We start from the raw sequence: 54,946 nt of genomic DNA on the forward strand, positions 1-54,946 counted from the left end.
TTCTGTCCGCTCGACTTGCATGTATTAGGCACGCCGCCAGCGTTCGTCCTGAGCCAGGATCAAACTCTCCGAAAAAGTACAAAACCGAAGTTTTGTTTTTCGTCAGCGTTTGACTGACTACCTATGATGTATCATAGGATTTTTTTATAAAAACTCGAATTAACAGGTACGTTTTGTCTTGTTTAGTTTTCAAAGATCATCTTCGCCGTTCTTAGCGGCTTTAATAATATAACATTTCGCTTCATCTTATGTCAACAACTTTTTTTAAGTTTATTTCCCGAAGCGTTTGTGTTTGTCACTGTGTGTCAGCGACGATTAATAATATATCACGAAAACATTCTGTTGGTCAACGCCTTTTCAGAACTTTTTTTAAAATAGTTTTATTGTGCATGTTAAACCCTTGTCCTGCATACAATCAAGTAACAATCTTGGACAAGGCAGGAGTGTTTGAATTGAGTCGATTATATGTGTTGCCTATTAAACGGCTGAAGCAAGTAGTCATTATTCTTGTAGCAGCCCTTGCAGCTGCAACCTTTTTTTATGTACAAAAGGCACCGCCGCTGTCGGTATTTAAAACAGAACAAGGACCCCGAGCAATTTATAAAGGAGAGACCTCATCAAAACACGCATCCCTTACGTTTAATATTGGCTGGGGAGACGAGAAGGCTGTTCCTATTTTAAATGTCCTTCGAGAGTACGATATAAAGAACGCCACTTTCTTCCTGTCTGCTTCTTGGGCTGAGCGTCACCCGGATATTGTGAAAAGGATTAAAGAGGACGGTCATCAAATTGGCAGCCTTGGCTATGCATATAAAAATTATAGCCAGCTTGAAGAAAACGAAATTAAGCGTGATCTTGTCCGTGCACAAAATACATTTCAAAAGCTTGGACTGGAAGACATTCAATTATTAAGACCGCCAACTGGGCAATTTAATGAAACGGTATTGAAAATTGCAACACAGTATGGCTATACCGTTGTCCATTACAGCATCAATTCTCAAGATTGGCTGAACCCGGGCGTCGACCAGATTGTTCATAATGTAAATGATCGAATGAAAAGCGGAGACATCATTCTCCTTCACGCCTCAGATTCAGCCACCCAAACCGCTCAAGCCTTACCAGCTATTTTAAAACACTTAAAAGATAAGAATTTAAGAAACATCACGGTTGGCGAACTTATCTCTAATACAAAAACAAAGTCAACTGAGGTTAAGTAGCTTTTGCTTTTGAAAACCGCGGCATAGCTAACAACTGAAACGCATTACAACCTAATAGCGGGAATAGCATTAAATACAGCCAGTCCTCTTCATTGACTCTAAGCGCCGGAAACCATTCTAACGACGTGATGACGACCATGAGAAACATTGCAGAAATAAATGTTTTCTTAGAGGACTGCTGCTGTTTAAAATAAGACACGATCAATGCAAACACACCGATAAAAACAGGCAGCCATAAGTATGAAAGAAATGATTCATTCTCCCCGAAAAACAAAAACCGCAAATAAGCTAAATCAAACAGCACGAAAATCACAAGGAATAACTGAATGGTATTCCATAAAGAATGCGACCTGAAAATCTCCAGTGCAAACCGGTGCACCGTCAAAAAGACAACAAACCCCATCTGACTGATTACACTAAAGATCATCCCCACACCAATAAACCAAAATAACACAGACGCAATCTCTAAAATCTCAAACGATACAAACAGCTTCTGATATTTCCCCCACTCCAGCGCAAAACCTACCACGCTTGTAATGACCGCTCCAACAGCCAGCACAGAGAAGAAAAAACGAACTAAATCCCGACTTTTCATTGAATTGACCCAACCCCTATTTTTGTTATGTATAAATTCACGTGAAACATTCATATTAAAAGTAAGACATGTAACGAAAGGAGCCACAGTATGTCAAAAGGCATCTTGCGTATAATGAGCTGTTTTCTTCTTTTATCTCTAACAGCTTGTGCTCCCAAAACCCAATCCTCATCTAATATGGACTATGACGAAACGAAAAAAATGGTCGTCGATATTTTGAAAACAGATGACGGTAAAAAGGCCATTCAACAGTTATTAAATGACGAGGCAATGAATGAAGCTTTGGTAATGGATGAACAAACTGTGAAAAAAACAATAGAGAAAACACTAACTTCTGATAAAGGCAAAGAGTTCTGGAAGAAGGTCTTTGAGGATTCTAAATTTGCCGAGACTTTCGCAAAATCCATGCAGCAACAGCATGAAAAGATGTTAAAACAATTGATGAAGGACCCTGACTATCAACAAATGATGATGGATATTCTCAAGGATCCTGAAATGGAAAAGAAATACGGTGAACTGGTCAAAAGCAAAGAGTTCAGAAAGCACTTAGAGAAAGTCATCACCGAAACATTGAGCAGCCCTCTTTATAAGAAGAAATTCGAAGATGAGCTAAAAAAAGCAGTCTCTGAAAGCAGCAATGATTCCGGTTCACAAGGAAACGGCAGTTAAACATCACCCGAGTGGCACAAGGTCCACTCGGGCTTTCATTATGCTTTCACTGTTAATTGTTCAATGACTTTATTGGCAATGTGTTGATACACTTCCCCTGTCGGATGACTCGCATCATAGACGGAAGGTGCAAAATCGTCCTCATTCCAATCAGGCTGTCTTAAAGGGATTTGACCAAGGACTGATACTCGCAGCTCCTCCGCCAGCTTGTCCCCGCCGCCCTTTCCAAAGACATATTCCTTCTCACCTGTTTTTTTGCTTTCATAGTAACTCATATTCTCAACGACCCCTAGCACCTCGTGATCTGTTTGCAGTGCCATTGCGCCTGCTCTAGCAGCAACGAAAGCCGCTGTTGGATGCGGTGTTGTCACAATGATTTCTTTACAGCTCGGAAGCATCGTATGAATATCAAGTGCCACATCACCTGTTCCAGGCGGAAGGTCTAATAGTAAGTAATCTAATTCTCCCCACTCTACTTCGTGGAAGAAATTATTTAGCATTTTACCAAGCATCGGTCCTCTCCAAATGACCGGTGCGTTTTCTTCAACAAAAAAGCCCATTGAAATCACTTTGACGCCAAAGCGTTCCACAGGAATAATCTTTTCCCCTTTAACTGTCGGTCTGACGGTGATTCCCATCATATCCGGTACGCTAAAGCCGTAAATATCAGCATCGATCAGTCCCACTTTTTTCCCTAGACGAGCCAGTGCCACAGCCAGGTTAACGGAAACAGTTGATTTCCCAACTCCGCCTTTTCCACTCGCAATCGCTAAGAACACAGGCGGATTTTTAGAGTTGAGCAAATTTTCTTCCTCATCCTGTGACGGCATAAATTTTTCAAGCGTTTCTTGAGGCAGTTCTTCAAAACGAAGTCCTACAGTGTTCGCGCCCGCTGCTTTTAAAGCTTGTACGATGTCTTGCTGCAGCTTCATCTGCTCAGCAGTGCCTGTCTTGGCAATCGCCACTTTTAAGCTCACATGTTCTTTTTCAGGCTTTAGGCTGATTTCCTTGATGGCATCCAGCTCACCAAGCGGTATATGAAGGAAAGGTTCGTCCATCTTCCCAACTAGTTTTCTCACATCATCTTGTCCGATCATAGCAGAACCTCACCCTTTATTGAATTCGTTTACAATCCAAGTATATCATACATATCCTTACAATGTCTGTCCTCTTTGCCTGCGATAAACAGGAAAAAGCCCCTTATTCAGGCGGCTCTTTTTGCTCTGTTAAATATCTGAGAATGCCTTTATAAATTGAAGCAGCAATTTGATCCTGATATTTAGGAGTCGCCAGCTGACCAGCCTCTTTTGGATTCGATAAAAATCCTATTTCGACAAGCGCTCCTGGCTTCGTGACATTTTGCATTAAATAAATCCCATTGATTCGCTTCGCCTTGCGATCTGTGTTTTCAAGGTTGTTGCGCAATTCATCTTGAATGAACTTCGCTGCTTTTTCATTCTCTTCATACTTTCCGTAAAAAAACGTCTGGGCCCCGCTCCATTTGTTCGATGGGATCGCATTTAAATGTATGCTTAAATAGAGATCCGCTTCAGACTCATTGATGACTTTCACACGGTTTCTCAAATCCTCCGCTTTCTTTCGGGCATAACCCTTTGTATTCTTTGATGATAAATCAGAGTCATCCTCCCGGGTCATGAGAACAAGCGCTCCCTGCTCCTGCAAATAGTCTCTTATCTTCATGGACACATCCAGTGCAATCTCTTTTTCGAGCAGCTCGCCGCCAACAGCACCGCCATCTGGACCGCCGTGACCCGGATCTAAATAGATGATCTTGCCGCTCAAAGGCAAGTTCCACGATTTCCACGAATCATCATTTAGAAACTGAAATCTGAATAAGAATAAGAGGACAATAAACCCGATTAAAAACCCTGTCCATTTCAGCTTTCTTTTCATCCCTGTCCCTCCCATACACCATTATTTTATAGATATGGGACAAGGGCTGGAAATATGCTTAGTGCAGGCGAAGCTTATGCCTTTTTTCTGATTCCCGAAAGCCTTCCTTCCACCATATGCTTAAAAATTCCTTCGCAAATGGATACAGACACGACATCTTACGCTCCATTCGGAACATATTCCCCCACGATTGCAAACACCCTGCTAGCTCCTCAACCAGCTCATCTTCTTCATGAACTGACCGCTTTTTTATATCATCGAAGGATTCACCGTACTTACTCGACTCACCGTATCTCCCACCTGCTAAAAAAGCCTCAATGGCGAAATCAATACAGCCATCACTCATAATCCCAGCTGGATCATCTGCAAATGGGAACAGCTTCCTCGTGAATTTCTCGGAAGCGACCGTCACCTGTTGAAGAGACAATGTACGCAACAGCTTCTTTTCAAGCGTGACATCTCGTTTTGTTTTCAATTGATAAAATGAAAGAACTTCTGCCATGGACTGAACTCCTTTTTTTCTTTGTATTGTTCGTTGGTTTGGACAAAACATGCAGTTCAGTAAATGGAAATCAATGCGCTAACGGATTGGAAAATTGTGATAAAATGAACATTTATATATAGAAAGAATAGAAAAGGGGCAAAATTCATGAAGAAGTGGATGTATATCCTGTTGCTACTAACAGTCGTCTTATCTGGATGCGGCAGTCAAGCGACCGAGCAGAAGAGTGACATAAAAGGAATAGAAGACATATCATTAAAACAGCTCTCCAAACACAAAAATTCTTATATTGGAGACAATGGAGCAGTCGGCGCTATTTTATCAGATCTTCCAGGTAACGTGATTCGCGAGTATGAAATCGTAGATGAAAAAGCGCTAAAAGTGACATACGGCGTGAAAGAAAATACCAATGATACAGAAGAACAATTTGATGCATTTTGGTTTGATAAGAAGGATACCATTGAAAAAAACTACTTATATAATGCATTGGCACTTTTTATTCTTATCGATAACGTGGAGCAAGTGACACTCAAGATGTACTCTAAAGACGAGCCATCCGTCACGTTTAAAAGAAAACAGCTAGAGAAAAAGCTGCCTCATTCTTTTAAAGTATACAAAGACGATACAGCGCTTTGGCAAAAAGAACTGGTTGATGGAGTTGTGAAGTCAAAAGATAAACGTCAAGATGTATACAAAGCGTTTCCGGTGAAACAATCATAAAAAGCAGAGGGATGCCACCTTCTGCTTTTTATTTGAAATCAAGATGCAGTTTCATCCCATCATGCGTAGCTTCAAATCCCAACTTTTCGTAAAAACGGCGTGCTTCTGGCCTCTGTTTGTCTGTTGTCAGCTGAATCATATGACACCCGCGGTCACTTGCGCGTTGAATAGCCCGTTTGATCAACAATGTGCCAATTCCTCTTCCTCTATGAGTCGAGGCTGTACGAACTCCTTCTATTGAAGCTCTCCATCCTCCTTGATACGTTAGAAATGGAGTCATTGTTAATTGGAGAACCCCGACTACCTCTTCCCGATCACAAGCCACGATTAGTTCAATATTGGGATCCGCTTCGATCGAATGAAAGGCATTGAGATAGCTTTCTAATAATGGACGAGTGTAGCGTTCTCTCTTTTGGCCTAATTTGTCATCTGAAAGCATCAAAACGATGTTGTCGAGGTCTCCTTGGACGGCTTCTCTAAATGTCAATTGATTCAGATTCAATGAACACACCTCCTATCACGGAATGGAAGCCTTTATTCATTTGCCAAAATACCAATTGATCGCGTTCTCATATAAAATTTTATCCACCGCTTCCTCATCAAACATCCGTTGAATCAACTCAACATCACCGTATTCAAATGGACGTTTCGCCCTTGTAGATGGAAGGTCTGTACCAAACATCAATGCATCAGGATTCGTTTGATAAATGGACGTCAATGCATGTTCCACGTTTAAATCGACTCGCCCAAAACCAGTTGCTTTTACCCGAACCCCTTTATCAACCAGCTTGAGCAAATGCGGCAAACCTTCTTCAGATAAGCCTAAATGATCAATCGAAATAGCCGGTAGCTGTTCAAGCGTAGGTGAGATGTCAGGGAGATGCTTAGCGTCTATGTAGAGCTCACTATGCCAGCCCACCAGCTCATACACCCTTCTCGCAAAATAGTCGAGCTTTGAAATATCCTCCGAACCGCCCCGCTTCACATTAAAACGTAAAGCTTTGACCCCATGTTGATCCAAATGAACAATCTCATCGTCAGTTGCTGTAAAAGGTAATTGTGTCACACCGCAAAAAGTCGGTCCCATTTCATCTAGTGCTTTCAACATATAGTCTTGATCAAAACCCTGAAATGACCCTGACACAATCGCTCCACCTACAATCCCCAAATCAGCCGTCTCTCTCCTATAATCATTCACCACATAACTCGGCGGTGTATATCCTTGGTTTTCTTGAATAGGAAAATCAAAATCAATGATATGAAAATGTGCATCAAAGATCCTCATGCCCGCGCCCCTCTTCTGCTTATTTGACCTGATTATATCAATAGAGAAAGCCAAGGGATATTTGGAATGACGAATTACTTCATATCATGAAAACTTATCAAGTTTTCCATTCCTCTCGTAAGATGGCATAGTAAAACTCATCCCACCACTCATTTCCTTGTGGTATACATTTTTTAAAATATCCCTCTCTTCTCATCCCCATTTTCTCCATCACTCTCCACGATGGCACATTTTCAGGCTGACAAGTGGCAATGATTCGATGTAAATTCATTGTGTGAAAGCCATGATGTAGGACAGCAAATGCAGCTTCTGATGCATAGCCTTTGTTTTGATATGCAGAATTGAAGACCCAGCCAATTTCATATGTGTGCTCACCAAAGTAAGGATGAAACACGATATGCCCGATGCATGTATGATCTTCTTTTAATAGAACAGCAAAATTCTTGCCCGTCTCAAGACGATTATTTTTGACAAATTCCTGCGCCTCTTCTTTAGAAAAAACACCTTCTGGCATATACTTCATCACCGCTAGATCAGATGTATATGCATAGACATCCTGCCAATCATCCTCAATAAACGGTCGAATGAGACATCTTTCTGTTATTAGAATCATAAATGCCATCCCCCTTTAACATCATTTTTTAAACAGAAACCTGACTATGATCCTATTTTATATGTTTCCAGACAGAAAAAAACACAAATAAAAAAGCACCAGCAAGATGCTGATGCTTTTCATATAGGGTTTTCCTGTACAAACCCTTGTAAAACGTCCATACAATATAAAATTGATTAACGTTTTGAGAACTGAGGTGCGCGACGTGCGCCTTTAAGACCGTATTTCTTACGCTCTTTCATACGAGAGTCACGAGTAAGAAGTCCAGCACGTTTAAGTGGTGTACGGTACTCAGGATCTACTTCTAGAAGAGCACGAGAGATACCGTGACGAATTGCTCCAGCTTGACCAGAGAATCCACCACCGTGAACATTTACAAGAACATCGTAGCTGTTAGCTGTTTCTGTGATGTTCAAAGGCTGTTTCACGTCTTCGATTAAAGCAGCGAATGGAATGTATTCAGTAATTTCACGATTATTAACGACGATACGGCCTTCACCTGGAACTAAGCGAACGCGCGCTACAGAACTTTTACGACGACCTGTACCGTAATATTGAACCTGTGCCAAATTGTTAACCTCCCTTATAATTAACCGCGAAGTTCGTAAACTTCAGGTTGTTGTGCTTGATGTGGATGCTCAGAACCACGGTACACATTTAATTTTTTGAACATTTGACGACCTAGTGGACCCTTTGGAAGCATACCTTTGATAGCAAGCTCCAACATTTTTTCAGGGTAGTTTGTACGCATCTCAAGAGCAGTTCTTTGTTTCAAACCACCTGGGTGCATCGTATGACGGTAGTAAATTTTGTCCGTCAATTTCTTACCAGTTAATTCGATTTTCTCAGCATTGATGATGATCACGTGATCACCTGTGTCAACGTGTGGTGTATAAGTTGGTTTGTGCTTACCGCGCAAAAGTGATGCTACTTCAGTAGAAAGACGACCTAGAGTCTTGCCTGCCGCATCAACCACTAGCCATTTGCGCTCAATTGTGCTTGCGTTCGCCATTGGTGTTGTACGCATGAGTTTCCCTCCTAAATAAATCAATGAATTTTCCTGAATCAAATGCTACGTTCTATTTCAAAACACAGATAAGTCTTCCGGGGCTTATTTGTGGGGTTGAAATACATACCATATGATATCTTATAACTTTCTGCTTCCTGTGTCAAGAACATGTTACACCTGGTTTAGTTGTCATAGAAAACTTCCCATAAATACAGTCCGTGACTGGGCGCAGTCTTGCCTGCCGCTTCGCGATTTCGGGCGGCAAGCATGGCTTTTATCTCCTCAGGGTGAAATTTACCAGAACCAATTTCAAGTAACGTGCCTGCTATAATTCGCACCATGTTGTATAAAAAGCCATTCCCTCTCACACGCATTTCAAGCCCGTCTGAGACGTTTTTCCACTCAAGGGCGTAAATCTCCCTCACCTTGTCTTGAACCTCTGTATTGGCCGCACAAAAGCTTGTGAAATCGTGTCTGCCAATGAGGTGCCCAGCAGCTTCTCTCATTTTGTCGACATCCAACGGGTAAGGATAGTGACAGGCATACTGTCTCGTAAACACATTTTGGTGCGTTTCCGTTGAGACCCTATAACGGTACTCCTTCGACACAACACCAAATCTGGCATGAAACGACTCATCCACTTCTTCAGCCTTTAGAACACGAATGTCATCTGGCAGCAAGCTGTTGAGAGCAAACGGCCATCTCTCCATCGGGATGGCAAGCGGGGTGTCAAAATGGATGACCTGCCCCTTTGCGTGAACGCCACTGTCTGTCCGGCCAGAAGCCACAATCGGAATTAGTTCATCTTGTTTATGCATTCTAGCAAGAACAGATTCAATCTCCGTTTGTACAGTACGCTGTCCTGGCTGCACTTGATAACCTTTAAAATGTGTCCCATCGTATGATACGGTACATTTTACTTTCATCTAGGCATCACCTAATTTCTAAGCAGCACAAGGAGTGCTGTTAACAGGATGAATAGAAGCAGCGTGAACGTGTCTTTCATTCCCCAGACAAGCTGACGGTATTTCGTACGACCTTCTCCCCCGCGGTAGCCTCTCGCTTCCATAGCGGTCGCCAATTCCTCCGCACGCTTAAACGCACTGACGAAAAGTGGGACAAGCAATGGGACAATCGCTTTTAAACGATCTTTCACGGGTCCGCTTGTAAAATCAACACCTCTTGCCATTTGTGCTTTCATGATTTTGTCTGTTTCTTCGAGTAAAGTCGGAATAAATCGAAGAGAGATAGACATCATAAGAGCAAGCTCATGAACAGGCAGCTTGATTTTACGGAAAGGATGCAGCAGCTTCTCCATACCGTCTGTCACTTCAATAGGTGTTGTGGTCAACGTCAGAAGTGTTGTCATCATGATGAGATAGACAAAACGGAGTGAAATGAAAATCCCCTGTTTTAGACCTTCTTCATAAATATTCAGAAAACCAAAGTGAAAGAGCAAAGCGCCATCCTTTGTCATGAAGATATGCAGAATAAAGGTAAACAGAACAATCCAAAGGATGGGTTTCATTCCTTTGAGAATAAAGTACAGCGGCACCTGAGACACCATCACCACAAGGATCGTAAAGACCCCTAAAAGCCCGTAAGTGATGTAGTTATTCGCAAAAAAGACAATAAAGACAAAAAAGAAAATTGATAACAGCTTTGTCCTTGGATCAAGACGATGGACAAAGGATGTACCTGGCACATATTTGCCGATAATCATACTATCCATCATGATGTCGTGTCCTCCTGATATAAAGCTGTTAAGGCTTCTGCCATTTCATCCATGGTCAGAAGCGGTCTTGGAAACGTCAGCCCCAGCTTTTCTTCGACAGCCTGCTGGAATTTGATCGTTTCCGGGAGGTCCAGTCCGAAAGAAGACATGTCGGTACGATTGGCAAATAGCTCCCTCGGCGTACCTGTCGCCTTCACTGTTCCTTTGTGCATCACAATCATTTGATCCGCATAATGAGCGGCATCTTCCATACTGTGTGTCACAAGGATCGTCGTCAGGTTGGCTTTTTGATGAAGCTCATAGAACATGTCCATGATTTCTTTACGTCCGCGTGGATCTAATCCCGCAGTCGGCTCATCAAGCACAAGCACTTCTGGCTCCATCGCTAGAACACCTGCAATCGCCACACGTCTCATTTGACCACCACTTAATTCAAAGGGGGATCGAGATAACAAGGATTCAGGAAGGCCTACAAGCTTCAGCATCTCTTTAGCCTTGGCTTCCGCCTTTTCCTTTGGAACACCGAAATTCATCGGACCAAAACAGATATCCTTTAGAATCGTCTCCTCAAAGAGCTGATGTTCAGGAAACTGAAACACGATGCCGACCTTTTTTCGAAGGGGTTTCATATCCTTCTGTTTTTTATTGGCTTGTAAGACCGTATCTCCAAGCGCAATGCTCCCTTTTGTTGGCTTGAGCAGTCCATTTAAGTGCTGCAGCAACGTCGACTTGCCGGAACCCGTATGACCAATGACAGCAACATAGCTGCCTTCTTTGATGGAAGCATTGACATCATACAAAGCGAGACGCTCAAACGGCGTTTTCATTTGATAACGATGCTCTAATTCTTTGATCGTAATGTCCATAGCTCTTTCACCAATCCTTCTTGTGTCAAATGGGCATTTGCAAGCGGCACACCTTGCTGCTTCAATTGCTTACTCAACCGGTAGGAAAATGGCAGATCAAGTCCAATCTGAACCAGCTGTTCATCTAGTTCAAATACTTCCTCTGGTGTTCCCTCGGCAAATTTCTTCCCGCCATTCATCACAATAACGCGGTCTGCCTTCGCAGCCTCGTCTAAATCATGTGTGATGGAAATGACCGTGACCGTTCCTTGTTCCTTCAGCAGTCTGACGGTTTCTAGCACTTCTTCACGGCCAATCGGATCAAGCATTGATGTTGCTTCATCCAAGATCATGATGTCAGGGCTTGCGGCAAGTACACCTGCGATTGCTACTCTCTGCTTTTGCCCGCCTGATAGATGGTGCGGCTCTTGATCAAGAAACTCCTGCATATTGACCTGTTTGACAGCCCAATCTACACGCTCTATCATCAATTCCCGCTCAACCCCGTTATTTTCTAAACCAAAAGCCACATCATCACGAACCGTTGAGCCAACGAATTGGTTGTCTGGGTTTTGAAAGACCATGCCGACCTTTTTGCGAATATCCCAAACACTTTCTTCTTTCAGCTCAATCTCACCAACCTTGACCGTTCCTGCATCCGGTAAAATGAGCCCATTCAGTACTCGGGCAAGTGTGGATTTACCTGAACCGTTGTGGCCAACAATGGCAAGCCATTCATTTTGATTCACATGCAATGACACTTGGTCTAAAGCGGGCTTGTCCGCATCTTTGTGATAACGAAATACAATGTCTTTTACGTCAATTAATGTCTTCTCCATCTCTACCGGACCTCCTCTCAGCTCAACCTCTACTTTGCCTGTTTCTAAAAAGCCGTAGTATCTAAAAAAGGGCATAGATCCAGTTATGAACTGTCCCGCCCTTTCTTAGATACACGATATGTGATTAAACTAATTCAATGACAGCCATTGGTGCGCCATCGCCGCGACGAGGTCCAAGCTTCATGATACGAGTGTATCCACCTTGGCGATCTTCGTAGCGAGTTGCAACGTCAGCGAATAATTTTTGAAGTGCATCTTGGTTTGTTTCAGCGTTAGCTACTTCGTTACGAATGTAAGCTGCAGCTTGACGGCGAGCATGAAGATCTCCGCGTTTGCCAAGAGTGATCATTTTTTCAACTACAGAGCGAAGTTCTTTCGCACGTGTTTCAGTTGTTTCGATGCGTTCGTTGATGATCAAATCAGTCGTTAGGTCACGAAGCATTGCTTTACGTTGTGCACTAGTGCGTCCTAGCTTTCTGTATGCCATGTGATGTCCCCTCCTTAATTAGAGATGCTGTATGAATAAAAAACACACGAAAATCCTAGTTCACAATGAAACTAGTCAATCGTCTTTACGAAGACCCAGTCCAAGTTCTTCTAGTTTCGCTTTCACTTCTTCAAGAGATTTACGTCCAAGGTTACGAACTTTCATCATATCCTCTTCTGTCTTGTTAGCAAGCTCTTGAACAGTGTTAATACCCGCACGCTTCAAACAGTTGTAAGAACGAACAGAAAGATCAAGCTCTTCAATTGTCATTTCAAGCACTTTTTCTTTTTGGTCTTCTTCTTTTTCAACCATGATTTCTGCATGCTGAGCTTCGTCAGTTAACCCAACGAAAATATTTAGGTGTTCAGTTAAAATCTTAGAACCTAGAGCGATCGCTTCTTTCGGTCCTGTGCTTCCATCAGTCCATACATCTAGTGTTAATTTATCATAGTTTGTGATTTGCCCAACACGGGTGTTCTCCACTTGATAAGTTACACGAGATACAGGTGTATAGATTGAGTCGATCGGAATCACGCCGATAGGCTGATCGTCTCTTTTGTTTGCATCAGCAGGATTATACCCGCGACCTCTTTGTGCAGTCAAACGAACACGGAAGCTCGCATTTTTGCCAAGAGTTGCGATGTGAAGATCTGGATTTAAGATTTCAATATCGCTGTCGTGTGTAATATCAGCAGCTGTTACAGTTCCTTCATCTTGTACATCAATTTCAAGCGTCTTCTCTTCTTCAGAGTAGATTTTGAGTGCAAGCTTTTTAATGTTTAAGATAATCGTTGTAACATCTTCAACCACGCCTTCGATCGTTGAGAATTCGTGTAAGACACCATCTATCTGGATCGATGTTACAGCTGCACCAGGAAGTGAGGATAAAAGGATACGACGAAGGGAGTTCCCTAAAGTGGTACCATATCCACGCTCAAGTGGCTCTACGACAAACTTGCCATACTTGGCATCGTCGCTGATTTCAACCGTTTCGATTTTTGGTTTTTCAATTTCGATCATCTAATAAAACCCTCCTTCAAAACGTCGAAACCTCGAATAGAATCATATGAGATTCCATCCGAAATTCCTCATTGTTTAGTCCCGTATGTGCTCAGGCAACGAGTCGTGTATTCGTCTCATAAATAACTGTATCATAACCCATTATTGACAGGGACACAAAATCTATACAAACAAATTACACGCGGCGACGTTTTGGTGGACGGCATCCGTTATGAGGAACTGGAGTTACGTCTCTGATTGCAGTAACTTCAAGACCTGCAGCTTGAAGCGCACGAATTGCAGCTTCACGACCAGAACCAGGACCTTTAACAGTTACTTCAAGTGTTTTAAGACCATGTTCGATAGAACCTTTAGCAGCAGTTTCAGCAGCCATTTGTGCAGCGAAAGGAGTAGATTTACGAGAACCTCTGAATCCTAATGCACCAGCACTTGACCAAGAAATTGCGTTTCCATGAACATCAGTAATCGTTACAATCGTGTTGTTGAAAGTGGAACGGATATGAGCGATTCCAGCTTCAATATTCTTTTTCACGCGACGTTTACGCGTATTTTGTTTACGAGCAGCAGCCATTCTTTAACTACCTCCTTTACTTATTTTTTCTTGTTAGCTACAGTACGACGCGGACCTTTACGAGTGCGCGCGTTGTTTTTTGTGTTTTGTCCACGAACAGGAAGTCCTCTACGATGACGGATTCCGCGGTAGCTTCCGATTTCAATTAGACGCTTAATGTTAAGTGAAACTTCACGACGAAGGTCACCTTCTACTTTAAGTTTGTCAATGATATCACGGATTTTACCTAGTTCGTCTTCAGTTAGATCGCGAACGCGAGTGTCTTCAGAAACACCTGCTTCTTTAAGGACTTGTTGAGCCGTCGTACGACCAATTCCAAAAACATATGTTAAAGAAATGACAACACGCTTATCACGTGGAATATCTACACCAGCAATACGAGCCATGATTTGGGCACCTCCTTGTTATTAGCCTTGTTTTTGTTTATGTTTTGGGTTTTCACAGATCACCATTACTTTTCCTTTTCTGCGAATCACTTTACATTTTTCACAGATAGGTTTAACAGATGGTCTCACTTTCATGTGTTTCCAACCTCCTTCTTCCGGAGTTGCTTTATTTGTAACGGTACGTAATTCTACCACGAGTTAAGTCATATGGAGATAATTCTACCGTAACTTTGTCTCCAGGTAAAATGCGAATGAAGTGCATACGGATTTTTCCTGATACATGAGCCAAAACTGTATGACCATTCTCTAGTTCAACTTTGAACATTGCATTTGGCAAAGTTTCTGCTACAGTACCTTCCACTTCAATTACATCGTCTTTCGCCATTCAAGTGTTCTCCCTTCTTCAAATCAGTAACTTGCTCTCTGATAAATGTCCAAATGAGATGTTCTCAATTGTCCATCTATCACCCGACCTGTTTTGAATATACTGTTCTGAACTTCCGGAGATACGCAATCATAAAAGGTTAAATGATTGATATTTTTTCTTAGGAGAATGAATTTACGCTTTTCTCCGTCTGCGATTAGTACATGGCAGCCATCGAACACGCCGATGACAACTGTATACTGATCTTGTTCTTTCCTTGGACTATACAGACAACCTGCCCGATTTGGGCCTGAAAGGCTTCAGTGAAGACCTAAATCTTAGTCAGTATATCAAAACCTGTATCTGTAATCGCAATCGTATGCTCAAAGTGAGCACACTTTTTCCCATCAACCGTTACAACCGTCCAGTTATCAGCCAGTGTTTTCACATATCGGCTGCCTGCGTTCACCATCGGTTCGATGGCCAACACCATTCCAGGTTTGAGCCGTGGGCCTTTGTTCGGCGGACCATAATGAGGAATTTGAGGGTCCTCATGAAGATCCTGTCCGACCCCATGTCCAACATATTCTCTAACAACTGAGAAATTCTCATCTTCAACATACGTTTGTATGGCATGGGAAATGTTTGACAGACGTTCACCTGGCTTTGCTTCCTGTAAGCCCTTATATAGAGATTCCTCTGTGACTTCCAGTAGTTTGCGGTCCTCATCACTGATTACCCCAACTGGATATGTCCAAGCAGAGTCACCATGATAGCCATTTAACTTTGCGCCGATATCGATACTAATGATGTCTCCATCACGTAAAACCCGTTTACCAGGAATACCGTGAACGAGTTCTTCATTCACCGAAACGCAAATGCTCCCGCGAAAACCATTATACCCTTTAAAAGATGGGATTGCACCCTGCTTTGTAATAAAACGTTCGGCAATTTGATCCAATTCTTTTGTCGAAATACCTGGTTTTATGTGTTTCTTCAGCTCTTCATGAGTCAGTGCGACAATGCGTCCAGCTTCTCTCATAATCTCAAGCTCGCGAGGAGTTTTACAGATAATCATTTATTTAATCCCCCAAGCAGGTCCTTGATATCAGCGTAAACATCGTTAATGTGCTTCGCACCATCAATGTTTGCAAGATATCCTTTTTCTGAATAGAAATTCAGTAAAGGTTCAGTCTGCTTTAAGTTCACTTCAAGTCTTGTCGAAACGGTTTCTGCATTATCATCTGCACGTTGATAAAGCTCGCCTCCACACTTGTCACAAACATTTTCTTTCGCAGGTGGATTGAATACTAAATGATATGTTGCTCCGCAATCTTTGCAAATTCTTCGGCCAGTCAGACGCTCCATCAAAGCATCTTTATCGACTTTAATATTAATGACATAATCAATCGTTCTGCCAAGGTCCTTTAGAATGTCTTCTAAAGCTTCAGCCTGAGCGACTGTTCGCGGAAATCCGTCCAGAAGAAAACCTTGTTCACAATCATTCTTGCCAAGTCTTTCTCTAACAATACCGATTGTGACCTCATCAGGAACAAGCTCTCCTTTATCGATAAAGGATTTTGCTTCGAGCCCAAGTTGTGTCTCCTCTTTCATAGCAGCACGGAACATATCTCCTGTTGAGATATGAGGGATCCCATAATCATCAACAATTCGTTCTGCCTGAGTGCCTTTACCAGCACCCGGAAGCCCCATTAAGACTAAGTTCATTTCGGATTTCCCCTTCCTTACTTAGAGAGGTTGGGCAGGAGCCCAGCCCTCTGTTTTATTTCATAAATCCACGGTAGTTTCGTTTCACTAATTGGCTTTCAAGCTGTTTCATTGTTTCAAGTGCAACACCTACAACAATGAGAAGACTTGTGCCGCCAATTTGTGCAGCGGAAGGTAATCCAGCGAATTGAATGAAAAAGATAGGAAGTATTGAAATCACGGCTAAGAAAATGGCGCCCACAAACGTGAGTCGGTACAAAATGCTCGTAATTCTATCTTGAGTCATTTTCCCTGGACGAACTCCCGGGATATAGCCACCCTGCTTTTGCAGATTTTCAGCCATTTGTTCAGGGTTTACTTGGACAAAGGCATAAAAATATGTGAAAGCAACAATCAGTGCTACATAAATCGTCATACCGATTGGCTTAGTATAGTCAAAGTTGTTAGTTATCCAGGTTGTCACATTATTTGTTCCGAAGAACGATGCGATCGTCTGCGGAGTAATAATGAACGAAACGGCAAAGATGACTGGAATCACCCCTGCTGGATTCACTTTCAATGGAAGGTGCGTTGCTTGACTAGCAGACATTTGTGCACGGCCAGTTCCTTTTGAATATTGAATCGCAATCTTTCTCACTGCCATTTGAATGTAAATAACACCGATAACAATGACAAGAATAGCAATCACAATAAGGGCAATTTTCAGGATTTGCATGAACAGCTGTCCATCTCCACCTACAAATTGCTGAGCGTACACTTGCTTTAATGTTTGAGGAATACCTGCGATGATACCGGCAAAGATAATAATCGAAATACCGTTACCAACACCGTGAGCAGTAATCTGCTCTCCCAGCCACATTAAAAATGCTGTTCCCGCAGTGAGTACGACCGCAATTAAGAGATACGTTGAAACACCTGGGTTTTCAATCAGCATGCCTCCTGCCATATTGTTAAATCCATATGACATTCCTAACGCCTGGATAAATCCTAGAACAATTGTAAAATACCTTGTGAATTGTGCTAATTTTCGGCGGCCAACCTCTCCTTGCTTTGACCACTCAGTAAACTTCGGTACAACATCCATCTGCAAGAGCTGGATGATGATCGAAGCAGTGATATACGGCATAATCCCCATTGCAAGAATGGAGAATTGGAAAAGTGCCCCGCCCCCAAACGTGTTGAGGATTCCGAAAACACTCATTTGATCCTGTGCCTGGAGAACTTCGGCGTTCACATTAGGCACAGGGATGAAAGCACCTATACGAAAGACGACTAACATTAAAAGTGTAAATATAATCTTATTCCGTATATCTTTCACACGCATAAAATTGGAGATTGTCTTAAACAAGTTAGATCACCTCGGCTGTACCGCCAGCAGCTTCAATCGCTTCTTTAGCAGAAGCAGAGAATTTATTGGCTTTTACAGTTAATTTTTTTTCTAATTTACCGTTGCCAAGAATTTTTACTCCTGCTTTTAACTTGCTTATTGCACCAGTCTCTAGAAGAAGTTCAGGAGTGACTTCCGTTCCTTCGTCAAAACTGTTTAATCTGTCTAAGTTGATTACCGCGTAATCTTTACGGTTGATGTTTGTAAAACCACGTTTTGGAAGGCGTTGGAATAAAGGCATTTGACCACCTTCGAATCCAGGGCGTACACCGCCGCCAGAACGAGCGTTTTGACCTTTATGACCTTTACCAGAAGTTTTACCGTTACCTGATCCAATACCACGACCAACACGGTTGCGTACTTTACGTGAACCTTCTGAAGGCTTCAATTCATGAAGTTTCATTTGGGCACCTCCTTATCGATTAAAAATGTTTTATTGTTCTTTAACAGAAACTAAATGAGACACCTTGTTAATCATGCCGCGGATCGCTGCATTGTCTTCATGTACGACTGTTTGGTTTGTTTTCTTTAGACCAAGAGTACGAACAGTGACACGCTGATCTTCCGGGCGACCGATTACACTGCGTTTGAGGGTAATTTCTAATTTATTTGCCATTATTGTTCCCTCCTTATCCTAACAGGTCTTCTACAGATTTTCCACGAAGCTTCGCTACATCTTCAGCACGTTTAAGTTCACTTAAACCTTGAAGTGTTGCGCGGATCATGTTGATCGGTGTATTAGAACCTAGAGATTTAGAAAGGATATCAGCTAGACCAGCAAGCTCAAGTACCGCACGCACTGGGCCTCCAGCGATAACTCCTGTACCTTCTGAAGCAGGTTTCAATAGAACGTTTCCTGCACCGAATCGACCGATGATTTCATGTGGAATTGTAGTTCCAACCATTGGTACTTCAATTAAATTCTTTTTCGCGTCTTCAACAGCTTTGCGGATCGCTTCTGGTACTTCTTGTGCTTTACCAGTACCGAATCCTACATGACCGTTTTTGTCACCGACAACAACTAAAGCTGCAAAACGGAAACGACGTCCACCTTTAACAACTTTCGCTACCCGGTTAACCGTAACTAAGCGTTCTTCTAACTCTAATTTGCTTGGGTCAATACGACTCATTCGGATGTGTCCCTCCTTCTTTTATTAAAATTTAAGTCCAGCCTCACGAGCAGCTTCAGCTAGAGCTTTTACACGTCCATGATATAAGTATCCTCCGCGGTCAAATACCACGTTAGAGATGCCTTTTTCAACAGCACGTTTTGCAACAAGTTCGCCAACTTTAGTAGCAGCTGCAGCGTCAGAACTATTCTCGATCTTTAACTCTTTATCAAGAGTAGAAGCACTTACAAGTGTTACACCGTTAACATCATCAATTACTTGAGCGTAGATGTTCTTGTTAGAACGGAAAACGTTAAGGCGAGGTCTTTCAGCAGTACCTGAAAGTTTCGCACGAACACGAGCGTGTCTTTTAAGACGAGTAGCGTTTTTGCTAGTTTTCGTAATCATCCGAGTCACTCCTTTCTTCACATTAAGCGATCTTACTTACCAGTTTTTCCTTCTTTACGGCGAACGAATTCACCTTCGTAACGAATTCCTTTACCTTTGTAAGGCTCTGGAGCACGGACAGCGCGGATGTTAGAAGCTAGAGCTCCTACACGCTCTTTATCGATACCTTTAACGATTACTTTCGTTTGAGATGGAACTTCTACTTCAACTCCAGCCTCAGGAACGATTTCAACTGGGTGAGAGTATCCAACGTTAAGAACAAGTTTGTTTCCAGATTTAGCTGCACGGTAACCGACACCGATTAGTTCTAAACCTCTTTCGAAACCTTTAGATACACCTTCAACCATGTTTGCAATTAAGCTACGTGTTGTACCATGTAATGCACGGTGTTCTTTATTTTCAGACGGACGGCTTACAGTTAAGACGTTGTCCTCAATTTTAATTTCCATATCAGGGTGAAATGCACGAGTTAGTTCACCTTTTGGTCCCTTTACTGTCACTGTGTTATCGTTGTTTGTCACAGTTACTCCTGAAGGGATCTCGATTAGCTTTTTACCTATACGAGACATACCAAGCACCTCCATTCATCTTAAACTTTTTTTACCATACGTAAGCAAGTACTTCTCCACCAGCTTGTTTAGCACGGGCTTCTTTGTCCGATAAAACACCTTGTGATGTAGAAATAATTGCGATTCCAAGTCCGTTAAGTACACGTGGTACTTCATTTGATTTCGCATATACGCGTAAACCAGGTTTACTGATTCTTTTAAGACCAGTGATAACACGTTCGTTGTTTTGGCCGTATTTAAGGAACAAACGGATAATTCCTTGTTTGCTGTCTTCGACGTACTCAACGTCACGGATAAAACCTTCACGCTTTAAGATTTCAGCAATTTCTCTTTTGATTTTTGAAGCCGGTACTTCTAGCTTCTCATGACGTACCATGTTCGCATTGCGAATACGAGTCAGCAAATCTGCAATCGGATCTGTCATAACCATTATTTAATAACCTCCTTCCCATTTATGGGGATTACCAGCTGGCTTTTTTAACGCCAGGAATTTGTCCTTTATATGCAAGTTCGCGGAAACAAATACGGCAAAGTTTAAACTTGCGAATTACTGAATGTGGACGTCCACAACGTTCGCAGCGCGTATACTCTTGAACTTTAAACTTTTGTTTGCGTTGTTGTTTCGCAATCATAGACTTTTTAGCCACGATTTCGCCTCCCTTTCATTGATTATTTCTGGAACGGCATACCTACTTGAGTTAATAACTCACGTGCTTCTTCGTCCGTGTTGGCAGTCGTAACGATAACGATATCCATACCGCGGACTTTTGTTACTTTATCGTAATCAATTTCTGGGAAGATTAACTGTTCTTTAATACCAAGCGTGTAGTTTCCACGACCGTCGAAAGATTTCTTAGAAATCCCGCGGAAGTCACGTACACGTGGTAAAGATACAGAAATAAGTTTATCAAGGAAATCGTACATGCGCTCTCCGCGAAGTGTTACTTTCGCACCGATTGGCATTCCTTCACGTAGACGGAATCCAGCAATAGACTTCTTCGCACGAGTAACGACAGGTTTTTGACCAGCGATAAACGTTAATTCTTCAACAGCAGTATCGATTGCTTTAGCGTTTTGAACGGCGTCACCAACACCCATGTTGATCACGATTTTTTCGATTTTTGGCACTTGCATTACTGATTTGTATTCAAACTTAGAAACTAATGCAGGTGTAATTTCTTTTACATACTTTTCTTTAAGGCGGTTCATGAGAAAGACCTCCCTTCCTTATTTACTATTTATCTAGAACTTGCCCAGATTTTTTCGCTACACGGACTTTCTTTCCGTCCTCAACTTTATATCCAATACGTGTCACTTCACCCGTTTTAGGATCAAGCGGCATTACGTTTGATACGTGGATCGGCGCTTCTTGTTCAGAAATTCCGCCTTGAGGGTTAGCTTGGGTTGGTTTAGAGTGTTTTTTCACAAGGTTAATACCTTCTACTAAAACACGGTCCTTTTTAGGGAAAGCAGCAAGGATGACACCTTGTTTACCTTTATCTTTACCAGAGATAACCACTACTTTATCGCCCTTTTTAACATGCATTTAATCGCACCTCCTTGAGTCGCGGATTGTATTCATTAAAGTACTTCTGGTGCTAAAGAAACAATTTTCATATAGTTGTTTTCACGAAGTTCACGTGCTACTGGTCCGAAGATACGAGTTCCACGTGGGCTCTTGTCGTCACGGATGATGACACATGCATTTTCATCAAAACTGATGTAAGATCCATCGTTTCTGCGAGCTCCGCTCTTAGTACGAACGATAACTGCTTTCACAACTTCACCTTTTTTGACAACGCCTCCTGGTGTTGCTTGTTTAACCGTACAAACAATGACATCACCGATGTTAGCCGTTTTACGTCCAGAGCCACCAAGAACTTTAATCGTTAGTACTTCGCGTGCGCCAGAGTTGTCAGCTACTTTTAAACGAGTCTCCTGTTGAATCATTAATGTTACCTCCCTTCGGAAAAAGAAATCCGAACTTTATTAGATAATAACAGCTTCTTCGACAACTTCAACTAGACGAAAGCGTTTAGTCGCAGATAATGGACGAGTTTCCATGACCTTTACGATGTCTCCGATTTTTGCTTGGTTGTTTTCATCATGTGCTTTGAACTTTTTAGAGTATCTTACACGTTTGCCATAAAGTGAATGCTTTTTGTATGTTTCAACTACAACAGTGATGGTTTTATCCATTTTGTCAGAAACAACACGACCTTGATACACTTTACGTTGGTTACGTTCGCTCATGTTTGCGGGGCCTCCCCTCTAATTATTATTTATTAGCAGCGATTTCTCTTTGACGAATCACAGTTTTCATGCGTGCGATTGATTTACGCACTTCACGAATGCGAGCAGTGTTTTCAAGCTGCCCAGTCGCTAATTGGAAACGAAGATTGAAAAGTTCTTCTTTAAGAGACTTTACTTTTTGTTCAATTTCAGCAGTGGTAAGGTCACGAATTTCATTAGCTTTCATTTGATTCACCACCAATTTCTTCACGTTTTACGAACTTCGTTTTAATTGGCAATTTGTGAGATGCAAGACGAAGAGCTTCACGAGCAACTTCTTCAGACACACCAGAAATTTCAAATAAAACTTTGCCCGGTTTTACTACAGCTACCCAGCCTTCTGGAGCACCTTTACCGGAACCCATGCGGACCTCTAGAGGTTTAGCTGTGTATGGCTTAGAAGGGAAAATTTTGATCCAAACTTTACCGCCACGTTTCATGTAACGAGTCATAGCAATACGAGCAGCTTCGATTTGACGGTTAGTGATCCAAGAAGCTTCAAGAGCTTGGATACCGAACTCACCGAAATGTACTTCAGTGCCGCCTTTTGCACGACCACGCATTTTTCCACGATGTTCTCTGCGATACTTCACGCGTTTTGGCAATAACATATTATTTTCCTCCTTCCGCAGTATTCTTCTTAGTTGGAAGGACTTCTCCACGATAGATCCATACTTTTACGCCAAGCTTACCATAAGTAGTATCAGCTTCAGCAGTAGCATAGTCGATGTCAGCACGAAGTGTGTGCAATGGAACAGTACCTTCACTGTAATATTCAGAACGAGCAATATCTGCACCGCCAAGACGACCAGAAACCATTGTTTTGATTCCTTGTGCTCCAGCACGCATTGTGCGTTGGATTGTTTGTTTTTGTGCACGACGGAATGAAATACGATTTTCAAGTTGACGAGCGATGTTTTCAGCAACTAGCTGAGCATCAAGATCTGCTCTCTTGATTTCAAGAATGTTGATGTGTACACGTTTGCCAGTTAGGCTGTTAAGAGCTTTACGAAGTGCTTCAACTTCAGATCCGCCTTTACCAATTACCATACCTGGTTTAGCCGTGTGGATTGTGATATTTACGCGGTTTGCAGCACGTTCGATTTCTACTTTAGAAACAGACGCGTCAGACAAACGCTTGCTGATGAATTCACGGATTTTCAAGTCTTCATGTAAGAAGTCAGCGTAATCTTTTCCTGCGAACCATTTAGATTCCCAATCACGAATGACGCCAATACGAAGACCTACTGGATTTACCTTTTGACCCACGGATTATCCCTCCTTCTTTTCTGATACAACGATTGTAATGTGGCTAGTACGTTTGTTAATTGCGCTCGCACGACCCATAGCACGTGGACGGAATCTCTTAAGTGTTGGACCTTCGTCAACGAATGCTTGAGTAATCACTAGGCTGTTAGCGTCCAACTCGTAGTTGTGCTCAGCATTTGCGATAGCAGATTTTAATACTTTTTCAATAATTGGTGAAGCAGCCTTAGGTGTAAGGTTTAAGATAGAAACTGCTTCTCCTACTTGCTTACCTCGGATCAGGTCCATTACTAGACGTGCTTTACGAGGAGCAATACGGACTGTTCTTGCGACAGCTTTAGCTTGCATTTAAAAGCCTCCTCTCATTAGCGTCTTGTTTTTTTATCGTCACTAGCATGACCTTTGTAAGTACGGCTTGGTGCGAATTCGCCCAATTTGTGACCTACCATATCTTCAGAAATGAAAACAGGTACATGTTTGCGTCCGTCATAGACAGCGATTGTGTGACCGATGAATTGTGGGAAAATTGTAGAACGACGAGACCAAGTTTTTACGACTTGCTTTTTGTCAGTTTCATTCAATCTCTCGACTTTAGCCATCAAATGATCATCAACAAATGGTCCTTTTTTTAAGCTGCGAGCCATTGTGGAACCTCCCTTCGTGATTGAACTACGGTCCTAAATGAACCGTAGACAACCCCGTTACTTGTTTTTACGACGACGTACAATGAATTTATCAGACTTGTTGGTTTTCTTACGAGTCTTGAATCCAAGAGTCGGTTTACCCCATGGAGACATTGGTGATTTACGTCCGATTGGAGCGCGTCCTTCACCACCGCCGTGTGGGTGATCGTTAGGGTTCATTACAGAACCACGAACTGTTGGGCGTACGCCTTTCCAGCGAGAACGTCCAGCTTTACCGATGTTGATTAGTTCGTGTTGTTCGTTTCCAACTTGACCGATAGTCGCACGGCAAGCAGAAAGGATCATGCGTACTTCACCAGAGTTCAAACGTACAAGAACGTATTTACCTTCTTTACCTAGAACTTGAGCAGAAGTACCAGCAGAACGAACTAATTGTCCACCTTTACCTGGTTTTAATTCAATGTTATGCACAACTGTACCAACTGGGATGTTGATAAGTGGAAGAGCATTACCTGGTTTGATGTCAGCTTCTGGTCCAGAAGTAACTTCAGTACCAACTTGGATTCCTTTCGGAGCAAGAATGTAACGTTTCTCACCATCTGCATAGTTTACAAGAGCGATGTTCGCTGAACGGTTTGGATCATACTCGATTGTAGCAACGCGTCCAGGTATACCGTCTTTATCACGCTTAAAGTCGATGATACGGTATTGACGTTTGTGACCGCCACCTTGATGACGAACAGTCAATCTACCTTGGTTGTTACGTCCGCCTTTTCTGTGAAGCGGTGCAAGCAACGATTTTTCTGGTTTGTCAGTCGTGATTTCAGCAAAATCTGAAGTAGTCATGCCACGACGACCATTACTGGTTGGTTTATACTTTTTAATCGCCATTTTGAATTTCCCTCCTTCTTTTTAAGATTTACGCTTCAAAAATTTCGATTTCTTTGCTGTCAGCAGTTAATTTCACGATCGCTTTTCTGCGACGGCTAGTCATACCAGTGTAGCGTCCAACGCGTTTTGATTTACCTTTGTAGTTTTGAACGTTGACTTTCTCAACTTTCACTCCAAAGATCTCTTCAACAGCGTCTTTCACTTCTGTCTTGTTAGCTCTGACATCAACTTCGAACGTGTACTTCTTCTCTGTCATTAGATCAGCAGAACGTTCAGTAATGATAGGGCGCTTTAGAACATCACGAGGATCTTTCATTATGCAAGTCCCTCCTCTACTTTTTCAACCGCTGCTTTAGTGATCAGAAGTTTGTCGTGGTTGACAACGTCAAGAACGTTGATACCGTTAGCTTCAACAACTGTTACTCCAGGGATGTTACGAGCAGATAAAGCAACTGTTTCGTTTGCATCCGCAGTGACGATCAACGCTTTCTTCTCAACAGATAACCCTTTAAGGATGCCTGCGAATTCTTTCGTTTTCACTGCATCAAGAGTAAGATCTTCAAGAACGATGATGTTGTTGTCGATTACTTTAGAAGACAATACTGACTTGATAGCCAAGCGGCGAACTTTTTTAGGTAATTTATAAGAATAGCTGCGTGGTGTTGGACCGAATACGATACCGCCTCCGCGCCATTGTGGTGAACGGATAGAACCTTGACGAGCACGACCTGTACCCTTCTGTCTCCAAGGTTTACGACCTCCGCCACGTACTTCAGAACGAGTTTTTACTTTGTGAGTTCCTTGACGTAAGGAAGCTCTTTGCATAAGAATAGCATCGAATACTACGCTTTCGTTTGGCTCAATTCCAAACACAGAAGCGTTTAATTCGATTTCACCGTTAGTAGAACCGTTTTGGTTAAATAATGCTACTTTTGGCATGACTTGTTTCCTCCTTTCCTAAGAGAGTTATTTAGTTTTAACTGCACTCTTTACAGTTACTAGAGATTTTTTAGCTCCTGGTACGTTACCTTTGATCAAAAGAAGATTGCGTTCTGCATCAACTTTAACGATCTCAAGATTTTGGACAGTGATTTGCTCTCCGCCCATACGTCCTGGAAGAAGTTTACCTTTGAATACTCGGTTTGGATCAACAGGTCCCATTGAACCAGGACGACGGTGGTAACGTGAACCGTGAGTCATTGGTCCGCGTGATTGTCCGTGGCGTTTGATAGCCCCTTGGAATCCTTTACCTTTTGATGTTCCTGTTACATCTACGATATCTCCATTTGCGAAAATATCAACTTTGACTTCCTGACCAACTTCATACGCATCTAACTCCACACCGCGTAATTCTTTTACGAAGCGCTTAGGAGCAGTTTCCGCTTTAGCAACGTGGCCTTTCTCTGGTTTGTTAGAAAGCTTCTCACGTTTGTCGTCAAAACCGATTTGGATTGCTTCATAGCCATCCGTGTCAGTAGTCTTCTTCTGAAGAACAACGTTAGCAGCAGCCTCAACAACAGTTACAGGGATAAGATCACCGTTTTCTGCGAATACTTGCGTCATACCAATTTTTCTACCTAAGATTCCTTTGGTCATTCGTCACACCTCCTATAATATGTGTTTTCTATTTGAATTAAAGTTTGATTTCGATATCTACACCGGATGGTAAATCTAAACGCATAAGTGCATCAACTGTTTGCGGAGTTGGATTCACAATGTCGATTAGACGTTTGTGAGTACGCATCTCGAATTGCTCACGAGAATCTTTGTACTTATGCACCGCACGAAGGATTGTGTAAACTGATTTTTCAGTTGGAAGCGGGATTGGACCAGATACACTAGCACCAGAACGCTTAGCCGTTTCAACAATCTTCTCAGCAGATTGATCAAGAATTCTATGATCATATGCTTTTAAACGAATACGAATTTTTTGTTTTGCCATTATTTTCCCTCCTTTTCGCCTACTTACGTTAGACAGTTCTCCGTGAGAAAAACCTGATCACCTTGCCATGGCAAAGCGGCCGGGTGTGTCAGCAACCTCTCACTTCATCGCAGTCAAAGACCAACATGCACTATTGTACCAAATTGGCCTGAGTGTTGCAATAATAAATCGGATAAATTTATGATTTGCACACTTTTCATATTATACAGGGGTTCAGCCTATAAATCAAGCTTTCCCTGAAGATGATGTGTAGCTGTCTTCCTGACGATACGAATAAATTCTTCTGGCTCTTCAATATGCGGAGAATGCGCAGATTCTTTAAAAGTAAACCACTCTTTTATTGGTGCTGTAAGTTGATCAACATATGGTTTTGAAACAGCAGCTGGTGTAATCATGTCATGTTCACCGATGATAAAGTAGCAGGGTATTAATATAGAAGAAACTCGGTATTGAATGCTTTCGTTCATCAGCTCGTCCCACAGCAAATCCTGGCTATACTTCTGTCCCATAAGGAATTTCCACTTATCTTTTAGCTGATAATGCTTACTAACAAGAAATGCATACAGCATTTGAAAAAGTGGCTTCCACCTATGCGTGAGCCCTACTTTTGCGAACTCTTTGTATAGAGAGAACAAAGCATGAGCAGAGGTGCGTTTCCAAGGGGGTGGTGTCAGCAATCTTAGACATCTACTGAAGAAATGCTTGCCTTGATATTTTTTTAGAAGAAGTTCGTACGATACAATATCCTCTTTTAATACATCAACCACCTGACTAATTCCATAATAGGCATGATACAAATCTGGTCGTTTATGTACAGCTTGTATCGCAATTAATGATCCCCATGAATAACCCGCAATGTATATTTTCGTTTGATCATTATAAGAAAGCAGTTTTTCTGTAAGCTCAATCGTATCCTCTACGAATTGCCCAATGGTCATAGAAGACTCAGGAATGTTTTTTTGATAAGACAGTCCTGCACCGCGCTGGTCCCAATGAACAACAGTGAAGTCTTGATCAAGTTCCTTATGAAAGGAATCGATATAACTCATTTGAGCTGACCCTGGGCCACCGTGTAAAAATAATAAAACAGGTTTTATTTTTTTCGCTTGATCTTCTTTTATCATAATCCATTGATCAAGCCCGCCAATCAGCCACTTTTTCAACATTGTCTTCGCCATTCCAGTGATCCTCTCGGTTCCATTTAGATTCTATAGCTTATAGTAGCCGTTATGCACTGGAAAAGCAAAAAAAGAGACCCTTTTGCAAGGAGTCTCTTTTAACTGTTATTACTTAATGATAGTAGAAACGACGCCAGAACCTACAGTACGTCCACCCTCACGGATAGAGAAACGAGTTCCTTCTTCGATAGCGATAGTAGAGATAAGTTCAACTTCCATCTCAGTGTTATCGCCAGGCATTACCATTTCAGTACCTTCTGGAAGATGTACGATACCAGTTACGTCAGTTGTACGGAAGTAGAACTGCGGACGGTAGTTAGTGAAGAATGGAGTATGACGTCCACCCTCTTCTTTAGAAAGTACATAAACTTCAGCTTTGAAACGGCTATGTGGAGTGATTGTACCTGGTTTAGCAAGTACTTGACCACGTTGGATATCTTCACGAGATACACCACGAAGTAGTGCACCGATGTTGTCACCAGCTTCAGCATAGTCAAGAAGTTTACGGAACATTTCAACACCTGTAACAGTTGTTTTACCGTTTTCTTCTTGAAGACCGATGATTTCAACTTCGTCACCGACTTTAACTTGTCCACGCTCAACACGACCAGTAGCAACTGTTCCACGACCAGTGATTGAGAATACGTCCTCAACTGGCATCATGAATGGCTTCTCAGTGTCACGCTCTGGAGTTGGGATGTACTCATCAACCGCATCCATAAGTTCGAAGATTTTTGCTTCGTAATCAGCATCACCTTCAAGAGCTTTAAGAGCAGAACCTTTGATAACTGGTACATCGTCACCAGGGAAGTCATAGTCAGAAAGAAGGTCACGAACTTCCATTTCAACAAGTTCAAGTAACTCTTCATCGTCAACCATGTCACATTTGTTAAGGAATACTACGATGTAAGGAACACCTACGTTACGAGAAAGTAGGATGTGCTCACGTGTTTGTGGCATTGGACCATCAGCAGCAGATACTACTAAGATCGCGCCGTCCATTTGAGCAGCACCAGTGATCATGTTTTTAACATAGTCAGCGTGTCCTGGGCAGTCTACGTGTGCATAGTGACGAGTTTCAGTTTCATACTCAACGTGTGCAGTTGAGATTGTGATTCCACGCTCGCGCTCTTCTGGAGCACCATCGATTTGGTCATAAGCCATAGCTGTACCTTTACCAGATTTCTTATGAAGAACTGTTGAGATAGCAGCAGTTAGAGTTGTTTTACCATGGTCAACGTGTCCAATTGTACCAATGTTAGCATGCGATTTGGAACGGTCGAATTTTTCTTTAGCCATTCTAAAAATCCTCCTTAAAGGTTCATTGTATTTGGTATGAGTGATAGAAAGTGAAGAGTTACCTCCCACTTTCTGATCTTCAATAGTAGTTATACTTTAGTTTAAAGGCAAAATCAATTATTCACCTTTATTTTTTTTGATGATTTCTTCACTGATGCTCTTAGGCACTTCTTCGTAGTGATCCATGTGCATAGTGAAAGTACCGCGTCCTTGTGTGTTAGAACGGAGTGCAGTTGCATATCCGAACATTTCAGAAAGTGGAACCATAGCGCGAACAACTTGAGCGTTACCGCGAGCTTCCATACCTTCTACACGTCCACGACGAGATGTGATATCACCCATGATGTCTCCCATGTATTCTTCTGGGATAACGACTTCTACTTTCATCATTGGCTCAAGTAGAACTGGGTTACATTTGCTGACAGCATTTTTCAATGCCATAGATGCAGCAATTTTAAACGCCATTTCGTTAGAGTCAACATCGTGGTAAGATCCATCGAATAATTTTGCTTTGATGTCGATTAATGGGAATCCAGCTAATACACCATTTTCTAGTGAATCTTCAAGACCTGCTTGAATTGCTGGAATGTATTCACGTGGAACAACCCCACCGACGATTGCATTTGTGAATTCGAAGCCTGCGCCTTCTTCGTTTGGTTCGAATTCGATCCAAACGTGTCCGAACTGACCGCGTCCACCAGACTGACGTACGAATTTACCTTCAACTTTTGCACTAGAACGGAATGTTTCACGGTACGCAACTTGAGGAGCTCCTACGTTAGCTTCAACCTTGAACTCACGCTTCATACGGTCAACAATGATATCAAGGTGAAGCTCACCCATACCAGAGATGATCGTTTGACCAGTTTCAGTGTTTGTTTGTGTACGGAATGTTGGATCCTCTTCAGCTAGTTTAGCTAAAGCGATACCCATTTTATCTTGGTCAGCCTTAGATTTAGGCTCGATTGCTACATCGATAACTGGCTCTGGGAATTCCATAGACTCAAGGATAACAAGATTTTTCTCGTCACAAAGAGTATCACCAGTAGATGTATCTTTAAGACCAACAGCTGCTGCGATATCCCCTGCATATACAGTAGAGATTTCTTCACGGCTGTTTGCGTGCATTTGAAGGATACGTCCAACACGCTCACGCTTGTTCTTAGAAGAGTTCTTCACGTAAGAACCAGAATCAAGTGTTCCAGAGTATACGCGGAAGAAAGTTAGTTTCCCAACATAAGGGTCAGTCATAACTTTAAATGCAAGAGCTGCGAATGGTGCGTCATCAGTAGACTCACGTACAACCTCTTCATTTGTATCTGGCAATGTACCTTTGATTGCAGCAACATCAGTTGGTGCAGGAAGGTAGTCAAGCACAGCGTCAAGTACAAGCTGAACACCTTTGTTTTTGAAAGCAGATCCAACAAGAACTGGGTAGAATTCAACATTCAAAGTTCCTTTACGGATTGCAGCTTTCAATTCAGGAATTGTGATTTCTTCACCCTCAAGGTATTTTTCCATAAGCTCTTCATCAAGCTCAGCGACAGCTTCAATTAAGCTGCTGCGAAGCTCTTCAGCTTTGTCTTTATACTCAGCAGGGATTTCTTGTGCATCAGAGCGAGTTCCAAGGTCATCTTCGTAGAAGTATGCTACGTTTTCTACAAGGTCGATGATTCCTTCGAATTGATCTTCAGCGCCGATCGGCAATTGAATTGCATGAGCGTTCGCTTGAAGACGATCTCTTAATGTGCTTACAGAGTAAAGGAAGTCCGCACCGGTTTTATCCATTTTGTTAACGAATACGATACGAGGTACTCCGTAAGTTGTTGCTTGGCGCCAAACTGTTTCAGTTTGAGGCTCTACACCTGATTGTGCATCAAGAACAGCAACCGCACCATCAAGTACACGCAAAGAACGTTCAACTTCAACAGTGAAGTCTACGTGTCCTGGTGTATCAATGATGTTTACACGGTAACCTTTCCATTGTGCTGTAGTAGCAGCAGAAGTGATTGTAATACCACGTTCTTGCTCCTGCTCCATCCAGTCCATTTGTGAAGCTCCTTCGTGAGTTTCACCAATTTTATGGATACGACCAGTGTAGTACAAGATACGCTCAGTCGTTGTCGTTTTACCGGCATCGATGTGAGCCATGATACCAATATTACGAGTTTTGTCTAAGGAGAACTCTCTTGCCATTGGGTAATTTCTCCTTCCTTATTAGGGAATAGTTTTTTTAGTTTGGTATAAATCCTACCAGCGGTAGTGAGCGAATGCTTTGTTCGCTTCTGCCATTTTGTGTGTATCTTCACGTTTCTTAACAGCAGCACCAGTGTTGTTAGCTGCGTCAAGGATTTCGTTAGCAAGACGCTCTTCCATCGTTTTTTCTCCACGAAGACGAGCATAGTTTACTAACCAGCGAAGACCTAAAGTCGTACGACGGTCTGGGCGAACTTCTACAGGAACTTGGTAGTTAGCTCCACCTACACGACGTGCTTTAACTTCAAGAACTGGCATGATGTTTTTCAAGGCTTGTTCGAAAACCTCCATCGCTTCATTACCAGTACGTTCTTTGATAATATCAAATGACTTGTAGAGAATAGTTTGTGACTTTCCTCTTTTACCGTCGATCATCATTTTGTTGATCAAACGAGATACAAGTTTAGAATTGTAAATTGGATCTGGCAAAACATCTCTTTTTGCTACAGGACCTTTACGTGGCATCTGAATAGCCTCCCTTCTCTTTTAAAAGGATTTCTATCTGTCTTTCATCTCAATTTCATTGTCAGCTGCCTGACTCCACTGATCTGAACTCAACTTCTAAAAACCCTTATGTTTGTTTATATTATTTGCTTTGTTTAGGGCGTTTTGTTCCGTATTTAGAACGTCCTTGCATACGACCGTCAACTCCGGCAGTATCAAGCGCACCACGAACGATGTGGTAACGTACACCCGGTAAGTCTTTTACACGTCCGCCACGGATAAGTACTACACTGTGCTCTTGTAGGTTATGTCCGATACCAGGAATGTAAGCTGTTACCTCAATCAGGTTAGACAAACGTACACGAGCATATTTACGTAGTGCTGAGTTTGGTTTTTTCGGTGTCATTGTACCGACACGAGTACAAACCCCGCGCTTCTGTGGAGATGTTACGTTAGTGTGCTCTTTTTTGAAACTGTTGTATCCTTTGTTAAGTGCAGGAGACTTTGAGTTTTCAACTTTACTCACGCGTCCTTTGCGTATTAGCTGATTAATTGTAGGCATGTTGTTATTCCTCCCTTCATTACTTTTTTTATAACCCACATACCCAGGTGGTTCATCAAAAGGCAAAAAACAATGCTTTTGCATTTTAAGCATGCAAAAACAAAACAAGTACGCTATAACATAATGGCAACAGCTGCTGCCCCAACTTCAATTCCGCAGGCCTTGCCGAGCTTTTTCATGGAATCTACCACTAAAATGTCTACACCCTTCTCTTGCGCTAGTTTCATTACACTAGCGGTTAAAGCAGGATCAGCATCTTTCGCTACGACGATTTCCTTCACTGAATCTCGTTTCAGAGCTTTTACTGTTTGCTTCGTACCAATAATAATGGATTGAGCCTGTGATACTTTATCATAAGACATCGAATATCCTCCAAAGTAACAGGTTTTAATTTGAGCACCTTGGTTATATTATCATCATGGCAGAAGGATGTCAATATCGTTTGACAGATTATCTTGACATCCTTCACCATTTTTTGATGATTTTTATAGAAATCTTAAGAGAAAGATTACTCTACAGGAACCATATCGTCAGACGGCTGCACTTGTGAAACCGGCTTAACTTTACGGTAGTTTGGCATTCCAGTTCCAGCAGGAACAAGTTTACCGATGATGACATTCTCTTTCAAGCCAAGCAGTTCATCACGTTTTCCTTTGATCGCCGCATCTGTTAGGACACGAGTCGTTTCTTGGAAGGATGCTGCAGACAAGAATGAGTCTGTTTCAAGCGATGCTTTTGTAATACCAAGAAGAACTGGACGGCCTGTTGCAGGACGTTTGCCTTCGAATAGTACTTTTTTGTTCGCTTCTGTGAATTGGTGTACATCAAGAAGTGTGCCTGGTAATACATCTGTATCCCCTGCATCAGCGACACGCACTTTACGAAGCATTTGGCGAACCATTACTTCTACGTGCTTATCTCCGATTTCTACCCCTTGCATACGGTATACTTTTTGTACTTCATGAAGCAGATATTCTTGAACAGCTGTCATATCAGTCACTTTAAGAAGTTCTTTCGGATCGATTGAACCTTCTGTCAGTACTTGACCACGAGTGACTTTGTCACCTTCAACAACTTTCAGACGTGCATTGTAAGGAGCTGTGTAAGAGCGAGTTTCAACTTCGCCTTGAACCACAATTTCCTGTTGCTTGTCACGAACATCGTTAATTTCAGCAACGACACCATCAATTTCAGAAATGGTTGCCTGCCCTTTCGGATTACGCGCTTCAAATAACTCTTGGATACGAGGTAAACCTTGAGTGATATCGTCTCCTGCTACCCCACCGGTGTGGAACGTACGCATTGTAAGCTGTGTTCCTGGCTCACCGATCGATTGTGCAGCGATGATTCCAACTGCTTCACCGACTTCAACGTCAGTACCAGTTGCAAGGTTACGGCCGTAGCATCGTTTACATACACCATGAGGCGTGTTACATGTAAATGCAGAACGGATCCATACTTCCTCGATTCCTGCTTCAACTACTTCAAGTGCTTTATCTTCATCAATTAGTTCGTTTTCGCCAACAATGACTTCGCCCGTTTCAGGATGAACAATTGGTTTTCTTGCAAAACGTCCAATCAGACGTTCTTCAAGTTTCTCAATAATTTCATTTCCTTCTTTAATGGACTTCGCCAAGATTCCACGGTCTGTACCGCAATCTGTTTCACGGATGATAACATCCTGCGCAACGTCAACGAGACGACGCGTGAGGTAACCTGAGTCAGCTGTTTTAAGAGCTGTATCGGCAAGACCTTTACGCGCTCCGTGAGTGGAAATAAAGTATTCCAATACTGTTAAACCTTCACGGAAACTAGATTTAATCGGAAGTTCAATGATACGTCCAGCCGGGTTGGCCATCAGACCACGCATACCAGCCAGCTGAGTGAAGTTAGATGCGTTACCACGCGCTCCAGAGTCACTCATCATGTAGATAGGGTTGACTTCATCAAGGGACTTCATCAGTTTACCTTGGATGACATCTTTAGAAGAACTCCAGATCGAAATGACTCTCTCATAACGCTCTTCTTCAGTAATCAAACCACGTCTGAATTGCTTCATGACGTTATCTACTTTTGCTTGCGCTTCTTCGAGGATCTTCTGTTTATCATCCAATACGACGATATCAGACACCCCAACCGTAATACCCGCTTTAGTAGAGTATTTGAAACCAAGATTTTTCATGCGGTCAAGCATTTTAGATGTCTCAGTGATATGGAATCTCTTAAAGATTTCCGCAATGATTTTACCTAAAATACCTTTTTTGAACGGCGCATTGATTTCTTGTTTCTCGATCGCAGCTTTGACATCTTCACCTTTTTCAAGGAAGAAGCGGTCAGGCGTTTTTTCTTCAATATTGCTCTTTGTCGGCTCATTCATGTAAGGGAATGATTCCGGTAAGATTTCGTTAAAGATTAGTTTTCCAACTGTTGTAATCAACAATTTAGAACGCTGTTCATCAGTGAATGTCACATTCTTCAACGAGTTAGCTGCAACAGCTACACGTGTATGAAGATGCACATACCCATTTTGATAAGCTAGAAGGGCTTCGTTCGTATCTTTGAATACCATACCTTCTCCGATAGCACCTTTACGCTCAAGTGTAAGGTAGTAGTTACCTAGCACCATATCCTGAGATGGCGTAACAACAGGTTTTCCATCTTTCGGGTTCAAAATGTTTTGAGCAGCAAGCATTAAGATACGAGCTTCAGCTTGAGCTTCAGCAGATAATGGTACGTGAACCGCCATTTGGTCACCATCAAAGTCAGCGTTGTAGGCAGTACATACAAGTGGATGCAGACGAATTGCGCGTCCTTCCACAAGTGTAGGTTCAAACGCTTGAATACCAAGTCTGTGAAGAGTTGGTGCACGGTTTAGTAAGACTGGATGCTCACGAATCACTGATTCTAAAACATCCCAAACTTCCGGCTGCACGCGCTCAATCTTACGTTTCGCGCTCTTAATGTTGTGAGCTAATCCTTTTTCAACAAGCTCCTTCATCACGAATGGTTTGAATAGTTCAAGAGCCATTTCTTTCGGAAGTCCACACTGATACATTTTCAAATGTGGTCCAACGACGATAACGGAACGTCCAGAATAGTCAACACGTTTACCAAGCAAGTTTTGACGGAAACGCCCTTGTTTCCCTTTCAGCATGTGAGAAAGAGATTTCAATGGTCTATTTCCTGGTCCTGTTACTGGTCGGCCTCTACGTCCATTATCAATCAAGGCATCGACAGCTTCTTGAAGCATACGCTTCTCGTTCTGAACGATGATGCTTGGCGCGCCAAGATCTAATAAACGTTTCAGACGGTTGTTACGGTTGATGACACGACGATAAAGGTCGTTCAAGTCAGAAGTAGCAAAACGTCCGCCATCAAGCTGAACCATTGGACGTAATTCTGGTGGAATCACCGGAAGTACATCAAGGATCATCCAAGACGGTTTGTTTCCTGAGTTACGGAAAGCTTCCAACACTTCAAGGCGTTTGATCGCACGTGTACGACGCTGTCCTTGAGCTGTTTTTAGCTCTTCTTTGAGTGTATCTACTTCTTTCACAAGATCGATATCTTGAAGAAGTTTGTTAATTGCTTCTGCACCCATAGCTGCTTGGAAGGTGTTACCGTATTTATCTAAATAAGCACGGAATTCTTTCTCAGAAAGAAGTTGTTTCTTCTCAAGCGGTGTGTTGCCCGGATCAGTCACGACGTAAGAAGCGAAGTAAATCACTTCTTCTAACGCACGTGGTGACATATCTAGAACAAGACCCATACGGCTTGGGATACCTTTGAAATACCAAATGTGGGAAACTGGGGCAGCCAGTTCGATATGCCCCATTCTCTCACGACGGACTTTTGCCCGTGTTACTTCTACACCACAACGGTCACATACAACACCCTTATAACGAACGCGTTTATACTTTCCACAATGACATTCCCAGTCTTTTTGCGGTCCGAAGATACGTTCACAAAAGAGACCATCTTTTTCCGGTTTCAGTGTACGATAGTTAATCGTTTCAGGCTTTTTCACTTCACCAAAAGACCAAGAACGGATTTTATCAGGTGATGCGAGACCGATGTTCATATACTCAAAATTGTTCACATCTAGCAAGGGGCCTACCTCCCTTTTAATCTTCGGGTTATACCCTAGTCACTTGCTCTAATCGTTTCTGCTATTCTTTTGTGACTGCGTCACGTTCAAGATCGACAGGTGCGAGGTCTGCAGCATCTTCGTCATTAGATAACGCTAATCCGTCTGCTTTCTTCGTTTCCTCATCGTCTTCTAAATCTCTCATTTCTATCTCTTCTTCATCGCCAGATAGGATTTTCACATCCATACCTAAACTTTGAAGTTCTTTAATTAATACTTTGAATGATTCAGGGACACCTGGTTCAGGTACGTTATCCCCTTTGACGATCGCTTCGTATGTTTTCACACGACCCACAACGTCATCCGATTTTACAGTTAAGATTTCTTGAAGTGTATATGCTGCACCGTAAGCTTCAAGTGCCCATACTTCCATCTCTCCGAAACGCTGTCCACCAAACTGTGCTTTACCGCCCAGTGGCTGCTGCGTAACAAGTGAGTATGGTCCAGTTGAACGTGCGTGAAGTTTATCGTCAACCATGTGAGCCAGTTTGATCATATACATGATTCCAACAGATACACGGTTGTCGAATGGTTCACCAGTTCGACCATCATAAAGGACTGTTTTCGCATCACGGGACATACCTGCTTCTTCAAGCGTTTCCCAAACATCTTCCTCACGAGCACCATCAAATACTGGTGACGCAATGTGGATGCCTAGGTAACGTGCAGCCATACCCATATGAAGCTCAAGTACCTGACCGATATTCATACGAGATGGCACCCCTAGAGGGTTTAACATGATATCAATCGGTGTTCCATCTGGAAGATACGGCATATCTTCTTCTGGAAGGATTTTGGAGATAACCCCTTTGTTACCATGTCGTCCGGCCATTTTGTCACCTTCAGAAATTTTACGCTTCTGAACGATGTATACACGGACTAACTGGTTAACACCTGGTGGTAATTCATCTCCATCTTCACGGTTAAAGACTTTGACATCGTGGATGATTCCGCCGCCGCCGTGTGGTACACGTAGAGACGTATCACGTACTTCACGAGCCTTTTCACCGAAGATTGCATGTAATAGACGTTCTTCAGCTGTTAGTTCTGTTACACCTTTAGGCGTTACTTTCCCGACAAGAAGGTCTCCGTCTTTTACTTCTGCACCAATACGGATGATTCCACGCTCGTCAAGGTTGCGTAAAGCATCTTCCCCAACGTTTGGAATATCACGCGTAATTTCTTCTGGTCCAAGCTTTGTATCACGAGCTTCTGATTCATATTCTTCAATATGAATAGAAGTGTAGACGTCATCTTTTACAAGGCGCTCACTCATAATGATCGCATCCTCATAGTTGTAACCGTCCCAAGTCATGAAGCCGACCATGACGTTACGTCCTAGAGCCAATTCACCTTTTTCCATAGAAGGACCGTCTGCAAGGATTTCTCCTTTGACGACTTCATCTCCAACACTTACGATAGGACGCTGGTTGTAGCAAGTCCCTTGGTTAGAACGGACAAATTTCAGCAAGCTGTATTTGTCTAGGTTTCCTTTGACTTGTTGTCCGTCAACGTCTTCATAACGGCGAACCCAAATATTCTTCGCTTCAACACGTTCTACAACACCTGGGTAACGGCAGATCACAGCAGCACCAGAGTCTTTACCTGATACATACTCCATACCTGTACCAACAATCGGTGATTCCGGCTGCATCAAAGGCACAGCCTGACGTTGCATGTTTGCTCCCATTAGAGCACGGTTAGAGTCATCGTTTTCTAAGAATGGGATACATGCTGTCGCTGCAGAAACAACCTGCTTCGGCGAAACGTCCATGTAGTCAACGCGGTTTCGAGGAACAACGGTGTTTTCCCCTCTGAAACGAGCAATGATATTATCATCAATAAACGAACCATCTTCACCTAATATAGCGTTCGCTTGTGCTACTACGTAGTTATCCTCTTCATCAGCTGTTAGGTAATCGATTCTCGGCGTCACTTTACCTGTTTCAGGATCAACCCGACGGTAAGGTGTTTCGATAAATCCGAAGCGATTCACTTTCGCAAATGAAGATAGAGAGTTGATCAAACCAATGTTTGGACCCTCTGGTGTTTCAATCGGACACATACGACCATAGTGAGAATAGTGAACGTCACGAACTTCCATTCCTGCACGCTCACGTGTCAAACCACCCGGTCCAAGCGCTGATAGACGACGTTTGTGTGTCAATTCAGCAAGCGGGTTTGTTTGATCCATGAACTGAGAAAGCTGAGAGCTACCAAAGAACTCTTTGATAGAAGCGATCACAGGACGGATGTTGATCAGCTGCTGAGGTGTGATCGTGTTCGTGTCTTGAATCGACATTCTTTCACGAACAACACGCTCCATTCTGCTTAAACCAATACGGAATTGGTTTTGCAGAAGTTCACCTACAGAACGCAGACGACGGTTACCAAGGTGATCGATATCATCTGTGTCACCTACTCCATGAAGTAGGTTAAAGAAGTAACTGATTGAAGCAATGATGTCAGAAGGCGTGATGTTCTTCACAGCTTCCTCTACATATGCATTACCAATCACGTTGATCACTTGCTCGCCTTCTTGATCAGTTGGTGCATAAATCTTGATAGATTGAAGTTCTACTTCATCCTCTACTACGCCACCGTTTGGATAAAGCTTTCTAAATCCGATGCCGTTTTCTAAGTATGGAAGAACTTTATCAAGCACTCTTCTATCTAAAATTTGACCTTTTTCTGCTAGGATTTCACCTGTTTCAGGATCAACTAGCGTTTCAGCCAATTTTTGATTGAATAGTCTATTTTTAATATGAAGCTTCTTATTAATCTTGTAGCGTCCAACATTTGCTAAGTCATATCTCTTCGGATCAAAGAAGCGAGAGTCTAGCAAGCTTTTCGCATTTTCAACAGTTGGCGGCTCTCCGGGACGAAGACGCTCGTAGATTTCGAGAAGTGCTTTATCAGCATTCTCTGTATTGTCTTTTTCCAACGTGTTGCGTAAGTATTCATTCTCGCCAATGAGGTCAAGAATCTCTTGATCAGAGCTGAAGCCGAGAGCACGCAAAAGAACCGTAACCGGCAACTTACGTGTGCGATCGATGCGTACATAGACTACATCCTTCGCATCAGTTTCGTATTCTAACCATGCGCCACGGTTTGGAATGACAGTCGCAGTAAAACCTTTTTTACCGTTTTTGTCTACTTTACCACTGAAATATACACTTGGAGAACGTACTAACTGAGAAACGATTACACGTTCCGCACCATTAATGATAAAAGTACCTGTGTCTGTCATGATTGGGAAATCACCCATAAACACATCTTGGTCTTTTACTTCTCCAGTTTCTTTGTTAATTAAACGAACTTTTACTCTTAGTGGAGCAGAGTAAGTTACATCACGTTCTTTTGATTCTGCTACAGGATACTTAGGATCCCCTAGGCTGTAATCAATGAATTCAAGAGAAAGGTTACCAGTAAAATCCTCAATTGGGGATATATCTTGAAACATCTCTCTAAGACCCTCATCAAGAAACCACTGATAAGAAGAGGTTTGAATTTCAATGAGATTTGGTAATTCTAACACTTCGCTTATGCGTGCGTAGCTTCTGCGCTGGCGGTGTCGTCCATACTGAACTAGTTGACCTGTCAACTGATTCACCCCTCAAATCATGCGTATTATATGTGTAAAAAGTATTTCTGTCTTTCAAATGTCAGTAAAGAAATACTTTTACAAGACAAAAGAAAAAAGGGTTTCTAAAATAAGAAAACCACATCCAAAAACAAATACCGATTTTATTAGTTTTCCCAAGTATGCATAATTTATACAAAATAGTTGTTTTTTAAGCCTATCAAGCAAAATATACACATTGGCATTTTATAATGTTAACACAGCTAGGAAACTGCGTCAAACTTTTTTAGCTTTGATAATATAGTAGCCCTTTTTTTTCATAACGACCGTCACTTCTCCAAAAAGCTGTTCTAATTTCTCAATCGCAGATGGTCCACCTTGTTTTTTCTGAATAACCACCCACATCTCACCTTCCGGCAATAAATGATCAGCACTTTTTTCAAAGATCGCATGTACTACTTTCTTCCCTGCCCGTATTGGGGGATTGGTCAGTATAGAGGCAAAAGCAGCTGATGAATGAACATTCGAGAACAAATCACTTTGATAGATGCGGACATTATCAATGCGATTATGCTTAGCGTTTTCCTTTGAAAGTTCGACTGCTCTTTCGTTCACATCAATCATATGAATGGTGCGGCCTGTCATTTCGTTTGCTAACGATAAGCCGATCGGTCCATAACCGCAACCGACATCTAAGACGTCGCCATCCAAGTCAGGTTCTTCAAAAGCTTCAATTAAAAGCCTCGAACCATAGTCGACTTCTTTCTTAGAAAACACTCCACTGTCACTTGTAAAAGTAAAGCTACGGTTTCTCAAGGTGAAGTCCCATGTCTGTTTATTGCTTTTCACTGATGGCTTTTCCGTATAATAGTGGTCACTCATGGTGAATGGACCTCCTCTGGATTCAATCGTTTCAGGAGATAAGAAAAGAAAAAGCCCGCCAGTAAAAGCGAGCTTTCCCAAAAGATTAGGCGAAGATTACTTAACTTCTACAGAAGCGCCAACTTCTTCAAGCTTAGCTTTAAGTTCTTCAGCTTCTTCTTTAGCAATACCTTCTTTAAGTGGTTTTGGAGTGTTGTCAACAAGTTCTTTAGCTTCTTTCAAGCCAAGACCAGTGATTTCACGAACCACTTTGATAACTTTGATTTTTTGGTCTCCAGCACCAGCAAGTACTAGATCAAAATCAGTTTTTTCTTCAGCAGCAGCACCGCCACCAGCAGCTACAGCTACAGGAGCAGCAGCAGTTACGCCAAATTCTTCTTCGATTGCTTTTACTAAGTCGTTTAACTCAAGTACAGTTGCTTCTTTAACTGAAGCAATGATTTCTTCGATATTTAAAGCCATTTGTAATTCCTCCATTTTTAAGTTATTTACGTCAAGTACGCATTAAGCGCCTTGTTCTTCTTTTTGATCTGCAACTGCTTTAGTAGCAAGAGCAAGGTTACGAACTGGAGCTTGAAGAACGCTAAGCAACATAGATAGTAAGCCTTCGCGAGACGGAAGTTCCGCAAGAGCCTTCACTTCTTCTACAGTCGCTACGTTTCCTTCGATAACACCAGCTTTGATTTCTAAAGCTTCGTGGCTTTTCGCAAATTCGTTGATGATTTTCGCAGGTGCGATAACATCTTCGTTACTGAATGCGATAGCGTTTGGACCTGTTAAGAAATCGTTTAAACCCGTTAGTTCAACTTGTTCAACTGCACGGCGAGTCAAAGTGTTTTTGTAAACTTTGAATTCTACGCCAGCATCACGAAGTTGTTTACGAAGTTCAGTCACTTCAGAAACTGAAAGACCGCGGTAATCTACGATTACAGTAGACAAACTGTCTTTAAATTTAGAAGTAATTTCATCAACGACAACTTTTTTAGTATCGATTGCATTGCTCATGGTTACACCTCCTGTACATTCTTTGTGTAACACTTATACCGATCAGGCCATCACGTTCCTAACGAACGGTTCTCCATATAAAAAGCCTCCATTAAGACATGGAGGCTGTATATACAAGCATACGTTAACGTAAGACTGTGACATATACACCTCGGCGGGTTAATTAAGCCATAAGGCCCCTGCTGTCTACGGTATAAATGATTATTCTATTTTACAACATTTTGATATTATCAAAACGGTTGTGACAAGTCAAGAATTATTTTGCAGAGAAAGAAGATGGATCCACTTTCACGCCAGGGCCCATAGTAGATGTAACAGAAACGTTTTTCACGTATACACCTTTAGCCGCTGCAGGTTTTGCTTTAAGGATTGTGTCATAGATTGTTGCAAAGTTCTCAACAAGCTTTTCGTCCTCGAAAGAAACCTTTCCGATTGGCGCGTGGATGTTACCAGCTTTATCAACGCGGTATTCTACTTTACCAGCTTTGATTTCATTGATTGCTTTTTCTACTTCGAAAGTTACAGTTCCTGTTTTAGGGTTTGGCATAAGACCTTTTGGTCCAAGTACACGACCGATCTTACCAACTTCACCCATCATGTCAGGTGTCGCAACGATTACATCGAATTCGAACCAGCCTTGTTGGATTTTAGTGATGTAATCAGAATCTCCAACGTAGTCTGCTCCAGCAGCTTCTGCTTCTTTTGCTTTTTCGCCTTTAGCGAACACAAGAACGCGTTGAGTTTTACCAGTTCCGTTAGGAAGTACAACTGCACCGCGGATTTGTTGATCGTTTTTACGAGGGTCTACGCCCAAACGAAAAGCAACTTCTACAGTCGCATCAAATTTCGCTGTATTTGCTTTTTTTGTAAGAGAAACAGCTTCAGCTACATCATACGCTTTAGTACGTTCGATTAGCTTAGCAGCTTCTACATACTTTTTACCTTTTTTAGCCATTATAAAAATCCTCCTTATGTGGTTTTAGCGGAATAACCTCCCACGAATAAGGGTTGCGAACTTGTCAAAACCAAACTCGCAACCCAACAAGACAAAAAATTAATCTTCGATGACAATACCCATACTGCGTGCAGTACCTTCAACCATGCGCATAGCTGATTCAACGCTAGCAGCGTTTAAGTCAGGCATTTTTGTTTCCGCGATTTCGCGTACTTTATCACGCTTAACAGTTGCCACTTTATTACGGTTAGGTTCACCAGAACCAGACTCAATACCAGCTGCTTTTTTAAGTAAAACTGCAGCAGGTGGAGTTTTAGTAATAAATGTAAATGAACGGTCTTCAAAAACCGAAATTTCAACAGGAATGATAAGACCAGCTTGGTCAGCTGTACGAGCGTTAAACTCCTTACAGAATCCCATGATATTAACACCGGCTTGACCTAGAGCAGGTCCAACTGGTGGAGCTGGGTTAGCTTTTCCAGCAGGAATTTGCAATTTAACAACTTTAACTACTTTTTTAGCCACGAGACACACCTCCTTAAAGTCCGTGATGTGGTAATAGGGGAATCCCCCTCCCACTCAACAACTTCATTCTTTATATGAATGACGAAATAACTAGCTAGCGATCTTGAGCGAACTCAAGACGTACCTTTGCTATATTACCACTTCTATACACTCATTTCAAGCTCTTTTAAATTACAATTTATCGATCTGTGTGAACTCAAGTTCCACAGGAGTTTCTCTACCAAACATATTAACGAATACTTTGACTTTGCTTTTATCATAATCAATCTCTTCGATAGAGCCTGTGAAGTTAGCAAATGGTCCATCGATGACCTTGACTGTTTCTTTTAGTTCAAAGTCGATTTCTGTCTTGCGCTCTTCAAGTCCCATTCTCTTCAGAATGGTTTCCGCTTCGCCAGGTAATAACGCTGTCGGCTTAGAGCCTGATCCAGCTGATCCAACGAATCCTGTCACACCTGGTGTATTACGAACGACATACCAAGAATCGTCAGTCATGACGATTTCTACTAGCACATATCCAGGGAATACTTTCTTTTTCACTACTTTTTTCTTACCGTTTTTAATGTCCGTTTCTTCTTCTTCTGGTACAACAACGCGGAAAATTTTATCCTGCATGCCCATTGATTCAACACGCTTTTCCAAGTTTGCTTTCACTTTGTTTTCATAGCCAGAGTACGTATGCACAACATACCAATTCTTTTCCATTTTCGTTCAGGACTATTTAGTCCTTCCCTCCCCACATTTCGTAATGTCTATTTGACGAATCTCGAGTACCGGTAAATATTTTCAAGCAATTGAAAAAACCCGTAAAACGGGTTTTTTGGCAAGTCATATTATGATCTATTATAGCACGTTCAGCAGACCATTATTCAAGTATTAATGAATTAATTCGATTAATTGTGAGATTCCTATATCAAGAAAAGAGAAAAAGATGGCAAAAAATACGACTGTTAAAATAACAGTGATCGTGTAGCGGACCATTTCGTTTTTCTTTGGCCAGCTGACCTTTTTCATTTCTTTCCCGACACTTTTTAAGAAACTGATAATACGCATGTAAAAGACCTCCACAGATTAAAGAACGCAAATCCTACTTCGTTTCTAAATGTGTTTTATGTGAATTACAAGTCTTGCAATATTTCTTAACTTCTAATCTTTCAGCTGCTGAAGCAACACTTTTCATTGTCGTATAATTGCGGCTTCCGCAGTCTTTACAGGCTAGAGTAATCTTTTTCCTCATATTTACACCTATTTTCTCGACATCATTTCCTTAGTACCTTATCACAGTGTCGAAAAAGCTGTCAATATAGGTTTAATTAGAGACTGATCTCGCGCAGCTCTAAATATTTCTCTAACTTTCTCTTTACTCTTTGGAGTGCGTTATCAATTGATTTCACATGACGGTTTAAATCTTCAGAAATCTCCTGATAGGACCTACCATCAAGATAAAGCACAAGTACCTTTCTTTCCAGCTCGCTTAGTAATTCACCCATTTTCATTTCAATATCATCAAATTCTTCTTTGCTAATGATTAAATCTTCTGGGTTAAGCGCTTTAGCACCGGAAATGACGTCCAATAATGTTCTGTCCGATTCTTCATCGTATATCGGCTTGTCTAATGATACATAGGAATTTAACGGGATATGTTTTTGGCGAGTAGCTGTTTTAATTGCGGTGATAATTTGGCGGGTAATACATAATTCTGCAAAAGCCTTAAATGAAGTAAGCTTGTCCTCTCTGAAATCGCGGATAGACTTATAAAGTCCGATCATCCCCTCTTGGACAATGTCCTCTCGATCCGCTCCAATCAAGAAATAAGATCTTGCTTTCGCACGTACAAAATTGCGGTATTTCGTTATTAAATAATCTAGCGCATCACTATCTCCGACATGAACCCTTTCAATGACTTGTTCATCTTCCAACTGGCAAAATTGCTCTCTGATGGACTTACCCTTGCTGTTGTTTAGATTCACTTCGATCCCCCCGACCGCACCTAGATAGAAATATTATACAATAATGGTTGAAATATCGTCAAGCTATTCCAAGTTTCCCCGCCGCCATTTTTCAAACGTTTTCAATACATCTTCTGACAATTCAATTTTGGATGCTGGTTTATCAGAAGTAATCTTTTTGACACGTGTTTCGATCTTTCGTTCAATCACTTCTATCTCTCTTAATAGCTCTCGTGCTGACTTACGAAGTGCCCCCTGTCCAAAAATCGCCCATTGTTCTGTATAATCAGAGGTCGCCACATGAATTTGCGTCCGAATGTTATTCAAGTCTTGTGCCAGTTTTTCAATCCGCTCATCAGCCGTTTCATTTTCTCTTGTAAAGATGACCTCTACTCGGTGGTTTGTCCGCTTCTTTTCGATTCCTTTGACCATATGGGCATCGAATACGACAATGACTCGATACCCTGTATATGCTTGATATTCTGCTAAATGTTGAATCAGCACGTCTCTGGCTTCTTCAAAGCTGTTTTCTTTTAAGTGCTGCAAACGAGGCCATGCACCTATCATGTTGTATCCATCGACTAAGAGGATGTCCATCTCTATTCTCCTAACGGATAACGTTTTCGATACACTTCATACATCAATAGACTAGCTGCAACTGATGCATTTAATGAAGTGACCTTCCCGGCCATTGGCAATTTAATCAAGAAATCACATTTTTCCTTAATCAATCGGCCAATTCCTTTTCCTTCACTGCCGATGACAAGAGCGAGAGGCATCGTGCCGTCAAATTGTCTGTAGTCCTGCTTCGCAGATGCATCTGTTCCTGCCACCCAGATTCCTCTTTCTTTCATTTCATCAAGAGCTCTGGAAAGATTGGTTACTTTTGCGACCGGGATATGTTCAATGGCTCCAGTAGATGCTTTCGCAACAGTTGTCGTCAAGCCTACCGCTCGTCGTTTTGGAATGACGATTCCATGTGCACCAACAGCATCGGCCGTACGCATGATCGACCCTAAATTGTGCGGATCTTCAATTTCATCTAAGATGATGAAAAATGGTTGTTCATTCCGCTTTTCAGCAATTTGATACAGATCGTCCAATTCTGCATATTCATATGCTGCTACTTGTGCAACGATTCCCTGGTGCTGACCTGTTACCATCTGATCAAGCTTTTTCCTCGGAACATACTGAATGGTGATATTTTGCTTTTTCGCGAGTTCAATGACCTGCTGGGCTTGTCCTTTTACAGTGTTTTCTGCCATCCAGAGCTTGTATAACTCCCGATCTGACTTCAGTGTTTCAATCACTGCATTTTTCCCAATCACATAATCATGTTGCTGACTCATTTGTCTTCCTCCCTGACGTTCCGATTTCAATCGCCTGACTAATCAACTCTTCTAAGCGTTCGTCCTGCTTCTCGATAAATAAATAACCCATGAGCGCTTCAAACGCTGTACTATAACGATACGTTTGAACGTCTGTGTTTTTAGGCACTGTGCCTGATTTTGCATTTCTTCCTCTTTTCAGCACCGCTTCTTCCGCTTCTGTGAAAAAGCCCTTCTGCTGAAGCTCAAATAAAATAGCGGCCTGAGATTTAGCTGAAACGATCTTACTTGCACGTTTATGAAGCTCATTTGGTTTGGTCGCCCCCGTTTGGAGGAGGTGATGCCTCACATATACTTCAAAAATGGCATCACCCATATAAGCAAGTGCAAGTCCGTTCAACTGTTTTCCGTCTTTCAGCTTTTCAAAATTCAACATGACCTATTCTCCTCTTTTCCAGCGCGTACCTTGAGGAGTGTCCTCCAATACAATATTCATGCTCTTTAACTGGTCACGAATTTGATCAGACAATGCGAAGTCACGATTCCTTCTAGCTTCATTCCGCTTCTCAATTAATGCTTCTACCTCTTCGTCAAGCGTGTGCTTTTCTTCTAGTGAGAAGCCGAGGACGGATGTGATTTCTTGGAACAAGCCAATAAATGCCTTGATCACTTCCTCGGAAGTATGATCATTTTCCATATAGTAATTCGCTTGTTTCGCTAGTTCAAATAAAACAGAGATGGCATTTGCCGTATTGAAGTCATCATTCATTTCAGAAATAAATGTCGCTCGCTGCTCTTCAATCTTTGTCAGCCATTCCGTGTTATCCTCTGTTAAATTGGTACTGCTCTCAAGGCGATGATGTAGATTTGAATAGGATGTTTTGAGTCTGTTAAATGCACTCTTTGTACTTTCCAATAAGTCAATGGAGTAATTGATTGGATGACGATAGTGAACAGACAGCATAAAGAAACGAAGCACATCTGGATCTTGTTCTTTAATAATGTCATGTACGAGCACAAAGTTCCCAAGTGATTTTGACATTTTTTCATTCTCAATATTAATATACCCGTTATGCATCCAATACTTCGCAAAAGGTTTTCCTGTCAAAGCCTCAGATTGAGCAATCTCATTCTCGTGATGAGGGAACGTTAAATCCTGTCCGCCAGCATGAATGTCAATCGTATCGCCTAAATACTTTTTGACCATCGCAGAGCACTCGATGTGCCACCCTGGGCGCCCTTCTCCCCACGGGCTATCCCAAGAAATCTCCTGATCCTTTGCGGCCTTCCATAGTGCAAAGTCGAGTGCATCCCTTTTCTTTTCACCTACACGAATACGGGCACCTGTCTTTAATTCATCAATCGATTGGTGAGACAGTTTTCCGTAACCTTCAAATGAGCGTGTGCTGTAATACACGTCACCATCTGCTTCATAGGCGTAGCCTTTTTCAATCAATGTGGCGATAAACGCAATGATATCATCCATATTTTCTGTCACTCGCGGGTGAAGGTCTGCTTTTTTGCAGCCTAATGCACTGACGTCCTCAAAGTATGCTTGGATAAATCGATCAGCAATCGTTGGGACATCTTCGCCTAATTCGTTTGCTGCTTTGATGAGTTTATCATCCACATCAGTAAAGTTGGATACGAAATTCACATCATAGCCGCTATATTCTAAATACTTACGTACCGTATCATATACAATGGCCGGTCTTGCATTCCCGATATGAATGTAGTTATACACGGTTGGTCCGCATACATACATTTTGACCTTTCCTGGTTCAAGCGGGACAAACTCTTCCTTCTTACGTGTCAATGTATTATAAATATTGATTGTCATGATTGTTCTTCCTTTCTGCTCAATGAAGCCAGCTCACGTTTTAGCTTTTCCATTTCTCGCTCCAATTCTTTGAAACGATCAGAAACTGGATCTGGCAAATCTTGATGATTGAGATCACGATTGATTTTCTTTCCATTTTGAACGACCACTCGCCCAGGTATACCTACAACAGTAGAATGGTCTGGTACGTCTTTTAACACAACAGACCCCGCACCAATCTTGGACCCTTTTCCTACGGTAATAGAACCGAGCACCTTAGCACCAGTCGCAATCAGCGCATCGTCCAAAATAGTTGGATGCCGCTTTCCCTTTTCTTTCCCTGTTCCCCCTAATGTCACGCCTTGGAAAACAGTGACGTTATCGCCAATTTCACATGTTTCCCCAATCACGACGCCCATGCCGTGATCAATAAAGAACCGCCGGCCGATGGTTGCTGCTGGGTGAATCTCAACCCCTGTGAAAAACCGGCTGACCTGAGAAATGATCCGCGCAAGAAAATACAGCTTACGCTTGTAAAATGCATGCGCAACACGATGAGCCCAAATCGCATGAAGCCCTGAATAGGTTAGCACTACTTCAAGATAGCTTCTAGCAGCAGGATCTTGATCAAACACAGTATCAATATCTTCTTTCAGCATTTTGAAAAACACATGCTCCCCCCGTTCTTCCCCATCAATCTCTCTTAGGACTTACTCTCTTTTTTGGACAAATAAAAAACGCCTCTGCCATATGACAGAGACGTTTTGAAAACGCGGTTCCACTCTGTTTAGAAAGCCTCTTATTGCAAACTTTCTCAACTTCATCCCATAACGGAGGGTACCGCCCTTGCATACTAACATACGTGTTCCTCAAGGGTCTTGAGGGTGCATTTCCAACGTCTGCCCATAAGTCTCTTTCAGCCGGTGAAGACTCTTTCTGTGATAGGCGAAAACATTGTACTTCTCCCTCGCAACGATTTTCCTTATATTTGTTTAATGCGGTTTAATACCGTCTCTTTACCTAGTAGTTCAATACTTTGCGGAAGCTCTGGGCCATGCGTTTGTCCAGTGACAGCCACACGAATTGGCATGAATAGTTTCTTACCTTTATGCCCTGTTTCTTTTTGTACCGCTTTAATGGCAGCTTTGATTTCATCAGGTGTGAAAGACTCAAGACGTTCAAGCTGACCTGCAAACGAAGCCATCACTTCTGGTACTTGCTCTTCTGCAAGAACTTCCTTTGCCTCTTGATTATACTCAATTTGTTCCTTAAAGAACAACTCTGTTAACTCAACAATTTCTGCTCCGTAGCTCAATTGCTCGTGGTATAGAGAAATGAGTTTGCGCACCCACGTGTTTTCTTCTTCTGACAGCTGCTCGCTTACCTTGCCTGCCTTTTGAAGATGTGGAAGTGTAAGTGCCACAACTTGATCAAGATCAAGTGCTTTCACGTATTGGTTATTCACCCATTTTAGTTTATGCATATCAAATAGAGCTGGTGACTTAGAAAGTCGATTGACATCGAAAATATCGATGAACTGCTCTTTTGTAAATAGTTCCTCTTCGCCAACTGGAGACCATCCAAGTAGTGCAATGAAGTTAAACAAAGCTTCTGGTAAATAGCCCAAGTTCTTATACTGTTCGATGAACTGGATAATTGATTCATCACGCTTACTTAATTTCTTGCGATTCTCGTTTACAATCAGCGTCATATGTCCGAACAGCGGAACATCCCAGCCAAATGCATTGAAGACCATAATTTGTTTAGGTGTATTCGAGATGTGATCCTCACCACGAAGAATGTGAGTCATTTTCATCAAATGATCATCCACCGCTACAGCGAAGTTATACGTTGGCGTACCATCTTTCTTCACAATAACAAAGTCACCGATGCCGTCTGTTTCAAATGAAATCTCGCCTTTGACCATATCGTCAAATTTGATGATTTCTCCTTTTGGCACACGGAAGCGGATGCTTGGCTCTCTTCCTTCAGCAATCAGCTTGTCCTCTTCTTCTTTTGATAAATGACTGCATTTACCAGAGTATCGAGGCATTTCACTGCGGGCAATTTGTGCTTCACGCTCTTCTTCTAGTTCTTCAGCCGTACAATAGCACTTATACGCCAAATCTTTCTCTAGCAGCTCGTCATAATATTTTTTGTAAATATCATTACGCTCTGATTGTCTGTAAGGACCGTAGCCCCCATCTTTATCAATGCTCTCATCCCAATCAATTCCGAGCCACTGCAGGTGGCGAAGCTGACTTTCTTCTCCGCCTTCTACATTACGCTTTTGATCCGTATCCTCGATTCGAATAATAAATTTGCCGCCTTGGCTGCGTGCGAACAAATAGTTGAAAAGAGCCGTTCTAGCATTCCCAATATGTAAATGACCAGTTGGACTCGGTGCATAACGAACACGCACTTCATTTCCCATGAGTTTAACTTCCTTTCATCTGCATCATGTTGTCTGACACCAATTTTTTATAAACGTATTTTATCATCAAAACCCATTCTCATCAAAACGGATTTTACTTTTTCTGAAGAAGTACGGTTGCTTGAGAGGCAATTCCTTCGCCTCTTCCTGTAAATCCAAGTTTCTCTGTCGTTGTTGCTTTGACATTCACCTGTGTGACATCTGCCTCAAGAGCTTCTGCGATTTTCTCACACATTGGCTGAATGTATGGTGCCATCTTTGGTTTTTGCGCCATGATCGTGCAATCGATATTCACCAGTGTATAGCCTTTTTCTTTTACAAGCGCCCACACGTGCTGAAGTAATTTAAAAGAGTCTGCATCTTTAAACTCAGGATCCGTGTCTGGGAAATGTCTGCCGATATCTCCTTCTGCAATCGCACCTAGGCAGGCATCCGCCACAGTATGAAGCAGTACATCCGCATCTGAATGCCCAAGTAGACCCTTTTCATAAGGGATCGTCACACCGCCAATAATAAGAGGTCTTCCCTCTGTTAATTGATGCACATCAAAACCTTGTCCTATTCTAAACATGTTCTAGTACCCTCTTTCCGCATCCATAATTGCCTTGGCAACCAATAAATCATCCGGTGTTGTCAGTTTAATATTGGTATAGTCTCCTTGGACAATATACACACTCTCACCGTGTAATTGTTCCACAAGACTGGCGTCATCTGTTCCAAGAAAGCCTGTCCGCTCCGCATGTTCATGCGCTTCTTTTAAAATAGAATGACGAAAAGCTTGTGGGGTCTGGACTGCCCACAAGCTCTGACGTTCAATGGTTTGTTCCACTTTGCCTTCTTGAACGCGTTTGATTGTGTCTTTCACTGGTACCGCTACGACTGCGGAGCCTTTTTCAATCGCTGCTTTAACGAGCAAGTCAATCTGTGTATGCTTAATAAAAGGCCTTGCGCCATCATGAACAAGCACGATGTCCGCATCTTGCACAGCCTTCAATCCTTCGTATACACTTTGCTGCCGTTCTTCACCGCCAGTGACAAGTGAAACAGGCGTTTGAAAAGCGTGTACCTTCAGTAGCCTTTCAAAGTCACGACGCTCTTCCTCATTGATCGCTAAGATCATGCGTCTACATTGTGAATGAGCGTCAAACACCTTCAGTGTGTGGATGATGACCGGCATTCTTTTCAATTCAATAAAAAGTTTATTGCGGCCGGCCTTCATTCGCTTCCCCTGCCCCGCAGCCGGAATAACTACTTCATAATACATGTTCGTTCTCCCTTTAGAGCGCCTTCTCCAGAAGTTTTGGCTTCGCAAAAATCATTCTTCCAGCAGCAGTTTGCAGCACACTCGTGACGAGCACATCAATGTCTTTTCCAATATAATTGCGTCCTTCTTCGACCACAATCATCGTACCGTCATCTAAGTAAGCAACACCTTGGTTATGCTCTTTCCCATCTTTGATGACCTGTACCTTCATTTCTTCCCCAGGCAGTACAACCGGTTTGACTGCATTGGCTAGATCATTGATGTTTAACACTGCTACTTTTTGAAGTTCGCATACTTTATTTAAATTAAAATCATTTGTCACAACAACACCTGAAGTTAACTTAGCGAGTTTCACAAGCTTACTGTCAACCTCTTGAATATCTTCAAAGTCACCTTCGTAAATTTCAACTTTAATATCCAGTTCTTTTTGGATACGATTTAAAATATCAAGACCTCTTCGGCCTCTATTTCTCTTTAATACATCAGAAGAGTCTGCAATATGCTGTAATTCCTCGAGTACAAATTGAGGAATGACCATCACACCTTCTAGGAATCCAGTTTGACAAATATCTGCGATTCTTCCATCAATGATAACACTTGTGTCTAAAATTTTCAGCTTTTTATCTTCTATTTCAGGTTCATCATCAGCTGCTCCTTTTTTCTTTGTGACCTTTGCAGATCGGGAGAACAGCCCCATCATTTCATCCTTCTTCTTAAACCCTACCTGAAATCCAAGGTATCCTAAAAAGAAAGCCAGGAAAATCGGAATAATGGTACCAAAAATATGATATGGGATATTGTTTAGCGGGATCACGTTTACAATAAGATATGCTAGAATAAGTCCAAATACTAAACCGAAACTTCCAGATATAAGATCAGGAAGAGGCGCCTTCAATAGAGAATCCTCGATCCATTTCACCCAATTAACCACATAGCCTGTGCACCATTTACCAATGATAAAGAACACAGCGGCTCCTATTAGTGCTGAAGAGTAAGCATTTGTTATGAAAGGTATGTCCTTCACATTTAACAGCAGAAATAACTCTGGAATGATAAAAATCCCTACAACTGCACCGAAAATGATAAAAAACGCCTGAACGATTCTTTTTAACATACCTTCACCTCCTTTATTTTTCATCTGTCAATCCACCTTCATCTGACATTGATATATGCTTAAGTTTCCTATCATCATGAACAGAAAACAAAACCATCATTAATATACCCATATTCATCCATTTTTAACCGTATTTAAGAAAAATTTCTCTTTTTATAGCTGACGGTCGATATAATGTTTTTCTTGCAGTCTTTTTAATCCTTTTTTTATCTTTTTCGCTCTTACTTCTCCAATTCCTTCTACTTCATCCAAATCTTGTACATCTGCTTCCATAATTCGATCTAGCACACCAAATGCTTCGACCACGTTTTCAACGATCGGCATAGGCAATCTAGGGATTTTATGAAGTAATCTGTACCCTCTTGTGTACACATATTCGTCAATATTTGTAGATGCTGAATAGCCGAGTAACTTGTACAAAATAGAGTCATCTAAAAGTTCAAAGCTCGACATATCTTGGAGCTGTTTCAGCAGCACATATGGATCTTTGATCTTTTCTTTCACGTAATCTTTAATAAATAACGCCGCTTCCTGCTCCATATCTGTAATCAGCTCATTGACTTGCAGACGGATCAAGTGTCCTTCTGTCCCAAGCTCTTTGATATACATATTGATTTCATTTTTGATTCTAAGTACCATTTCATAACGATGTAGCACGGATAATACATCACCAAAGGTCACAAGCTCTTCAAATTCTAAGGCGCTTAACGCAGAAATGGCATGATCTAAAATGGTTTTATATTTCTCCAGTGTTTGTATCGCTTGGTTGGCCTTCGTCAAAATAAAACCAATATCTTTCAGCGTATATCGTCGATTCCCTTGGTATAAGGTAATAACATTCCGACGTTCAGAAATGGCAATGATTAAGCAACCTGTCTGCTTTGCTACACGTTCAGCCGTTCGGTGTCTCATGCCTGTTTCTGATGAATGAATGGTTGCATCCGGCATGAGCTGTGTATTCGCATACAAGATTTTTTGACCAGAGTCACTTAAAATAATCGCCCCATCCATCTTCGCCAATTCATATAAATGTGCTGGGGAGAATGCAGAATTAATATGAAATCCTCCATCTACCACACTTTTCACTTTATCGTTATAACCAACAACAATGAGCCCTCCAGTATTGGCTCTTAGGACGTTTTCAATCCCTGCCCGCAGGGGTGTCCCCGGTGCCACAAACTGGACAATATCTAAG

At 42.0% G+C, this 54,946-nt stretch carries 73 protein-coding genes, 1 rRNA gene and 2 other annotated features (1 of these 76 cut by a window edge); of the genes, 3 read left to right on the forward strand and 71 right to left on the reverse strand.

Going from position 1 to position 54,946, the window contains the following annotated elements; all coding sequences use genetic code 11:
• A 16S ribosomal RNA gene (locus tag FBF75_RS18495) occupies positions 1–75 on the reverse strand; the annotation flags it as partial.
• Between the two features lie 377 nt (positions 76–452).
• Between FBF75_RS18495 and pdaB the strand changes: the two genes are divergently transcribed.
• Positions 453–1,217, forward strand: coding sequence for a polysaccharide deacetylase family sporulation protein PdaB (gene pdaB, locus FBF75_RS18500; protein WP_035389113.1), 765 nt, complete (start codon positions 453–455; stop codon positions 1,215–1,217).
• On the opposite strand, the gene FBF75_RS18505 is transcribed toward pdaB, so the two are convergent.
• A complete protein-coding gene (locus tag FBF75_RS18505; protein ID WP_136945063.1) occupies positions 1,210–1,812 on the reverse strand; it encodes a KinB-signaling pathway activation protein in 603 nt (200 codons plus the stop codon). The two genes, pdaB and FBF75_RS18505, sit on opposite strands and share 8 nt — an antisense overlap.
• Before the next feature lie 90 nt (positions 1,813–1,902).
• Here FBF75_RS18505 and gerD point away from each other — a divergent pair, with 90 nt between their 5' ends.
• Complete coding sequence (gerD, locus tag FBF75_RS18510; protein WP_017359176.1) at positions 1,903–2,481, forward strand: spore germination lipoprotein GerD; 579 nt, start codon at positions 1,903–1,905, stop codon at positions 2,479–2,481.
• A 38-nt stretch (positions 2,482–2,519) separates the two neighbouring features.
• Here the strand turns inward: gerD and FBF75_RS18515 are convergent, their stop codons facing one another.
• From FBF75_RS18515 to FBF75_RS18525, 3 genes are all read right to left on the reverse strand, one after another.
• Positions 2,520–3,578, reverse strand: a complete 1,059-nt coding sequence (locus FBF75_RS18515) for an Mrp/NBP35 family ATP-binding protein (RefSeq protein ID WP_008345199.1) — start codon at positions 3,576–3,578, stop codon at positions 2,520–2,522.
• A 103-nt stretch (positions 3,579–3,681) separates the two neighbouring features.
• Positions 3,682–4,395: an N-acetylmuramoyl-L-alanine amidase CwlD gene (cwlD, locus tag FBF75_RS18520; RefSeq protein ID WP_017359175.1), complete on the reverse strand. Its 714-nt coding sequence runs from the start codon at positions 4,393–4,395 to the stop codon at positions 3,682–3,684.
• 58 nt (positions 4,396–4,453) lie between these two features.
• Positions 4,454–4,897, reverse strand: a complete 444-nt coding sequence (locus tag FBF75_RS18525; protein WP_048003240.1) for a YbaK family protein — start codon at positions 4,895–4,897, stop codon at positions 4,454–4,456.
• A 147-nt stretch (positions 4,898–5,044) separates the two neighbouring features.
• On the opposite strand from FBF75_RS18525, the gene FBF75_RS18530 reads away from it, so the two are divergent.
• Positions 5,045–5,617 (forward strand): DUF4825 domain-containing protein, encoded by a 573-nt coding sequence (locus FBF75_RS18530; RefSeq protein WP_136945064.1) that lies wholly within the window; start codon positions 5,045–5,047, stop codon positions 5,615–5,617.
• A 28-nt stretch (positions 5,618–5,645) separates the two neighbouring features.
• Here the strand turns inward: FBF75_RS18530 and FBF75_RS18535 are convergent, their stop codons facing one another.
• From FBF75_RS18535 to disA, 66 genes are all read right to left on the reverse strand, one after another.
• A complete protein-coding gene (locus FBF75_RS18535) occupies positions 5,646–6,119 on the reverse strand; it encodes a GNAT family N-acetyltransferase (protein ID WP_060780684.1) in 474 nt (157 codons plus the stop codon).
• A 36-nt stretch (positions 6,120–6,155) separates the two neighbouring features.
• Entirely contained in the window at positions 6,156–6,902 is a 747-nt protein-coding gene (locus tag FBF75_RS18540; RefSeq protein ID WP_136945065.1) for an amidohydrolase family protein, read from the reverse strand.
• Positions 6,903–6,999: 97 nt separating this feature from the next.
• Positions 7,000–7,515, reverse strand: a complete 516-nt coding sequence (locus FBF75_RS18545) for a GNAT family N-acetyltransferase (RefSeq protein ID WP_041091512.1) — start codon at positions 7,513–7,515, stop codon at positions 7,000–7,002.
• 176 nt (positions 7,516–7,691) lie between these two features.
• Positions 7,692–8,084: a 30S ribosomal protein S9 gene (gene rpsI, locus FBF75_RS18550; protein ID WP_007496354.1), complete on the reverse strand. Its 393-nt coding sequence runs from the start codon at positions 8,082–8,084 to the stop codon at positions 7,692–7,694.
• A 20-nt stretch (positions 8,085–8,104) separates the two neighbouring features.
• Positions 8,105–8,542 carry a 50S ribosomal protein L13 gene (gene rplM / locus FBF75_RS18555; protein ID WP_003217042.1) on the reverse strand — a complete coding sequence of 146 codons (438 nt, stop codon included), beginning with the start codon at positions 8,540–8,542 and terminating at the stop codon, positions 8,105–8,107.
• Positions 8,543–8,706: 164 nt separating this feature from the next.
• The gene (gene truA, locus FBF75_RS18560; protein WP_136945066.1) at positions 8,707–9,450 is read right to left on the reverse strand and encodes a tRNA pseudouridine(38-40) synthase TruA; all 744 of its coding nucleotides are present in this window, start codon (positions 9,448–9,450) and stop codon (positions 8,707–8,709) included.
• An 11-nt stretch (positions 9,451–9,461) separates the two neighbouring features.
• Positions 9,462–10,259 (reverse strand): energy-coupling factor transporter transmembrane component T family protein, encoded by a 798-nt coding sequence (locus FBF75_RS18565; RefSeq protein WP_008345215.1) that lies wholly within the window; start codon positions 10,257–10,259, stop codon positions 9,462–9,464.
• Complete coding sequence (locus tag FBF75_RS18570) at positions 10,256–11,125, reverse strand: energy-coupling factor ABC transporter ATP-binding protein (protein ID WP_035389139.1); 870 nt, start codon at positions 11,123–11,125, stop codon at positions 10,256–10,258. Before FBF75_RS18570 ends, FBF75_RS18565 begins: the two co-directional genes overlap by 4 nt.
• Entirely contained in the window at positions 11,101–11,943 is an 843-nt protein-coding gene (locus FBF75_RS18575; RefSeq protein WP_008345218.1) for an energy-coupling factor ABC transporter ATP-binding protein, read from the reverse strand. Before FBF75_RS18575 ends, FBF75_RS18570 begins: the two co-directional genes overlap by 25 nt.
• Before the next feature lie 124 nt (positions 11,944–12,067).
• Positions 12,068–12,430 (reverse strand): 50S ribosomal protein L17, encoded by a 363-nt coding sequence (rplQ, locus tag FBF75_RS18580; protein WP_003216944.1) that lies wholly within the window; start codon positions 12,428–12,430, stop codon positions 12,068–12,070.
• 75 nt (positions 12,431–12,505) lie between these two features.
• Positions 12,506–13,450 carry a DNA-directed RNA polymerase subunit alpha gene (locus FBF75_RS18585; RefSeq protein ID WP_003217009.1) on the reverse strand — a complete coding sequence of 315 codons (945 nt, stop codon included), beginning with the start codon at positions 13,448–13,450 and terminating at the stop codon, positions 12,506–12,508.
• Between the two features lie 175 nt (positions 13,451–13,625).
• Positions 13,626–14,021: a 30S ribosomal protein S11 gene (gene rpsK / locus FBF75_RS18590; RefSeq protein ID WP_003217231.1), complete on the reverse strand. Its 396-nt coding sequence runs from the start codon at positions 14,019–14,021 to the stop codon at positions 13,626–13,628.
• A gap of 20 nt (positions 14,022–14,041) precedes the next feature.
• On the reverse strand, positions 14,042–14,407 hold the full coding sequence (gene rpsM / locus FBF75_RS18595) for a 30S ribosomal protein S13 (protein ID WP_003217023.1): 366 nt from the start codon (positions 14,405–14,407) through the stop codon (positions 14,042–14,044).
• Between the two features lie 21 nt (positions 14,408–14,428).
• Positions 14,429–14,542, reverse strand: coding sequence for a 50S ribosomal protein L36 (gene rpmJ, locus FBF75_RS18600; protein ID WP_003156543.1), 114 nt, complete (start codon positions 14,540–14,542; stop codon positions 14,429–14,431).
• A gap of 31 nt (positions 14,543–14,573) precedes the next feature.
• Entirely contained in the window at positions 14,574–14,792 is a 219-nt protein-coding gene (gene infA, locus FBF75_RS18605) for a translation initiation factor IF-1 (protein ID WP_003217190.1), read from the reverse strand.
• 310 nt (positions 14,793–15,102) lie between these two features.
• Positions 15,103–15,849, reverse strand: coding sequence for a type I methionyl aminopeptidase (gene map, locus FBF75_RS18615; RefSeq protein WP_017359166.1), 747 nt, complete (start codon positions 15,847–15,849; stop codon positions 15,103–15,105).
• Positions 15,846–16,499 carry an adenylate kinase gene (locus FBF75_RS18620; RefSeq protein WP_007496336.1) on the reverse strand — a complete coding sequence of 218 codons (654 nt, stop codon included), beginning with the start codon at positions 16,497–16,499 and terminating at the stop codon, positions 15,846–15,848. Before FBF75_RS18620 ends, map begins: the two co-directional genes overlap by 4 nt.
• A 55-nt stretch (positions 16,500–16,554) precedes the next feature.
• Entirely contained in the window at positions 16,555–17,847 is a 1,293-nt protein-coding gene (gene secY / locus FBF75_RS18625; protein WP_007496334.1) for a preprotein translocase subunit SecY, read from the reverse strand.
• A 1-nt stretch (position 17,848) separates the two neighbouring features.
• A complete protein-coding gene (rplO, locus tag FBF75_RS18630; RefSeq protein WP_003216888.1) occupies positions 17,849–18,289 on the reverse strand; it encodes a 50S ribosomal protein L15 in 441 nt (146 codons plus the stop codon).
• Between the two features lie 30 nt (positions 18,290–18,319).
• A complete protein-coding gene (gene rpmD, locus FBF75_RS18635; RefSeq protein ID WP_003217067.1) occupies positions 18,320–18,502 on the reverse strand; it encodes a 50S ribosomal protein L30 in 183 nt (60 codons plus the stop codon).
• A gap of 13 nt (positions 18,503–18,515) precedes the next feature.
• Complete coding sequence (rpsE, locus tag FBF75_RS18640) at positions 18,516–19,016, reverse strand: 30S ribosomal protein S5 (RefSeq protein ID WP_007496332.1); 501 nt, start codon at positions 19,014–19,016, stop codon at positions 18,516–18,518.
• A gap of 24 nt (positions 19,017–19,040) precedes the next feature.
• Positions 19,041–19,403 carry a 50S ribosomal protein L18 gene (gene rplR, locus FBF75_RS18645; protein ID WP_003216951.1) on the reverse strand — a complete coding sequence of 121 codons (363 nt, stop codon included), beginning with the start codon at positions 19,401–19,403 and terminating at the stop codon, positions 19,041–19,043.
• Between the two features lie 32 nt (positions 19,404–19,435).
• Entirely contained in the window at positions 19,436–19,972 is a 537-nt protein-coding gene (rplF, locus tag FBF75_RS18650) for a 50S ribosomal protein L6 (RefSeq protein ID WP_008345395.1), read from the reverse strand.
• 31 nt (positions 19,973–20,003) lie between these two features.
• Complete coding sequence (gene rpsH, locus FBF75_RS18655) at positions 20,004–20,402, reverse strand: 30S ribosomal protein S8 (protein ID WP_007496327.1); 399 nt, start codon at positions 20,400–20,402, stop codon at positions 20,004–20,006.
• Between the two features lie 31 nt (positions 20,403–20,433).
• Entirely contained in the window at positions 20,434–20,619 is a 186-nt protein-coding gene (gene rpsN, locus FBF75_RS18660; protein WP_008356542.1) for a 30S ribosomal protein S14, read from the reverse strand.
• A gap of 22 nt (positions 20,620–20,641) precedes the next feature.
• Complete coding sequence (gene rplE, locus FBF75_RS18665; RefSeq protein WP_003217159.1) at positions 20,642–21,181, reverse strand: 50S ribosomal protein L5; 540 nt, start codon at positions 21,179–21,181, stop codon at positions 20,642–20,644.
• A gap of 25 nt (positions 21,182–21,206) precedes the next feature.
• The gene (rplX, locus tag FBF75_RS18670; protein ID WP_007496325.1) at positions 21,207–21,518 is read right to left on the reverse strand and encodes a 50S ribosomal protein L24; all 312 of its coding nucleotides are present in this window, start codon (positions 21,516–21,518) and stop codon (positions 21,207–21,209) included.
• Between the two features lie 35 nt (positions 21,519–21,553).
• The gene (gene rplN, locus FBF75_RS18675) at positions 21,554–21,922 is read right to left on the reverse strand and encodes a 50S ribosomal protein L14 (protein WP_003216882.1); all 369 of its coding nucleotides are present in this window, start codon (positions 21,920–21,922) and stop codon (positions 21,554–21,556) included.
• Between the two features lie 39 nt (positions 21,923–21,961).
• Positions 21,962–22,225, reverse strand: coding sequence for a 30S ribosomal protein S17 (gene rpsQ, locus FBF75_RS18680; RefSeq protein ID WP_003216906.1), 264 nt, complete (start codon positions 22,223–22,225; stop codon positions 21,962–21,964).
• A gap of 25 nt (positions 22,226–22,250) precedes the next feature.
• Positions 22,251–22,451, reverse strand: coding sequence for a 50S ribosomal protein L29 (rpmC, locus tag FBF75_RS18685; RefSeq protein WP_003217155.1), 201 nt, complete (start codon positions 22,449–22,451; stop codon positions 22,251–22,253).
• Positions 22,441–22,875 carry a 50S ribosomal protein L16 gene (rplP, locus tag FBF75_RS18690; protein WP_003225801.1) on the reverse strand — a complete coding sequence of 145 codons (435 nt, stop codon included), beginning with the start codon at positions 22,873–22,875 and terminating at the stop codon, positions 22,441–22,443. The genes rpmC and rplP overlap by 11 nt, the downstream gene beginning before the upstream one ends.
• A 1-nt stretch (position 22,876) precedes the next feature.
• Positions 22,877–23,533 carry a 30S ribosomal protein S3 gene (gene rpsC / locus FBF75_RS18695; protein WP_003217241.1) on the reverse strand — a complete coding sequence of 219 codons (657 nt, stop codon included), beginning with the start codon at positions 23,531–23,533 and terminating at the stop codon, positions 22,877–22,879.
• 3 nt (positions 23,534–23,536) lie between these two features.
• Entirely contained in the window at positions 23,537–23,878 is a 342-nt protein-coding gene (rplV, locus tag FBF75_RS18700) for a 50S ribosomal protein L22 (protein ID WP_007496316.1), read from the reverse strand.
• A 17-nt stretch (positions 23,879–23,895) separates the two neighbouring features.
• Positions 23,896–24,174: a 30S ribosomal protein S19 gene (gene rpsS, locus FBF75_RS18705; protein ID WP_136945067.1), complete on the reverse strand. Its 279-nt coding sequence runs from the start codon at positions 24,172–24,174 to the stop codon at positions 23,896–23,898.
• Positions 24,175–24,231: 57 nt separating this feature from the next.
• A complete protein-coding gene (rplB, locus tag FBF75_RS18710) occupies positions 24,232–25,065 on the reverse strand; it encodes a 50S ribosomal protein L2 (RefSeq protein WP_007496314.1) in 834 nt (277 codons plus the stop codon).
• 28 nt (positions 25,066–25,093) lie between these two features.
• Positions 25,094–25,381 (reverse strand): 50S ribosomal protein L23, encoded by a 288-nt coding sequence (rplW, locus tag FBF75_RS18715; RefSeq protein ID WP_003217016.1) that lies wholly within the window; start codon positions 25,379–25,381, stop codon positions 25,094–25,096.
• A complete protein-coding gene (rplD, locus tag FBF75_RS18720) occupies positions 25,381–26,004 on the reverse strand; it encodes a 50S ribosomal protein L4 (protein WP_007496312.1) in 624 nt (207 codons plus the stop codon). The genes rplW and rplD overlap by 1 nt, the downstream gene beginning before the upstream one ends.
• A gap of 27 nt (positions 26,005–26,031) precedes the next feature.
• Entirely contained in the window at positions 26,032–26,661 is a 630-nt protein-coding gene (gene rplC, locus FBF75_RS18725; protein WP_007496311.1) for a 50S ribosomal protein L3, read from the reverse strand.
• 37 nt (positions 26,662–26,698) lie between these two features.
• Complete coding sequence (gene rpsJ / locus FBF75_RS18730) at positions 26,699–27,007, reverse strand: 30S ribosomal protein S10 (protein WP_003156464.1); 309 nt, start codon at positions 27,005–27,007, stop codon at positions 26,699–26,701.
• A gap of 218 nt (positions 27,008–27,225) precedes the next feature.
• Positions 27,226–28,185, reverse strand: a complete 960-nt coding sequence (locus FBF75_RS18735) for an alpha/beta fold hydrolase (RefSeq protein WP_017359165.1) — start codon at positions 28,183–28,185, stop codon at positions 27,226–27,228.
• 108 nt (positions 28,186–28,293) lie between these two features.
• Positions 28,294–29,484, reverse strand: a complete 1,191-nt coding sequence (tuf, locus tag FBF75_RS18740; RefSeq protein WP_007496302.1) for an elongation factor Tu — start codon at positions 29,482–29,484, stop codon at positions 28,294–28,296.
• Positions 29,485–29,601: 117 nt separating this feature from the next.
• Positions 29,602–31,680 (reverse strand): elongation factor G, encoded by a 2,079-nt coding sequence (gene fusA, locus FBF75_RS18745; RefSeq protein ID WP_007496301.1) that lies wholly within the window; start codon positions 31,678–31,680, stop codon positions 29,602–29,604.
• 54 nt (positions 31,681–31,734) lie between these two features.
• The gene (gene rpsG, locus FBF75_RS18750; RefSeq protein ID WP_003216884.1) at positions 31,735–32,205 is read right to left on the reverse strand and encodes a 30S ribosomal protein S7; all 471 of its coding nucleotides are present in this window, start codon (positions 32,203–32,205) and stop codon (positions 31,735–31,737) included.
• A gap of 121 nt (positions 32,206–32,326) precedes the next feature.
• Positions 32,327–32,746, reverse strand: coding sequence for a 30S ribosomal protein S12 (rpsL, locus tag FBF75_RS18755; RefSeq protein WP_003216962.1), 420 nt, complete (start codon positions 32,744–32,746; stop codon positions 32,327–32,329).
• 113 nt (positions 32,747–32,859) lie between these two features.
• The gene (locus FBF75_RS18760; protein WP_008345416.1) at positions 32,860–33,108 is read right to left on the reverse strand and encodes a 50S ribosomal protein L7ae-like protein; all 249 of its coding nucleotides are present in this window, start codon (positions 33,106–33,108) and stop codon (positions 32,860–32,862) included.
• A gap of 146 nt (positions 33,109–33,254) precedes the next feature.
• The gene (gene rpoC, locus FBF75_RS18765) at positions 33,255–36,854 is read right to left on the reverse strand and encodes a DNA-directed RNA polymerase subunit beta' (protein ID WP_007496298.1); all 3,600 of its coding nucleotides are present in this window, start codon (positions 36,852–36,854) and stop codon (positions 33,255–33,257) included.
• A 61-nt stretch (positions 36,855–36,915) separates the two neighbouring features.
• Positions 36,916–40,497, reverse strand: coding sequence for a DNA-directed RNA polymerase subunit beta (gene rpoB / locus FBF75_RS18770; RefSeq protein ID WP_007496297.1), 3,582 nt, complete (start codon positions 40,495–40,497; stop codon positions 36,916–36,918).
• Between the two features lie 255 nt (positions 40,498–40,752).
• Positions 40,753–41,358: a class I SAM-dependent methyltransferase gene (locus FBF75_RS18775; RefSeq protein ID WP_136945068.1), complete on the reverse strand. Its 606-nt coding sequence runs from the start codon at positions 41,356–41,358 to the stop codon at positions 40,753–40,755.
• A gap of 96 nt (positions 41,359–41,454) precedes the next feature.
• Positions 41,455–41,820 (reverse strand): 50S ribosomal protein L7/L12, encoded by a 366-nt coding sequence (rplL, locus tag FBF75_RS18780; RefSeq protein ID WP_008345418.1) that lies wholly within the window; start codon positions 41,818–41,820, stop codon positions 41,455–41,457.
• A 42-nt stretch (positions 41,821–41,862) separates the two neighbouring features.
• Complete coding sequence (rplJ, locus tag FBF75_RS18785) at positions 41,863–42,363, reverse strand: 50S ribosomal protein L10 (protein ID WP_007496293.1); 501 nt, start codon at positions 42,361–42,363, stop codon at positions 41,863–41,865.
• Positions 42,364–42,432: 69 nt separating this feature from the next.
• Positions 42,433–42,573: a sequence feature (ribosomal protein L10 leader region), on the reverse strand.
• A 46-nt stretch (positions 42,574–42,619) separates the two neighbouring features.
• Positions 42,620–43,318, reverse strand: coding sequence for a 50S ribosomal protein L1 (rplA, locus tag FBF75_RS18790; RefSeq protein ID WP_007496292.1), 699 nt, complete (start codon positions 43,316–43,318; stop codon positions 42,620–42,622).
• Between the two features lie 99 nt (positions 43,319–43,417).
• Positions 43,418–43,843, reverse strand: coding sequence for a 50S ribosomal protein L11 (gene rplK, locus FBF75_RS18795; RefSeq protein WP_003216956.1), 426 nt, complete (start codon positions 43,841–43,843; stop codon positions 43,418–43,420).
• A 171-nt stretch (positions 43,844–44,014) separates the two neighbouring features.
• The gene (gene nusG, locus FBF75_RS18800) at positions 44,015–44,548 is read right to left on the reverse strand and encodes a transcription termination/antitermination protein NusG (protein WP_003217197.1); all 534 of its coding nucleotides are present in this window, start codon (positions 44,546–44,548) and stop codon (positions 44,015–44,017) included.
• A 171-nt stretch (positions 44,549–44,719) separates the two neighbouring features.
• Entirely contained in the window at positions 44,720–44,896 is a 177-nt protein-coding gene (secE, locus tag FBF75_RS18805; protein ID WP_008345422.1) for a preprotein translocase subunit SecE, read from the reverse strand.
• A 34-nt stretch (positions 44,897–44,930) separates the two neighbouring features.
• Positions 44,931–45,080 (reverse strand): 50S ribosomal protein L33, encoded by a 150-nt coding sequence (gene rpmG, locus FBF75_RS18810; protein WP_008356502.1) that lies wholly within the window; start codon positions 45,078–45,080, stop codon positions 44,931–44,933.
• 76 nt (positions 45,081–45,156) lie between these two features.
• Entirely contained in the window at positions 45,157–45,813 is a 657-nt protein-coding gene (sigH, locus tag FBF75_RS18815; RefSeq protein ID WP_008345424.1) for an RNA polymerase sporulation sigma factor SigH, read from the reverse strand.
• Positions 45,814–45,876: 63 nt separating this feature from the next.
• The gene (rae1, locus tag FBF75_RS18820; RefSeq protein WP_007496285.1) at positions 45,877–46,389 is read right to left on the reverse strand and encodes a ribosome-dependent mRNA decay endonuclease Rae1/YacP; all 513 of its coding nucleotides are present in this window, start codon (positions 46,387–46,389) and stop codon (positions 45,877–45,879) included.
• Positions 46,390–46,391: 2 nt separating this feature from the next.
• On the reverse strand, positions 46,392–47,141 hold the full coding sequence (gene rlmB / locus FBF75_RS18825) for a 23S rRNA (guanosine(2251)-2'-O)-methyltransferase RlmB (protein ID WP_017359163.1): 750 nt from the start codon (positions 47,139–47,141) through the stop codon (positions 46,392–46,394).
• The gene (locus FBF75_RS18830) at positions 47,125–47,556 is read right to left on the reverse strand and encodes a Mini-ribonuclease 3 (RefSeq protein WP_008345428.1); all 432 of its coding nucleotides are present in this window, start codon (positions 47,554–47,556) and stop codon (positions 47,125–47,127) included. The genes rlmB and FBF75_RS18830 overlap by 17 nt, the downstream gene beginning before the upstream one ends.
• Positions 47,557–47,559: 3 nt before the next feature.
• Complete coding sequence (gene cysS, locus FBF75_RS18835) at positions 47,560–48,960, reverse strand: cysteine--tRNA ligase (RefSeq protein WP_008345429.1); 1,401 nt, start codon at positions 48,958–48,960, stop codon at positions 47,560–47,562.
• Positions 48,957–49,610 carry a serine O-acetyltransferase gene (gene cysE, locus FBF75_RS18840; RefSeq protein ID WP_017366453.1) on the reverse strand — a complete coding sequence of 218 codons (654 nt, stop codon included), beginning with the start codon at positions 49,608–49,610 and terminating at the stop codon, positions 48,957–48,959. Before cysE ends, cysS begins: the two co-directional genes overlap by 4 nt.
• Before the next feature lie 81 nt (positions 49,611–49,691).
• Positions 49,692–49,921 (reverse strand) — a binding site (T-box leader).
• Complete coding sequence (gene gltX, locus FBF75_RS18845; protein ID WP_035391581.1) at positions 49,922–51,373, reverse strand: glutamate--tRNA ligase; 1,452 nt, start codon at positions 51,371–51,373, stop codon at positions 49,922–49,924.
• Between the two features lie 94 nt (positions 51,374–51,467).
• Positions 51,468–51,944, reverse strand: a complete 477-nt coding sequence (gene ispF, locus FBF75_RS18850) for a 2-C-methyl-D-erythritol 2,4-cyclodiphosphate synthase (protein ID WP_007496273.1) — start codon at positions 51,942–51,944, stop codon at positions 51,468–51,470.
• Positions 51,945–51,947: 3 nt separating this feature from the next.
• The gene (gene ispD, locus FBF75_RS18855) at positions 51,948–52,637 is read right to left on the reverse strand and encodes a 2-C-methyl-D-erythritol 4-phosphate cytidylyltransferase (protein ID WP_008345432.1); all 690 of its coding nucleotides are present in this window, start codon (positions 52,635–52,637) and stop codon (positions 51,948–51,950) included.
• Between the two features lie 13 nt (positions 52,638–52,650).
• Positions 52,651–53,751 carry a PIN/TRAM domain-containing protein gene (locus FBF75_RS18860; protein WP_003217214.1) on the reverse strand — a complete coding sequence of 367 codons (1,101 nt, stop codon included), beginning with the start codon at positions 53,749–53,751 and terminating at the stop codon, positions 52,651–52,653.
• A 153-nt stretch (positions 53,752–53,904) separates the two neighbouring features.
• Positions 53,905–54,946, reverse strand: the 3' portion of a protein-coding gene (gene disA, locus FBF75_RS18865) for a DNA integrity scanning diadenylate cyclase DisA (protein ID WP_136945069.1). Its footprint extends 38 nt past the window's final position; 1,042 of the gene's 1,080 nt are visible here — the last part of the coding sequence; its start codon lies beyond the right edge, outside the window; it ends in the stop codon at positions 53,905–53,907.

Origin of the sequence: Bacillus sp. S2(2019) (assembly GCF_005144805.1) — a bacterium.
In the GTDB taxonomy this organism is placed as follows: domain Bacteria; phylum Bacillota; class Bacilli; order Bacillales; family Bacillaceae; genus Bacillus; species Bacillus altitudinis.

Bases quoted from the DNA above. Each gene is read 5' to 3' on its own strand.
- FBF75_RS18505 (WP_136945063.1), bottom strand. From the start codon at position 1,812: ATGAAAAGTCGGGATTTAGTTCGTTTTTTCTTCTCTGTGCTGGCTGTT.
- gerD (WP_017359176.1), top strand. From the start codon at position 1,903: ATGTCAAAAGGCATCTTGCGTATAATGAGCTGTTTTCTTCTTTTATCT.
- FBF75_RS18515 (WP_008345199.1), bottom strand. From the start codon at position 3,578: ATGATCGGACAAGATGATGTGAGAAAACTAGTTGGGAAGATGGACGAA.
- cwlD (WP_017359175.1), bottom strand. From the start codon at position 4,395: ATGAAAAGAAAGCTGAAATGGACAGGGTTTTTAATCGGGTTTATTGTC.
- FBF75_RS18525 (WP_048003240.1), bottom strand. From the start codon at position 4,897: ATGGCAGAAGTTCTTTCATTTTATCAATTGAAAACAAAACGAGATGTC.
- FBF75_RS18530 (WP_136945064.1), top strand. From the start codon at position 5,045: ATGAAGAAGTGGATGTATATCCTGTTGCTACTAACAGTCGTCTTATCT.
- FBF75_RS18540 (WP_136945065.1), bottom strand. From the start codon at position 6,902: ATGAGGATCTTTGATGCACATTTTCATATCATTGATTTTGATTTTCCT.
- FBF75_RS18545 (WP_041091512.1), bottom strand. From the start codon at position 7,515: ATGATTCTAATAACAGAAAGATGTCTCATTCGACCGTTTATTGAGGAT.
- rplM (WP_003217042.1), bottom strand. From the start codon at position 8,542: ATGCGTACAACACCAATGGCGAACGCAAGCACAATTGAGCGCAAATGG.
- truA (WP_136945066.1), bottom strand. From the start codon at position 9,450: ATGAAAGTAAAATGTACCGTATCATACGATGGGACACATTTTAAAGGT.
- FBF75_RS18565 (WP_008345215.1), bottom strand. From the start codon at position 10,259: ATGATGGATAGTATGATTATCGGCAAATATGTGCCAGGTACATCCTTT.
- FBF75_RS18570 (WP_035389139.1), bottom strand. From the start codon at position 11,125: ATGGACATTACGATCAAAGAATTAGAGCATCGTTATCAAATGAAAACG.
- FBF75_RS18575 (WP_008345218.1), bottom strand. From the start codon at position 11,943: ATGGAGAAGACATTAATTGACGTAAAAGACATTGTATTTCGTTATCAC.
- rplQ (WP_003216944.1), bottom strand. From the start codon at position 12,430: ATGGCATACAGAAAGCTAGGACGCACTAGTGCACAACGTAAAGCAATG.
- FBF75_RS18585 (WP_003217009.1), bottom strand. From the start codon at position 13,450: ATGATCGAAATTGAAAAACCAAAAATCGAAACGGTTGAAATCAGCGAC.
- rpsK (WP_003217231.1), bottom strand. From the start codon at position 14,021: ATGGCTGCTGCTCGTAAACAAAATACGCGTAAACGTCGCGTGAAAAAG.
- rpsM (WP_003217023.1), bottom strand. From the start codon at position 14,407: ATGGCTCGTATTGCTGGTGTAGATATTCCACGTGATAAGCGTGTTGTC.
- rpmJ (WP_003156543.1), bottom strand. From the start codon at position 14,542: ATGAAAGTGAGACCATCTGTTAAACCTATCTGTGAAAAATGTAAAGTG.
- infA (WP_003217190.1), bottom strand. From the start codon at position 14,792: ATGGCGAAAGACGATGTAATTGAAGTGGAAGGTACTGTAGCAGAAACT.
- map (WP_017359166.1), bottom strand. From the start codon at position 15,849: ATGATTATCTGTAAAACTCCTCGCGAGCTTGAGATTATGAGAGAAGCT.
- FBF75_RS18620 (WP_007496336.1), bottom strand. From the start codon at position 16,499: ATGAACTTAGTCTTAATGGGGCTTCCGGGTGCTGGTAAAGGCACTCAG.
- rplO (WP_003216888.1), bottom strand. From the start codon at position 18,289: ATGAAACTTCATGAATTGAAGCCTTCAGAAGGTTCACGTAAAGTACGC.
- rpmD (WP_003217067.1), bottom strand. From the start codon at position 18,502: ATGGCAAATAAATTAGAAATTACCCTCAAACGCAGTGTAATCGGTCGC.
- rpsE (WP_007496332.1), bottom strand. From the start codon at position 19,016: ATGAGTCGTATTGACCCAAGCAAATTAGAGTTAGAAGAACGCTTAGTT.
- rplR (WP_003216951.1), bottom strand. From the start codon at position 19,403: ATGATTACGAAAACTAGCAAAAACGCTACTCGTCTTAAAAGACACGCT.
- rplF (WP_008345395.1), bottom strand. From the start codon at position 19,972: ATGTCTCGTATAGGTAAAAAGCTAATCGAGATCCCTTCAGGAGTAACT.
- rpsH (WP_007496327.1), bottom strand. From the start codon at position 20,402: ATGGTTATGACAGATCCGATTGCAGATTTGCTGACTCGTATTCGCAAT.
- rplE (WP_003217159.1), bottom strand. From the start codon at position 21,181: ATGAACCGCCTTAAAGAAAAGTATGTAAAAGAAATTACACCTGCATTA.
- rplX (WP_007496325.1), bottom strand. From the start codon at position 21,518: ATGCATGTTAAAAAGGGCGATAAAGTAGTGGTTATCTCTGGTAAAGAT.
- rplN (WP_003216882.1), bottom strand. From the start codon at position 21,922: ATGATTCAACAGGAGACTCGTTTAAAAGTAGCTGACAACTCTGGCGCA.
- rpsQ (WP_003216906.1), bottom strand. From the start codon at position 22,225: ATGAGCGAACGTAACCAACGTAAAGTGTATCAAGGTCGTGTTGTTTCT.
- rpmC (WP_003217155.1), bottom strand. From the start codon at position 22,451: ATGAAAGCTAATGAAATTCGTGACCTTACCACTGCTGAAATTGAACAA.
- rplP (WP_003225801.1), bottom strand. From the start codon at position 22,875: ATGTTATTGCCAAAACGCGTGAAGTATCGCAGAGAACATCGTGGAAAA.
- rplV (WP_007496316.1), bottom strand. From the start codon at position 23,878: ATGCAAGCTAAAGCTGTCGCAAGAACAGTCCGTATTGCTCCTCGTAAA.
- rpsS (WP_136945067.1), bottom strand. From the start codon at position 24,174: ATGGCTCGCAGCTTAAAAAAAGGACCATTTGTTGATGATCATTTGATG.
- rplB (WP_007496314.1), bottom strand. From the start codon at position 25,065: ATGGCGATTAAAAAGTATAAACCAACCAGTAATGGTCGTCGTGGCATG.
- rplW (WP_003217016.1), bottom strand. From the start codon at position 25,381: ATGAAAGATCCTCGTGATGTTCTAAAGCGCCCTATCATTACTGAACGT.
- rplD (WP_007496312.1), bottom strand. From the start codon at position 26,004: ATGCCAAAAGTAGCATTATTTAACCAAAACGGTTCTACTAACGGTGAA.
- rplC (WP_007496311.1), bottom strand. From the start codon at position 26,661: ATGACCAAAGGAATCTTAGGTAGAAAAATTGGTATGACGCAAGTATTC.
- rpsJ (WP_003156464.1), bottom strand. From the start codon at position 27,007: ATGGCAAAACAAAAAATTCGTATTCGTTTAAAAGCATATGATCATAGA.
- FBF75_RS18735 (WP_017359165.1), bottom strand. From the start codon at position 28,185: ATGGCGAAGACAATGTTGAAAAAGTGGCTGATTGGCGGGCTTGATCAA.
- tuf (WP_007496302.1), bottom strand. From the start codon at position 29,484: ATGGCTAAAGAAAAATTCGACCGTTCCAAATCGCATGCTAACATTGGT.
- fusA (WP_007496301.1), bottom strand. From the start codon at position 31,680: ATGGCAAGAGAGTTCTCCTTAGACAAAACTCGTAATATTGGTATCATG.
- rpsG (WP_003216884.1), bottom strand. From the start codon at position 32,205: ATGCCACGTAAAGGTCCTGTAGCAAAAAGAGATGTTTTGCCAGATCCA.
- rpsL (WP_003216962.1), bottom strand. From the start codon at position 32,746: ATGCCTACAATTAATCAGCTAATACGCAAAGGACGCGTGAGTAAAGTT.
- FBF75_RS18760 (WP_008345416.1), bottom strand. From the start codon at position 33,108: ATGTCTTATGATAAAGTATCACAGGCTCAATCCATTATTATTGGTACG.
- FBF75_RS18775 (WP_136945068.1), bottom strand. From the start codon at position 41,358: ATGAGTGACCACTATTATACGGAAAAGCCATCAGTGAAAAGCAATAAA.
- rplL (WP_008345418.1), bottom strand. From the start codon at position 41,820: ATGGCTTTAAATATCGAAGAAATCATTGCTTCAGTTAAAGAAGCAACT.
- rplJ (WP_007496293.1), bottom strand. From the start codon at position 42,363: ATGAGCAATGCAATCGATACTAAAAAAGTTGTCGTTGATGAAATTACT.
- rplA (WP_007496292.1), bottom strand. From the start codon at position 43,318: ATGGCTAAAAAAGGTAAAAAGTATGTAGAAGCTGCTAAGCTAATCGAA.
- nusG (WP_003217197.1), bottom strand. From the start codon at position 44,548: ATGGAAAAGAATTGGTATGTTGTGCATACGTACTCTGGCTATGAAAAC.
- secE (WP_008345422.1), bottom strand. From the start codon at position 44,896: ATGCGTATTATCAGTTTCTTAAAAAGTGTCGGGAAAGAAATGAAAAAG.
- rpmG (WP_008356502.1), bottom strand. From the start codon at position 45,080: ATGAGGAAAAAGATTACTCTAGCCTGTAAAGACTGCGGAAGCCGCAAT.
- rae1 (WP_007496285.1), bottom strand. From the start codon at position 46,389: ATGGACATCCTCTTAGTCGATGGATACAACATGATAGGTGCATGGCCT.
- rlmB (WP_017359163.1), bottom strand. From the start codon at position 47,141: ATGAGTCAGCAACATGATTATGTGATTGGGAAAAATGCAGTGATTGAA.
- FBF75_RS18830 (WP_008345428.1), bottom strand. From the start codon at position 47,556: ATGTTGAATTTTGAAAAGCTGAAAGACGGAAAACAGTTGAACGGACTT.
- cysS (WP_008345429.1), bottom strand. From the start codon at position 48,960: ATGACAATCAATATTTATAATACATTGACACGTAAGAAGGAAGAGTTT.
- gltX (WP_035391581.1), bottom strand. From the start codon at position 51,373: ATGGGAAATGAAGTGCGTGTTCGTTATGCACCGAGTCCAACTGGTCAT.
- ispF (WP_007496273.1), bottom strand. From the start codon at position 51,944: ATGTTTAGAATAGGACAAGGTTTTGATGTGCATCAATTAACAGAGGGA.
- ispD (WP_008345432.1), bottom strand. From the start codon at position 52,637: ATGTATTATGAAGTAGTTATTCCGGCTGCGGGGCAGGGGAAGCGAATG.
- FBF75_RS18860 (WP_003217214.1), bottom strand. From the start codon at position 53,751: ATGTTAAAAAGAATCGTTCAGGCGTTTTTTATCATTTTCGGTGCAGTT.